This is a genomic window from Niabella agricola, assembly GCF_021538615.1.
Taxonomy (GTDB): Bacteria; Bacteroidota; Bacteroidia; order Chitinophagales; family Chitinophagaceae; genus Niabella; species Niabella agricola.
Genome location: NZ_JAJHIZ010000002.1, coordinates 1,150,716 through 1,208,386 on the forward strand (window position 1 = coordinate 1,150,716; position 57,671 = coordinate 1,208,386).

The 57,671-nt window shown below is 49.7% G+C and carries 39 protein-coding genes (2 of these 39 cut by a window edge); 16 read left to right on the plus strand and 23 right to left on the minus strand.

Translation table 11 applies throughout. From position 1 onward, the window contains the following. Positions 1-120 carry the 5' end (the start) of a sulfatase-like hydrolase/transferase gene (locus LL912_RS05120; RefSeq protein WP_235552485.1) on the minus strand. The gene continues 159 nt to the left of window position 1, outside the view, so the window shows 120 of its 279 coding nt (coding positions 1-120); the start codon lies at positions 118-120; the stop codon falls past the left edge of the window. A 434-nt stretch (positions 121-554) separates the two neighbouring features. On the opposite strand from LL912_RS05120, the gene LL912_RS05125 reads away from it, so the two are divergent. The 6 genes from LL912_RS05125 to LL912_RS05150 all read left to right on the plus strand — a co-directional run bounded on the left by LL912_RS05125 (position 555) and on the right by LL912_RS05150 (position 5,303). Further along, positions 555-908: an ArsR/SmtB family transcription factor gene (locus LL912_RS05125; protein ID WP_255785563.1), complete on the plus strand. Its 354-nt coding sequence runs from the start codon at positions 555-557 to the stop codon at positions 906-908. Then, positions 883-1,377 (plus strand): SRPBCC family protein, encoded by a 495-nt coding sequence (locus tag LL912_RS05130; RefSeq protein WP_235552486.1) that lies wholly within the window; start codon positions 883-885, stop codon positions 1,375-1,377. The genes LL912_RS05125 and LL912_RS05130 overlap by 26 nt, the downstream gene beginning before the upstream one ends. Next, a complete protein-coding gene (locus LL912_RS05135) occupies positions 1,374-2,255 on the plus strand; it encodes an alpha/beta fold hydrolase (protein ID WP_235552487.1) in 882 nt (293 codons plus the stop codon). Before LL912_RS05130 ends, LL912_RS05135 begins: the two co-directional genes overlap by 4 nt. 758 nt (positions 2,256-3,013) lie before the next feature. Beyond that, complete coding sequence (locus LL912_RS05140; protein ID WP_235552488.1) at positions 3,014-3,220, plus strand: hypothetical protein; 207 nt, start codon at positions 3,014-3,016, stop codon at positions 3,218-3,220. A gap of 90 nt (positions 3,221-3,310) precedes the next feature. Next, entirely contained in the window at positions 3,311-3,778 is a 468-nt protein-coding gene (locus LL912_RS05145; RefSeq protein WP_235552489.1) for a hypothetical protein, read from the plus strand. Between the two features lie 10 nt (positions 3,779-3,788). After that, on the plus strand, positions 3,789-5,303 hold the full coding sequence (locus LL912_RS05150) for an FAD-dependent oxidoreductase (protein ID WP_235552490.1): 1,515 nt from the start codon (positions 3,789-3,791) through the stop codon (positions 5,301-5,303). Positions 5,304-5,559: 256 nt separating this feature from the next. Here the strand turns inward: LL912_RS05150 and LL912_RS05155 are convergent, their stop codons facing one another. The 5 genes from LL912_RS05155 to LL912_RS05175 form a co-directional block, all read right to left on the minus strand. After that, entirely contained in the window at positions 5,560-6,816 is a 1,257-nt protein-coding gene (locus LL912_RS05155) for an NAD(P)/FAD-dependent oxidoreductase (protein WP_235552491.1), read from the minus strand. Between the two features lie 18 nt (positions 6,817-6,834). Continuing rightward, positions 6,835-7,833 carry a 4-hydroxyproline epimerase gene (locus LL912_RS05160; RefSeq protein ID WP_235552492.1) on the minus strand — a complete coding sequence of 333 codons (999 nt, stop codon included), beginning with the start codon at positions 7,831-7,833 and terminating at the stop codon, positions 6,835-6,837. Between the two features lie 22 nt (positions 7,834-7,855). Then, the gene (locus LL912_RS05165) at positions 7,856-9,343 is read right to left on the minus strand and encodes an aldehyde dehydrogenase (NADP(+)) (protein WP_235552493.1); all 1,488 of its coding nucleotides are present in this window, start codon (positions 9,341-9,343) and stop codon (positions 7,856-7,858) included. A 55-nt stretch (positions 9,344-9,398) separates the two neighbouring features. Further along, positions 9,399-10,301, minus strand: coding sequence for a dihydrodipicolinate synthase family protein (locus LL912_RS05170; RefSeq protein ID WP_235552494.1), 903 nt, complete (start codon positions 10,299-10,301; stop codon positions 9,399-9,401). A gap of 81 nt (positions 10,302-10,382) precedes the next feature. Further along, positions 10,383-11,264, minus strand: a complete 882-nt coding sequence (locus LL912_RS05175) for a helix-turn-helix domain-containing protein (protein WP_235552495.1) — start codon at positions 11,262-11,264, stop codon at positions 10,383-10,385. A gap of 270 nt (positions 11,265-11,534) precedes the next feature. Here LL912_RS05175 and LL912_RS05180 point away from each other — a divergent pair, with 270 nt between their 5' ends. The 9 genes from LL912_RS05180 (at position 11,535) to LL912_RS05220 (ending at position 25,190) form a co-directional block, all read left to right on the plus strand. Continuing rightward, entirely contained in the window at positions 11,535-14,627 is a 3,093-nt protein-coding gene (locus tag LL912_RS05180; protein WP_235552496.1) for a SusC/RagA family TonB-linked outer membrane protein, read from the plus strand. Positions 14,628-14,644: 17 nt separating this feature from the next. After that, positions 14,645-16,312 carry a RagB/SusD family nutrient uptake outer membrane protein gene (locus LL912_RS05185; protein ID WP_235552497.1) on the plus strand — a complete coding sequence of 556 codons (1,668 nt, stop codon included), beginning with the start codon at positions 14,645-14,647 and terminating at the stop codon, positions 16,310-16,312. A 260-nt stretch (positions 16,313-16,572) separates the two neighbouring features. Then, a complete protein-coding gene (locus tag LL912_RS05190) occupies positions 16,573-17,580 on the plus strand; it encodes a hypothetical protein (RefSeq protein ID WP_235552498.1) in 1,008 nt (335 codons plus the stop codon). 228 nt (positions 17,581-17,808) lie between these two features. Continuing rightward, positions 17,809-19,014 carry a glycoside hydrolase family 27 protein gene (locus tag LL912_RS05195; protein WP_235552499.1) on the plus strand — a complete coding sequence of 402 codons (1,206 nt, stop codon included), beginning with the start codon at positions 17,809-17,811 and terminating at the stop codon, positions 19,012-19,014. 123 nt (positions 19,015-19,137) lie between these two features. Next, complete coding sequence (locus LL912_RS05200) at positions 19,138-20,493, plus strand: hypothetical protein (RefSeq protein WP_235552500.1); 1,356 nt, start codon at positions 19,138-19,140, stop codon at positions 20,491-20,493. A gap of 33 nt (positions 20,494-20,526) precedes the next feature. Then, on the plus strand, positions 20,527-21,537 hold the full coding sequence (locus LL912_RS05205; protein WP_235552501.1) for a GntR family transcriptional regulator: 1,011 nt from the start codon (positions 20,527-20,529) through the stop codon (positions 21,535-21,537). 30 nt (positions 21,538-21,567) lie between these two features. After that, positions 21,568-23,544, plus strand: coding sequence for a glucosidase family protein (locus LL912_RS05210; protein WP_235552502.1), 1,977 nt, complete (start codon positions 21,568-21,570; stop codon positions 23,542-23,544). Positions 23,545-23,598: 54 nt separating this feature from the next. Further along, complete coding sequence (locus tag LL912_RS05215; protein WP_235552503.1) at positions 23,599-24,870, plus strand: solute:sodium symporter family transporter; 1,272 nt, start codon at positions 23,599-23,601, stop codon at positions 24,868-24,870. Continuing rightward, a complete protein-coding gene (locus LL912_RS05220; RefSeq protein WP_235552504.1) occupies positions 24,861-25,190 on the plus strand; it encodes a hypothetical protein in 330 nt (109 codons plus the stop codon). The genes LL912_RS05215 and LL912_RS05220 overlap by 10 nt, the downstream gene beginning before the upstream one ends. A 142-nt stretch (positions 25,191-25,332) precedes the next feature. Here LL912_RS05220 and LL912_RS05225 read toward each other — a convergent pair whose 3' ends face one another. The 8 genes from LL912_RS05225 to LL912_RS05260 form a co-directional block, all read right to left on the minus strand. Next, a complete protein-coding gene (locus tag LL912_RS05225; protein WP_235552505.1) occupies positions 25,333-27,186 on the minus strand; it encodes a glycoside hydrolase family 97 protein in 1,854 nt (617 codons plus the stop codon). A gap of 9 nt (positions 27,187-27,195) precedes the next feature. Continuing rightward, on the minus strand, positions 27,196-27,486 hold the full coding sequence (locus tag LL912_RS05230; RefSeq protein WP_235552506.1) for an alpha-amylase family protein: 291 nt from the start codon (positions 27,484-27,486) through the stop codon (positions 27,196-27,198). Positions 27,487-27,642: 156 nt separating this feature from the next. Further along, positions 27,643-28,374 (minus strand): DUF4998 domain-containing protein, encoded by a 732-nt coding sequence (locus LL912_RS05235; RefSeq protein ID WP_235552507.1) that lies wholly within the window; start codon positions 28,372-28,374, stop codon positions 27,643-27,645. Between the two features lie 16 nt (positions 28,375-28,390). Further along, positions 28,391-29,620: a DUF5000 domain-containing lipoprotein gene (locus tag LL912_RS05240; RefSeq protein WP_235552508.1), complete on the minus strand. Its 1,230-nt coding sequence runs from the start codon at positions 29,618-29,620 to the stop codon at positions 28,391-28,393. Between the two features lie 28 nt (positions 29,621-29,648). Further along, entirely contained in the window at positions 29,649-31,559 is a 1,911-nt protein-coding gene (locus LL912_RS05245; RefSeq protein WP_235552509.1) for a RagB/SusD family nutrient uptake outer membrane protein, read from the minus strand. Between the two features lie 15 nt (positions 31,560-31,574). Further along, positions 31,575-35,027, minus strand: a complete 3,453-nt coding sequence (locus LL912_RS05250) for a SusC/RagA family TonB-linked outer membrane protein (RefSeq protein ID WP_235552510.1) — start codon at positions 35,025-35,027, stop codon at positions 31,575-31,577. Between the two features lie 133 nt (positions 35,028-35,160). Further along, positions 35,161-36,219 carry a FecR family protein gene (locus LL912_RS05255; RefSeq protein ID WP_235552511.1) on the minus strand — a complete coding sequence of 353 codons (1,059 nt, stop codon included), beginning with the start codon at positions 36,217-36,219 and terminating at the stop codon, positions 35,161-35,163. 64 nt (positions 36,220-36,283) lie between these two features. After that, positions 36,284-36,868 (minus strand): RNA polymerase sigma-70 factor, encoded by a 585-nt coding sequence (locus LL912_RS05260; RefSeq protein WP_235552512.1) that lies wholly within the window; start codon positions 36,866-36,868, stop codon positions 36,284-36,286. A gap of 394 nt (positions 36,869-37,262) precedes the next feature. On the opposite strand from LL912_RS05260, the gene LL912_RS05265 reads away from it, so the two are divergent. Beyond that, a complete protein-coding gene (locus LL912_RS05265) occupies positions 37,263-37,760 on the plus strand; it encodes a hypothetical protein (protein WP_235552513.1) in 498 nt (165 codons plus the stop codon). Between the two features lie 164 nt (positions 37,761-37,924). Here LL912_RS05265 and galB read toward each other — a convergent pair whose 3' ends face one another. From galB to LL912_RS05310, 9 genes are all read right to left on the minus strand, one after another. Further along, positions 37,925-40,453, minus strand: coding sequence for a beta-galactosidase GalB (galB, locus tag LL912_RS05270; protein WP_235552514.1), 2,529 nt, complete (start codon positions 40,451-40,453; stop codon positions 37,925-37,927). 92 nt (positions 40,454-40,545) lie between these two features. Continuing rightward, the gene (locus LL912_RS05275) at positions 40,546-42,648 is read right to left on the minus strand and encodes a family 20 glycosylhydrolase (protein WP_235552515.1); all 2,103 of its coding nucleotides are present in this window, start codon (positions 42,646-42,648) and stop codon (positions 40,546-40,548) included. A 173-nt stretch (positions 42,649-42,821) separates the two neighbouring features. Next, entirely contained in the window at positions 42,822-44,528 is a 1,707-nt protein-coding gene (locus LL912_RS05280) for a family 43 glycosylhydrolase (RefSeq protein WP_235552516.1), read from the minus strand. Positions 44,529-44,586: 58 nt separating this feature from the next. After that, positions 44,587-46,905, minus strand: coding sequence for a glycoside hydrolase family 20 protein (locus tag LL912_RS05285; RefSeq protein ID WP_235552517.1), 2,319 nt, complete (start codon positions 46,903-46,905; stop codon positions 44,587-44,589). 106 nt (positions 46,906-47,011) lie between these two features. Beyond that, positions 47,012-49,225 (minus strand): glycoside hydrolase family 95 protein, encoded by a 2,214-nt coding sequence (locus tag LL912_RS05290; protein WP_235552518.1) that lies wholly within the window; start codon positions 49,223-49,225, stop codon positions 47,012-47,014. Positions 49,226-49,411: 186 nt separating this feature from the next. Then, positions 49,412-51,181 (minus strand): right-handed parallel beta-helix repeat-containing protein, encoded by a 1,770-nt coding sequence (locus LL912_RS05295; RefSeq protein WP_235552519.1) that lies wholly within the window; start codon positions 51,179-51,181, stop codon positions 49,412-49,414. Positions 51,182-51,216: 35 nt separating this feature from the next. Beyond that, positions 51,217-53,544, minus strand: coding sequence for a hypothetical protein (locus tag LL912_RS05300; RefSeq protein ID WP_235552520.1), 2,328 nt, complete (start codon positions 53,542-53,544; stop codon positions 51,217-51,219). 54 nt (positions 53,545-53,598) lie between these two features. Further along, positions 53,599-56,220: a glycoside hydrolase family 3 C-terminal domain-containing protein gene (locus LL912_RS05305; protein WP_235552521.1), complete on the minus strand. Its 2,622-nt coding sequence runs from the start codon at positions 56,218-56,220 to the stop codon at positions 53,599-53,601. A gap of 79 nt (positions 56,221-56,299) precedes the next feature. Next, a protein-coding gene (locus LL912_RS05310) for a hypothetical protein (RefSeq protein ID WP_235552522.1) crosses the window boundary here: on the minus strand, positions 56,300-57,671 show its 3' portion. Its footprint extends 1,277 nt past the window's final position; the window shows 1,372 of its 2,649 coding nt (coding positions 1,278-2,649); the start codon falls outside the window, past its right edge; its stop codon occupies positions 56,300-56,302.

A 57,671-nucleotide genomic window follows, 5' to 3' on the forward strand; every position in this document is an offset into this window, starting at 1 on the left:
AAACGATTTGAACATGGTTCCTTCTTGCACCGGTTGACCGATGTTTGAGGTTTTGATCCGCCACTGTCCGTAAACGCCGATATCGCCATAACCCAGGTTATCCCCTAGGGTCAATATCATATTGGAGCATGATGGCGTTGAAATTTTTATGGAACAGGAACCGGCAACCCAAAAGCAACCTTTTACTGCGGACATCAGACCGCTTTTCATATAGGACTTCAGCATCGGCATAAAAAATGATCCTTTCAAAAATACGGTTGTTTCATTCATTAACCACATCTATACCTGTGCAAGGACCCGCCTAAACCACTTTATATGCGGTTGTTGAATACGCGTATTCTTTCCTATCCCTTTTAAAATAAAGGAGATAGAAAAAGCGCTGTAAGACCGGCAACGATTGCGTAAAAAGCAGGAAGCGGGCTCTTTTTTAAAACGCATCCCCGGCCGGAAAATAAATTATCAACAAGTGATCCCATCCGGTATAGCTGCAGGAGAAAAAAAATTTGCGCAACCAAATAATTGCATTTAAATTTGCAATCATTCAATTGCATAATATGATCATCAGGCGTGATGTTTTCCAGGCAATAGCCGACCCTACAAGGAGACAGATTATTGATCTCCTGGCTCATGAGCCGCTCAATGTAAATGCTATTGCTGAACAATTTGACGTAAGCCGGCAGGCTGTTTCCGTACATGTAAAGATCCTTGCGGAATGCGGGCTGCTGGTGATCCGCCGGGAAGGAAGGGAACGGTATTGTGAAGCACAACTGCATAAGTTAAGCGAAGTAGCATCCTGGGCAGCGCAATATAAAAAATTCTGGGAGGGCCGGTTTGGCGCCCTGGATCGTTATTTGAATACAGTAAAAACTAAAAAATCTACAAATGGAAAAGGTACAAAGCCCCGCTGAAATGACTTCACAGGAAGTATGGATCACCCATGTTTTTAATGCAGACCCGCAAACCGTTTTCCGGGCCTGGACGGATCCCAATCAATTGGCCCAATGGTACGCGCCCGATGGCTGCACCATCACTTTTAAAAAAGCGGATATCCGGAAAGGAGGTCATTACCACTCCTGTATTCATCACCCGGTACACGGTGATTGCTGGTGCAAGGGAACCTATTTGGAAATGGAAGCACCCCGGAAACTTGTTTTTACAGCGGAAGTTACAGATGCGCAGGGAAATGACATCGATCCCGTAACCGCCGGCATGCCGGCGGACTGGCCGGCTAAGACCACGGTAACCCTGGAATTTAAACCGCTGGGTACTCAAACAGAAATGATCCTGCATCAAACCGTAGCCGCATCGCTGGCAAAAGCAACCGGGGCCTTTCCGAGCTGGATTGAAATGTTTAACCGCCTCAACCAGCAGTTATGAAACCCATATGGATCTTCTCTGTTTTATTCCTCTGTTATACCGCAAAAGCGGGCGCCCATACCTTTCCTCCGATAAACAATGCGTGGCTTCTGCACGATACGGTTCCTTTAAAAGCCAGCTACTCTAAGGTGAACGGAATTAAAATGTACTACGAAATATATGGAAAGGGCGCTCCCCTGGTGTTGCTTCATGGCGGCGGCTCTACCATACAAACAACCTTCGGGAAGGTGATCCCGCTGCTGGCACAGCACCGGCAACTGATTTGTGTAGAGCTACAAGCCCATGGCCGCACAGAAGACCGTAATACACCTCTATCATTTGATCAGGACGCAGACGATGTAGCTGCGCTATTACAAAACCTCGCTGTTCCAAAGGCCGATATTTTTGGATTTAGCAATGGGGGAAACACGGCGCTTAAAATAGCTATCCGGCATCCGCAGCTTTGCAACAGGATCATTGCCGGCTCCGTTTTATTAAAACGCAACGGAACCGCCCCGCAATTCTGGGAAGCGATGCAAAACGCCCGCTTTGAGCAAATGCCCCAGGTATATAAAACCGCCTTTCTTCGTGTTACGCCGGACCGCACAAAACTGGTCAATCTCTTTCAGCGCTGTGCCAGCCGGATGAACCACTTTACCGATTTCAGCGATGCAGCAATCAGCTCCATAAAGGCTCCGGTGCTCTTTATCAACGGCGATGCAGACGTGGGTAGCACGGAGCACATTGCGGCTATGGCAAGACTTGTTCCGCATAGTCAGCTTGCGATCATCCCAGGAGGCCATGGGGCCTATATCGGTGAACAGGCTGCATCACGGCCCGGCGATACCCTATACCGGTCTGTAATACCGATTTTGATGCAATTCCTCGATGGAAAGTAGCAGGCATCCGGAGTCGTATGCAATCTGCGTACAGGGCACCGGCGCTCTTTTGAACCCCATGTTGGTACCCGTATTGCAGCTGCCCGGAGGGTGCTATGAATGACACTGTATCCATCCCCTCACCGGAAAGGACTCCCGCTGTCCATATTCCGGTTCGGACCACCCGGTCCGGACCTTCCCCTGTGGCTTCCGGCTCCCCTTCCTTCACAGGCCTTTCAGCAACCTGTACCTGTTTATCAAAAGAGTGCATGATGATTTATTTTTAATGTCTTGATCAACTAATTTTCGGCTGTGGCATCAGCCCGTGTTGTTATAATCCCGGATCCCGAATCATATACCAATTCATAATATCCAGACCTCTCCGATAAAAACAGCGGGCACCAGGAGTTTCCTATTCCGTTATCTCATTCAAATTACCTGCCACACCGGCTACCGAAATCCGGTTTATGTTTGGCAAAGGAGGATCGCCGGGGCGCTAAAGGAGTCAATGCACTTCTTCCGGCTAAATCCATTATCCGGGGTTGTGATGCCACAATCTGTTGCAAATTTTCCTGAACGGTCTTTAACCGGTTTGCGAGTCGTTCATCAACGGAAACTCTTTTTTGCAGAAGCATCGCCGGGTTTAATCACGGGTCTGCCCTGTATTTAACCGATTTTTTGGCCTGGCACTTGTTATATACCTATTAGGATCCGGTTCCGGATCACGGCGGTACTATTGAAATTTTCCCCGTATTTTCTAACATTTAAATAAACCGATTATGCAACACACAACTGGCACATCTGAAAACACATTTTATGACACCTCCGGGTATGAAAATATACCGATCTGGAACGAACGTCCCGATCCCGATGCACCAGAAGACCCACCAGAAGAGGACACCGCTGAAATAGAAAAAACAGATGCTCCGCCCGAGGTATCTCCACCTGCTACGGAAGAGCAGGAAACGCTGCCTGAAGATACATAACACCGGCAGGCACCAAGGAGAATGCAGCGCCGGCATATTTTAACAGATAGAAGATCACAACACTGGCATAGTTCCTGTGTTCAAAAAACCATGGCAGTTTTCACTATATTGGACAGCATTCTTGCGGGCATTGCCGGCACACTGGCTATGACGCTGTTTATCCGTTTCACCGGTATGGTGGCCGGCTATCAGCTTTCTGTACCGCGGATCCTGGGAACACTGTTCAGTTCCAGTCCCCGGCCTTCCGGTTCTGTGTCACAACGGCTACCGGTATTGATCCTGGGCACCACGATCCATTGCCTTATCGGGATCTTCTTCACTCTTTTATATGCCTGGCTGGTGGGCATGGAACTGCTCCCCAAGGGGTATATAAACGGCCTGTTATATGGAAGTAATCTTGGTATGGTGGCCGTAATCGTCTGGTATATCGCGCTCCGCCTGCATCCGATGCCGCCAGCCCTTCCCCTGCGGCTTTTCCTGGCAGCAATTTTCACGGGCCATCTGGTATTTGCGGCGAGCATTGTTACCACGTTTAACCTTCTTCTCACCATCTTTTAATATCGTAATTATGAACAGAGACGCTTTTACCACCACCCTTTGGCAAGACGATTTTAATATCCGCATTCCCGGGGAAGAAATCAGCCATGATGTATTTGATGTCATCATCATCGGGGCAGGAATTACAGGTATTACAACTGGCTTGCGCTTGCAACAAGCCGGGAAAAGATGCCTGATCCTCGAAGCCCATACCGCTTGTTTCGGTACCACATCTGCCACCACCGCCCACCTGAACACGGTACTGGATGCCTCGTACCCCGAACTGATCAAAAAATTTGGTACCGACAATGCACTACTAATAGCACAGGGCGCCAAAGAGGCCATTTCCCTGATCAGAGCGCATATTGAGCAATACCAGATTGACTGCGATTTTGAAGAAAAAACAGGCTACCTGTATGCACAGAACAAAGAGGAAGATGCCCAATTAGAAAAGATGCTCGAAGGAATGCTTGCCGTGGGGATCGAAGCCAGGCCCAGCCTTACAACGCCGGTACCGGTGCCATTTACAACAGCCATCCGGGTTCCGGGGCAGGCCCAGTTTCATCCTTTAAAATACCTGTCGGCCCTGTTGCTGCAATTCCTGCTGGCCGGCGGAGCGGTCAGGGAAGCAACAATGGTACAAGCCGTGGAACAGCAAGATGGTATCCAGGAGATCAGTTCAACAACCGGCCGGTACCGGGCCACCCATGTCGTATATGCCACCCATATTCCCCCGGGTGTCAACCTGCTGCATTTCCGGTGCGCTCCTTACCGCTCTTATGTGTTGGGAGTTGAGCTGGCAGATCATGCTTATCCAGACGCGTTGGTATATGATATCGAAGATCCTTATCATTATTTCAGAACGGCCCGGCACCAGGGAGCACCGGTGCTGATTGTTGGCGGAGAAGATCATAAAACCGGACATGAAGTGAACACGGAGCAGGTCTTCCGGGAACTGGAAGCTTATGCCCGAAGGTTTTTTAAAATTGCAGCTGTTCCTTACCGGTGGTCGTCTCAATATTACGAGCCGGCGGATGGCCTGCCCTATATCGGCTTGCTTCCGGGCAATAACGACCACCTGTATGTAGCAACCGGCTATAGCGGCAATGGGATGATCTTCGGAACATTGGCGGGTCGGATTCTTTGCGACCTGATTACCGGTAACGATACCCCTTATGCAGACTTGCTGGCTCCTTCCCGGATAAAGCCGGTGGCCGGTTTTAGTAATTTTATAAAAGAAAACGCGGATGTGGTAAAACATTTTATCGGTGACCGCCTGTCTGCTGGCACCCTGGAAGCATTTGCCGGGCTAAGTGTCGGGGAAGGCCGTGTGGTTAACTATGAAAACCAGTCCATCGCCGTGTACAAAGATGAACAAGGCAGGCTTTTCACACTGGATCCGGTATGCCCTCATGCCGGTTGTATGGTGCAATGGAATCCAGCTGAGCGAAGCTGGGATTGCCCTTGTCATGGCTCCCGTTTTGATATCACCGGTGCTGTATTGAACGGACCGGCTCAAAAAGCATTGCAGCCGTTATCCACATAACCGCTCATTAAACCGGATACGCCGTATGCTCCGGGCAGGGATCGATACATACAACACCCGGTTCTGTTTCTTGTATAAAAACAGCTAACCCATCTATGCCCGGGACGAATGGAAATCCTGGCACCTGTTTATACCGCGCTGCAGGCATTTCCACCAAGATACGATTATTGGAGAGGAACGTGGTGCATGCTGGCAAAACGGGCCTTCATCCATACCGGATCACCGCAACATATGACGGTACAGGTGTCCGCTTCTTTCAATAGAACCGGTCCGGGCTAAATCCCGTAATTGCAGTAGCTGCCGGCGTTCCGGACAACAGATCTGCAATGGTTTTACCAAATGCAGGCCCCAGGCTCAGTCCCATCATGCCGCCGCCGCCGGCAATACTCAGGTTCTGATACTGCCGGGTTCTTCCAAGATAAGGCAAGCCGTCCGGCGGACAGGGCCGGTAACCAAACCATATATCGTCCGGATAAGATACTTTTAACTCCGGAAAATACCGTGGGATGGACTCTACGATCCCTTTCACGCGGTTTTTATAGATCCGGTCATTGGCCGGTCCCAATTCCATTGTGCCACTAAAACGGATTTGGTGGTTCATGGGGGTTACAGCTACCCGCGCTTCCAGTAGTAGTGCGCCGTGTTTCATAGCCGTTGCACCCTCGGGTTCATGCATAAAGGAATAGCCCTTACCCGGCATCAGCGGCAGCTTTAGCTGCAGGCCGGAAACCAGCTTGGGCAATGCGGCACCTCCGGCGATCACCATCTCATCGGCACGGTAATTTCCTTTGGATGTGATCACTTCGGTGATCCTGTTACCGGATAGCCGGAAGCCGCTGACCTCAGTGTGATACCGGATCTCCACTCCGCAGGTCAACAGGTAATGGGTCAGCTGCTGCATGAGCTTGGGTGGGTACAGGATGCCGTCACAAGCGTACCACACGCCACCCAATGCATTTATTTTCAGATCCGGTTCCAACGCCTGCACGCCGTCCGGGCCCAGTACTTCGGTATGCAAACCCAGCTGTTGGGCAGCTGCGGCCAGTTCCATTTCCTCCTGCTGTACAGCCTTTGTTTGATACAACATCAGGATACCGTTTTGCCGGAGCTCAAAATCGAATCCCTCTTCAGCAGCAAGATCATCATATAACCGGCTGCTGTAACCATTCAGATCCCGGATCGCTTCGGCATTCCGTTGTACATGCTTTTCGTTGGCATGCCGCAGAAATTTGAGTCCCCAGTCGATCAGCGATACATTTAATGAAGGCCGTATATAAAAAGGGCTCTTGCTGTTCAGCATCCATTTCAATCCCTGCGCCACGATACCCGGTGCGGCCAGCGGTGTAAAATGGCTGGGCACAATCATACCGGCATTGCCATAAGAGCAGTTGTTGGTACCATCCCCTTTTTCCAGCAAGCATACTTCCCACCCGTCTTTTAGCAGGTAATAAGCGGCCGAAAGCCCGGCGATCCCCGCTCCCACTATTATGACTTTTCCTTTATGATGCAACATCCGCTTTATTTGAATTCATTATAACACCTGGAACCCTTCCTTGTAGGGATCATCATCGTCAATGATGATCTGGTTATAGCCGGTGATCAGCGCCCACCCTTCCACTGAGGGGATAATGGCTGCTCTTTCAAGCATCGCCGTTTCCTGCTCAATCCGGCCGGTAAACTGTGAGCCGATATAGCTTTCATGGATGAAATCTTCTCCCGGCCGGAGTTTGCCCTTCGCATACCATTGCGCCATCCTTGCACAAGTGCCCGTACCGCAGGGAGAGCGGTCGAGCGCATTCTCACCCACCAGCACCGCATTCCTTCCGGTTGAGCCGGCTTTTAAGGGTTTACCCGTCCACTGGATATGACTCAGTCCCCGGATATGCGGATCTTCAGGATGCAGGAATTCATATTTTTCATTCAGCAATTTCCGGATCATCTTGCCGTAGTGGATCAGCTGTGCCGCCGTAAAACCGGCGATGTCTTTAAAGTTTTTTTGCGGGTCCACGATCGCGTAAAAATTGCCGCCATAGGCTACATCCGCTGCAATCTCGCCCAAGCCGGGGCAATCTACCGTAAGCCCTTCCTTATATAAAAAGGATTTTACGTTGGTCAGCTTGACCGATTTCACTTTTTTCCCTTCCTGTATGTAATCGATCAACACCAGGCCTGCAGGCGTTTCCAGCCGGAGTTTCCCCAGGGTCTTTGGTATAACCAGCCCTTCCTCAACAGCGATGGTAACCGTTCCGATGGTTCCATGCCCGCACATCGGCAAACATCCGCTGGTTTCGATATATAACACACCCACATCGTTTGCAGGATCAGCCGGCGGATAAAGTATACTGCCGCTCATCATGTCGTGCCCACGGGGTTCAAACATCAATCCCTTGCGGATCCAGTCGTAGGTTTCCATAAAATGAAGCCGGCGTTCCATCATAGAATTGCCGTTAAGGAAGGGCACACCACCTGTCACCAATCTTACGGCACAACCACAGGTATGCGCATCGATACAAAAAAATGTTTTTCGCATATGGAGCTTTTTAAATATACACTCATGATATATCTTCCATTGTTAACCGCCCGTTAACCGTACGCAAAATCTGTAATCCATTTACATTTTTTAATTCTTCCGGCAAATGGGTTTCGGGCCAGTTCTGAAACGCCACCGGCCGTACAAAACGTTTCACCGCATCCGGCCCCACCGATGTAAACCGCGCATCGGTACTGGCAGGGAAAGGGCCACCATGCTGCATGGCATACACCACTTCCACACCTGTAGGCATGCCGTTGTACAGCAACCGGCCGGCCTTATCCCTAACCCGGTCAATAACCGTTTTATGCGCATCCATATCGGCCTCTGTAGCAGCAAGTGTAATCGTCAACTGTCCTTTTAACTGTGCAGCAACCGCTGCTACTTCATCCAATGATGCCGCTTCTATAAGGATGCCAAAGGGGCCGAATACCTCTTCACTCAGTACGGGGTTGGTTAAAAAGTTTACAGCGGTGGTTTCCACAATCCTGGCACGCCCTTCGCCCTCCGTTGCCGGGGTGGCAGCTTCGGCCCAGATATTTACTTCCGGCTGTGCACTCAACAATGCTTTATTTCTTTCAAAATTTGTATAAATATTCTCATTCAACATGGCCGAAGGAAGCACATCCCCAATACCGGCACGTAACGCCTGTTTGAACCGGTCGAATGCCGCGCTTTTAACCCCAATAACCATTCCGGGATTGGTACAAAACTGCCCGGTGCCCAATGTAAGCGAAGCGATATATGCTTTAGCCAGTGTTTCCGCGCCCTGTTCCAGTGCCCGCGGAAAAACAAAAACAGGGTTAATACTTCCCATCTCCGCAAAAACAGGAATGGGCTCCTCGCGGCGAGCGGCAATATCCAGTAAGGCTTTGCCTCCCTGGTAGGAACCGGTGAAGCCTACGGCCTTTACCTGCGGATGTGCGGTAAGGTAAGCCCCCGTACGTTCCCCGGTACCCGCCACTTCATCGCCTGCAATATGAGAAAACACTCCCGGCGGCCATCCCAATGCTTCAACTACAGCCGTTATTGCCGCCGCCATGATCCGGGATGTGTCCGGATGTCCGGGATGTGCTTTTACCAGCACCGGGCAACCCGCACCAATAGCACTGGCGGTATCACCGCCCGCCGTAGAAAAGGCAAAGGGAAAATTGGCAGCGCCAAAAACCAGCACCGGTCCCAGCCCGATACTATACTTGCGGATATCGTTCTTCGCCTTTTCCCTGTCTGCCGTATCAATACGGGCTTCTACATATATCCCCCCGGCAACAGCATCGGCATACGTACGCCACTGACCAACCGTACGGGCCTTTTCACCCGTAAGCCTTTGCAGCGGCAGTGCCGTTTCGCGGTGCGCTGCATCCAGCAGCTCCGGGCCCAGGGTTTCGATCTGATCTGCAACGGCATGCATAAAAGCCGACCGCTCTTTTACGGTGGTTGTTTTTAAAAACTGGAAGGCACTACCGGCCAAAGCCACATATGTATCCAATACAGACTGAGATGGAATCATGCTTATTTGTTTTGAGCCGGAGATCTCCGGCAATCCAGAATTGTAACAGTTGTTATCATAATACCGGCCGGGATGCAATGCCTGCAGCAATGATCTGCCGGATCCGGCTGGCCTCCTCGCCAGTTAACGGAAGCCGCGGCGCCCGCACATGAGGCGTACTGATGCCCTCGGCGGTTGCCGCCAGTTTAATATATTGTACCAGTTTCGGATGAATATCCAGCTCTAACAGGGGCATAAACCACCGGTATACCTCAAGCGCCTTTTGCCGATCACCCGATTGCAGGTAACGGTACATGGCTACGGTTTCTTTTGGGAATGCATCCACCAAACCCGCCACCACGCCATCCGCGCCCAGCATCAGCGATTCCAGGCAAACCGTATCGATCCCGCAAAGGATCTTTATCCGGCTTCCAAAACGGTTGATCATCCGGGTAATATTGGTCACATCCCGGGTCGACTCTTTTACTGCCTGGATCGTTGAACATTCAATGAGCTCTTCAAACATATCCAGTGTTACATAGATGCCATAATCAACCGGGTTGTTATAAATCAGGATGGGAAGGTCTGTAGCGGCCGCCACTGTTTTAAAATAAGTCACCACTTCCCGGTTATCAGCCCTGTACCGCATCGGCGGCAGCAACATCAGGCCATCGGCCCCGGATGCTTTTGCCCGTTTGGCAAATTCCACTGCATGCTTCGTGGTATTCTCCGATATATTCAGGATCACCGGGATCCGGCCCTTCACCTGTTGCAGCGCCACCTCCAGCAGCTCAAACTTTTCATTGGTTTCCAGGGTACTGGCTTCTCCCAGGGTTCCTGCCAGTATGATCCCGTGTACGCCTGCGGTGATCTGTGCTTCTATGTTTTTGGTAAACATTTCAAAATCGATGGCCCCGTCTTCTGTAAAAGGGGTTAACAATGCGGGATAAATGCCCTTCCATTCTGGTTTTGTACTCATTGTTTTTTTTATTCAAAGCTAATTGCACCCTGCATAAGACGTTATGTAGCTTTTAATCAATGCTGACCATATTTTAACCGCTTATTCCATCGCCGTTGTGCTCCGGTACCGCTTGAGGTATTCCTTTGGCGGGCACCCGATAAGAGAACGGAACACCCGGTTAAAATTGGTAAGGCTGTTGAACCCGCTGTTATACGCCACCGACGAAATACTATTCAGCCGGTCGGCTGCAAGCAATTTGCAAGCCTCCTGTACTCGCAATTCATTCAGGTACTCAATATATGTAGTGCCGGTATGCTTTTTGAAGGAACGGCAAAAAGCCTGTGGCGTCAGGTTGGCCTGGGCGGCTATTTCCTGTAAGCACAATGTATGCTGGGTAAATTTTTTCCGGATATATTCCTTTGCCTCCAGGATCCGCCGATCGCTGTCTGAAATGGATGCAGCACGGTTCCTGCTGCCTGATAGAAAGAGATGCTGCTGTTGGTGCTCCCGGAGGCAATGCAGCACGCGGACAAAAGAAAAAATCCGCTCAAACCCTTGCTGTGCCTTCAATGCATGCAAGGCCGCTCCCAGGTTTTTTTTTAAAGACGGAGCCACTTTAAAGCCGGTTTCAGCATGCAGGATGAATGTTTTCAACGGTTCCAGTTCCGGCAGGTTAAAGAAAGCCGCCAGCTTTTTAAAAGGATCAAAAAAAACGGAAATGGCATGCACCCGATGTTGTTCGCCTTCTTCAAAGCGTGCTTTAAACACGTGTGATTGGTTGGCCCCCAGGTAAAAAATGTCCCCGGCATTAAAATCGATCAGATGTTGCTCCATTGCCAGGGTACCGGCCCCTTTGATGATCCACATGATCTGGATCTCCGCATGCCGGTGGAAATAGGGATAAAAACCGGGCAACCGGTCTTCCTGGATATCGATACTCGCATCGCCGGTGGTAGGTACAGAAAACTGCAAGCTTCTCATGCTGTAAACAATTTGAATGCAATTTAGCATTTTGAGTTAAATGTTAAAATATTGCCATACAAAACTAAAAAACGAACAATCCCCGTTAAAAAAAGCAATTATATTTGCATTAGAATAGATTAGACCAGACCTAAAAATCAACGAACGATTTCCTGCGTATCATTTAAAACGATTGTAATGAAAAAAAATACTTCACACCGCTTCGACAGCACCTGAGTTTCCGTTTCCTGTTTGTGTTATATTAATTATTCTCCAGTTAAATCAAAACAAATGATGAAATCCTGTTTTTATACGGGGAGGGCTGTTTTTTGCCTTCTTCCCGCCAAACGATTGCCGGCAATGCTCCTGTTATTGCTGCTGCTGTTCAGTACTGCTCCCCTCCTGTTTGCGCAAAACCAGCGGCAGCTCCGGGGTACGGTTACCGATGAAAAAGGCGCGCCGCTGGCTGATGTATCCATTTTGGAAAAGGGCACCCAGCATGGTACCCGCAGCCAGGAGGACGGCCGCTTTGAACTAATGGTGTCCGGTAGCAATCCGGTTCTTGTTGTGACCCACACCGGCTTCCAGTTAACTGAAGTAGCGGCAGGACGCCAGTCCCTGCTTTCCATCGTACTACAGTCATCCAACAGGTCGTTGGATGAAGTAGTGGTAGTGGGATATGGTTCCCAGAAAAAGACTACGCTCACAGGAGCGGTAGCTACTGTAAAGGGAACAGCCCTTGTTCAGAGCAGTTCCGCCAACGTAGCCAATGCCATTGCCGGCCGTATTCCTGGTGTAATTGCTAATAACCGGTCCGGCCGGCCGGGAGATGACGGCTCGGCGCTTTTTATCAGGGGATTTAATTCCTTCGGCGGCGGCACCAGTCCGCTGATCGTGATAGACGGCGTGCCCGACCGGGATTTCAGCCGTCTTAACCCTAACGATATCGAAAGCATTACGGTGCTGAAAGATGCATCGGCAGCCATTTACGGCGTACGTGCGGCCAACGGTGCCATACTGGTAACCACCAAACGCGGAAAATCCGGCAAACCATCGATCCAATATGACGGCAACTATGGCATACAGCAATTGACCCGCTTGCCGGAAATTGTAAATGCTTGGGAGTACATGACCTATTACAACGAGATCAACCCCGGCACTTACCAGCAATCGGAGATCGATAAATACAAGGCCGGCAATGATCCTAACTATACCAGCACCGACTGGATTCACGAGGTATTCCGTAAAACTGCGCCGCAAAGCACCCACTCGCTTTCGGTAAGCGGCGGCACCGATAATGTAAAATATTATTTCTCCGGGCAGCTGGTAGACCAGTCGAGCAATTTCAGGAACAGCATCGAGCATTACCGGCAATACAATTTCCGCTCTAATATCGATGCCCGCATTTCAAAGAACCTGAAAGTGAACCTGGATGTGGCCGGCCGGTTAGAAGACCGTACCTATCCTACCTGGAGCGTGGGAAGCATTTTACATGAAACCCGTTCCATGTATCCTTTTATACCTACCCACTGGCCCAACGGTTCACCCAGTGCCGGTGTAACCGCCGGACGCAACCCGGTGATCCTGGTTACCGGTGATCCCGGCTACGACAAAATCAAAAACTATGTGTTAACGCCATTGGCCGGATTTGAATGGAAGCTTCCTTTTATTACCGAAGGATTGTCGCTGAGCGGTTATGCTTCTTATGATGTAAACATGCGGCACGAAAAAATATTCACCAAACCCTGGGATGCATACTCGTATAATAAGACCAGTGGTGTTTATTCCAATGTACGTACCAGCACGGCTATATCAAGCGTTACCCAGAATGAAGGCATGTACAATGGCAGCACCCGTTTTATCAAGCTGGCCTACGACCGTCAGCTGGGCCGTCATAACATCAATGCCTTTGCCGGTTACGAGGCTACCAGTACCACCAACTGGGGCACCTATGCCTACCGGAAAAACCTGCTGAGCGACCAGATCGACCAGATTTTCACGGGCTCGGCAGACGGGCAGGTAGCCACCGGATCGGCTTCGCAGGATGGCCGCGCCAGCTACCTCGGCCGGCTGGCTTATGACTACAGCAATAAGTACATAGCGGAAGTAACCATGCGCTACAACGGCTCTTTCAATTTCCCGGAAGATAAGCGCTGGGGCCTCTTCCCTTCTGTTTCTGCCGGCTGGCGCATCTCCGAAGAACCATTTTTCAAGCAAAGTGTACCCTTTATTGACCAGTTAAAACTAAGAGCTTCCTGGGGGATCCTGGGCAGCGATGCCGTAGCCCAGTACCTCTTTCTGACCCGGTACCAGTTAATCACCAATACGAGTTATCAAACTTATTTCGGGGATTACGGACTGGCCAATGCCCTGTACCTGTCCAGCACTCCAAACCCCGGTATCACCTGGGAAAAACAGGATACCCGCAACATCGGTCTGGACCTCGGATTGCTAAACAATAAGCTCAATATCACGGCCGATTATTTCCGCTACCTGCGCAGTGATATCCTTGCGGCCCGGAATGCCTCCATCCCGCTGTATACCGGCATGAGCCTGCCCAGTGAAAATATCGGCAAATCGTTAAACCGGGGATTTGATTTTTCCATCGGCTATAACGATGCCGCAGGTGATCTTAAATACACCATTGGTATCAACGGAACCTTTGCAAAAAGCAAAGTAATCTTCAGTGACGAGGCAGCTACCGTACCCGAATGGCAGAAATTTGAAGGTCACCCCATCAACTCCTGGCTTTTATTTGCCAGCGATGGTATTTACCGCACGCAGGATGAAATTGACCACTCCATACATGTACCCGGTGCCCGGGTTGGCGAAATACGCATCAAGGATACCAATGGCGATGGTGCCATTACCTTTGACGATGCGGTGCGCACCTACGAATCCGCCGTTCCGCAGATGGTATACGGCTGTGCATTGGGATTGAACTACAAGGGCATCGGGTTAAATATCCTGCTCTCCGGCCAGGCAAAGGCCCGGCAATTGATCAACTCACAAATGCAGGGTTCATTGATTGCACCGCCCCAATGGCTCTATGATGGGCGATGGACACCGGAACAAACAAACAGCATCTATCCCCGTGCCTTTAATGACAACAGCACCAATGCTTATTATTACAATAATTCCGATTTCTGGCTGATGAATGCCGCGTTCCTGCGTTTGAAAACGCTGGAGCTATCATACAGTATTCCCGCGCAGGTATATACCCGCCTGGGCCTTTCATCTGTACGTGTATATGCTGCCGGATACAACCTGCTCTCTTTTGACCGCATGAAGCAATACGGCGTAGATCCAGAAACCAATAATACCACCGGAGTCAATTATCCGCAATCGAGAATCATGCGGTTTGGCGTGAATATCGGATTGTAAAATTTAAAAATAAACAGATGAAATCAAAAATAATAATCGCAATCAGCATTCTTTGGACCGGTGCATTTTTGCCGTCCTGCTCAAAGGTACTGGACAAGGCGCCCCTGGACTCTTATACCGATGAGTCTGTATGGAAAGATCTGAAGCTGGCAGAGGCCTATGCCAATAATATTTACAATGTATTACCCACTTTTACAGTCGACTGGGGCAGCTCGCTCAACAGAAGTGTGGTACTTTCCTCCGCCAGCGATGAAGGGTTTACGAAATTCGGCGACGGTTATACCTGCGGAGCAAGGAATGTGCTGAACAAAGGATTGTTGTCACCGGATAATGCCGGCAGTTTTGATATCTGGTCAAAAAATTACAGCCAGATCCAGAATGCCAATATTTTCCTCTCAAAAATCGACAATGTTCCGGGCGACGATGGTTACCGCAACCGTATAAAGGGAGAAGTTACCTTCCTCCGCGCCTACGCATACTTTCAGCTGATCAGCGATTACGGCGGTGTGCCGTTGATCACCCAGCCATTCAACCTGAATTCTGATTTTAAAATGAACAGGAACAGTTTTGACGAAGGAGTAAAATTTGTCAGCGGGGAGCTGGACAAAGCGGCTGCCTTACTTGCCAATACCACGCCTCAGAGAGGCCGTGCTTCTGCGCCACTGGCGCTTGCCATCAAATCCAGGTTGCTGTTATACGCGGCAAGCCCCCTGTGGAACCCGTCCAATGATCCGGCAAAATGGACAGCCGCTTCCGCCGCTGCAAAAGCTGTTATCGACCTGCCGGGTTTCAGTCTCTTTAATGGCAACTATTCCGATCTGTTTACTTCGTTCAACAATGAATTGATCGGTGTGCATCTTTCCGGTTATAAAGGAGAATGGGATCCCTTTACCGGACTGGAGATGATGTGTTTTCCCAACGGTTATCATGGCTGGGCGGCATTTGCACCCACACAAAACCTGGTAGATGCGTTTGGCACCGCTGCGGGTAAATATATCACAGATCCTGCTTCCGGATACAACCCGCAGCAGCCTTATGTGAACCGCGACCCGCGCTTTTATGCAACCATTATCTATGACGGAAGGCCTACCGGCAATCCTGCATTCTTTTCAGACCGCACTACTACAGCCGCGCAGTTTTACGAAGGCGGTTACGACTCAGACCAGGGGTTTGATGCCTGGAACAATAGTTTAACCCGCTATGCATTCCGAAAATATATGGATACAACCTTTAATTTCAACGCCACTACCCAGGCCAATAAATTCTGGATCCTGGCAAGGCTGGGTGAGATCTATCTCAACTATGCTGAAGCCGAATTTTATTTGGGTCACGAATCCACCGCAAGAACCTACCTCGATAAGATACGGCAAAGAGCGGGCATCCTTACACCACTTACCGAAACGGGAAGTGCGCTGGAAGCCAGGATCCGCAACGAGCGGCAGGTAGAGCTGGCATTTGAAGGCCACCGGTATTATGATGTACGCCGCTGGAAAATTGCGGAGGTAACGGAGAATAAACCCGTAGGCCAGGTGATCATTACCCGCAATGCCGTAACGGGTATAAAAACCTACCAGTATAAGGATATTGAGCCCCGGAGCTTTGACAAAAGCAAACATTACCTGATGCCCATTCCCAGAACAGAGATCAAAAGAACCGGTCTGCAGCAAAACCCCGGTTATAATTAATACCCTGAAAGCGGCTGTATTTAAAACCATTAAGGCATTAAGAACAATTAAGTGTTTTGCTGAATGCGTCTTAACTTCTTAATGGTTTTTCACCGCTTAATTATTTACGACCTGAAATATTTAAACCGTTTTAAGAAGTCATGAGGGATGCAAAGCCAAAACAAATGCGGCAGCACATTATCCGCTCGCACATCATAAACAGATTTTCCAATCGCTACACAGGAATCCCAACTATGAAACCAGTCTATTACATATTAGCTATGTTCGTTTCCGTTTTACCTGCCTGTAAAAAAGGCAGCAATAACGAACCTTCGGCTGCCGGCGTTCCGGTAACCATCTCCACACCCGGTGATGAGGCGGGCTACCTGTATATCGACGGCAAATATACCGGCGTAATGGCCCCGGGTAGCATCCAACTTGCTGCCGGCAATCATACCCTTGGTGTGGCATTGAAAAATTCGGAGGTCTACCTGAAAAAGGCAATCATCGCAACCGCCCGTACGACGGTGTCCTTTACCGCTGCAGACAAGCCGGCCCCAAAAACCTGGAAGGCCTTGTGGATCGGATTGTATGAAACCCGCGGCAATTCCGGAACCGGTGATTGCAGTACCCATTTTTCAACAGCAGACCTCGATGCCGGCTACCAGTTTTTCACCTGGAGCCTCCAGGAACATTTTGAGAAATATGCGTACGGAACCATGAAATGGGAAGCGGAGCGCAGGGATATCACCGTTCCGGTTACCCTTACAAAAGGAAGCATCGGGTATACGGTGGAACCCGCTTCCATTGCTGCGCTGGTGCCCCAGATACAACCCGGCGTGTACGATTGTGTATTTGTATTCTGGCGCGAAAAAGAAGGTGCCTGCAGTTTCCAGAGTAATTATTTCGGCCTGGCCTGGACCAACCCGATGGCGGAGTCGATGAAGACCGGCTACGTGACCATCAAATTTAACCCGGGCAACGATATTACCGCAACGATCAATCAATACAAGACAAATGACCCCGGCGTATGGGTACACGAGTGGCTGCATACGGTAGGCGAAAACTATTACCAGAACCAGGGACTCCATCTTCCGGAAAAAGCCGGAGGGCTTGCCGTGCATGCGGCGGAAATGTATGGGTATAGTTCCCCGTGGATGCAATGGTACCGGGACTTTATATCGGGCAGGGTACCCAATGCTTCCGGGCAACCGGCATACCTGGGCATCGGTCCGGAAGGCCTTTTAGGCTGTACCGTACGGGAAATGGCTTCTGGAAATTGCCGATAAGATAGTTAATAGTAAAGCAATGCTGTTCCCTTATGCGATTTTTATGATTGCCGCAGATACGCTGATTGTGCTTCGGCGCGGTGTTTTTGAATACGATTAAAGCGGATGTCAGGTCTGCGCATCTGCGGCTCCGGGGAAACGACATTGAATGGTAAACAGTGAAAATTTTGCAACAGTCCAATAAAAACAGCGTTTAACCGGAATTCAGATCTTATAAACATACTTAAAATGAAAAAAGGATTCCTATTCGCGTTCATATGTGTCTCTTCGCTCCTGCTTCGTGCTCAAAAATTTGAGGGCCTGGCGCCTACGCCACCAATGGGATGGAATAGCTGGAATATTTTCGGAACAGACATCAATGAGGAAAAAATAAGAAGCATGGCCGACCTTCTCGTTTCAACAGGTATGAAGGAGGCCGGTTATACATACCTGGTACTGGATGACGGATGGATGGCCGGCGAACGTGACAGCATTACCGGCAACCTGGTGGCTGATCCTAAAAAGTTTCCGCATGGCATGAAGGCCATTGGTGATTATATTCATGCAAAGGGTTTAAAATTCGGCATCTATAATTGTGCCGGTACCAAAACCTGCCAGGGGCTGCCCGGCACCCGTGGCTACGAGTACCAGGATGCAAGGCTGTATGCCGCTTTTGGGGTCGACTACCTGAAATTTGACTGGTGTAATACCAGCGGCATTCAAGCAGCGGAAGCGTATACCACCATGAGCAATGCATTGCGGAAAGCCGGCAGGCCGATGTTATTCAGTATTTGTGAATGGGGTGTAAACCGGCCATGGGAATGGGCCGGATCTGTTGGCCAGCTTTGGAGAACCACTGAAGATATCTGGCAGGTGTTTGATGGCTATCACGATTATGGCACCTGGAAGGCTTGGTCGGTAATGACCATTGCGGATCAGAACGGTACCTTAAGAAAATATGCCGGGCCCGGTCATTGGAATGATCCGGATATGCTGGAAGTAGGCAATGGCATGAGCCTGGTTGAAGACAAAACCCATTTTGCACTCTGGGCGATGATGGCGGCGCCGTTGATGCTGGGCAATGATCTACGTAAAATGAATGCCCAGACGGCTGCCCTGCTTACAAACAGGGATGTTATTGCCATAGACCAGGACACGCTGGGCATACAGGGATTCAAATACAGCGATAACGACAGTGTACAAACATGGTTTAAGCCCCTGCAGCACGGGGATTGGGCCGTGTGCTTTTTAAATAGGGGCAGCAAACCCAAAGAAGTTTATTTTTACTGGAAATCTGAGCCCGTAAATGATACCTTGTTTCATCAGCGCCTGGATAAAACATATAACTACAGGCTGCAGAATGTATGGACCGGTACCATCGAGGGCAATACGTCGATGCCTTATAGCGGAAAATTACAACCGCACGAAGCGGCGCTATACAGGTTGAAACGATAAGAAGTACAGGATACCGTATAACATAATATTTGTCAAATAAAGATGCGAAGTGTTTTTTTTATGATCTGTTGCTGGGCCGGCGCCGCAATTCCGGTAGCTGCCCAAAACCCGTCCCTTGAATTTATGTCGTCAGACACTGCGTTGCAGCACAGTTTTTATCGTGCCCGGGACCTGGCCGTTTCTTTCAGGGGGAGCCCTTCGGACCCCGTTGGCCCCTGGTATGAGGCGGCACTGCCTTCACGCAACGCCTTTTGCATCCGGGATGTATCGCACCAGTGCCTGCCCGCCGAAATGTTGGGTATGAGCGCTGAAAATAAAAATATACTCACCCGCTTTGTATCCAATATTTCAGAAAGCAAAGACTGGTGCACCTATTGGGAGATGAACCGAAGCGGGCAACCGGCACCGGAAGACTATCGCAATGACCGGGAATTCTGGTATAACCTCAACGCTAATTTTGAACTTATTGATGCCTGCTGGCGGATGTACCTGTGGACCGGCAATACCTGTTATGTAACCGAACCGGCATTCAGAACTTTTTTTGATCTTACAGTAACCCGTTACCTGGAGCGGTGGAAACTGCAGGTAGATTCATTGTTAACCAGGCCCGTTTACCTGAATGCACCCGTCCCCTTTAATAATAAGGACTACTTTCACCGGTGCAGGGGCCTGCCCTCTTATTATGAGGCCATACATGATGTAAAAATGGGTATTGATCTTGTAGCGGCTATTTACCGGGGACTGATGAGCTATGCCGCAATGAATACCGTGTGGAAACAGGAACAACGGGCCGCTCTCTATCGTCAGAAAGCGGAGGCTTACCGGAAGCAGCTGGAAGCCACCTGGTGGAACAGCACCAACAATCGGTATCACACCTATTATTCGGGGGGTGGTGTGTTTGGAACCGGTGAAGGTGAAACCTACCTGCTTTGGTACAACGCATTAACGGATAGCAGCCGCATCCGGCATACCATACAGCACCTTCTCAGCACCAGGTGGAATGTAGAAAACCGCTCCTATCTCCCCTACCAGCTAGCCCGGTACGGATACGGCAAACAGGCCTACGAGAACATTTTGTTCCTGGCCAACCCCGCCACTGAGCGCCACGATTACCCGGAGGTTTCCTTTGGCGTTATAGAGGGACTGGTACAGGGAATAATGGGTGTAAGTGCGGATGCGCGTGAAAACCGCATTACCACCCTGTACAATCATCCGTCGGGTGATACCTGTACACTGAAGAATCTTCCCGTATTATCATCGCACATCGGTATCCGGCACTGGAACAAGGGCAGTACCTTTGTTAACAACGGGCATTCGGTTATTTACTGGCGGGCAGGCTTCCGTGGAACCGGACATTCGATCCGGGTGAACGGGAAGAGCAAAAAAGCCGTTCAACAACCGATAATTGGCGGGCCTCCGTTTTTTTATACGGATATTGCCGTTGCCCCGGGAGCAACAGTAACCGCCGCTATTTTATAAACCTGTTTAAACAAATCCGAAAAGGCTTCTTCAATGACAACTGTATTTGACAAGATCACCGAACTGGAACAGGTCAGCTCCTATTCAAAACACGACCGGATCGTGCAGGGGGTGATCAATACCATTAATGAAAAGGTGCTGGTTCCCGGCGACACATTGCCCTCGGTGAATACCATGATCCGCACCCTGGGGTTTTCGAGAGAAACCATCATCCGGGGCTACCGGGAACTGATCAGCCGGGGTATCGTGGAGTCGCGCAACCGGCTGGGGTATTTTGTAGCCAACGGAAGTACCCAGCAACTGTTAAGGGTGGCCCTGCTCATGTATAACCTGGACAGTTTTGAAGAGCAGTTCTACCGGAACTTCCGGAAAACCCTGGGCGAAGGTATCAACCTGCAGGTATTCTTTCATCATGGAAACATCGAGATATTTGAAACCATCCTGCAGCGGATCCGGCGGCAATTCGGCATGTATGTGATCGCGCCCATCCCCCATCCCCGGTCGAAAGACCTGCTCGACACCATTCCGCGGAACCAGTTACTGATGTTTGACCGTTATGAGCCCATCGACGGTGTTTTTAATCATATCACCCAGGAGTTTGAACGTTCGTCCTACCAGGTATTTGAGCAGCTTGTAAACGAAATCCGGGCCTTTGACGAATTTGTTTTCTACCATTCGCCCGATTCCCTGGATCCCAAAGAGATTGTGACCTCCTTCCGTAAGTTCATCAAAAAATACAAGATCAACGGAACCCTGATCCGCGAATTTATTCCGGGTACCGTTGAAAAAGGCAAGGTATATTTTACGCTGGACAATTTTGCTATGTGGGAGATCCTGAAAGAATGCAAGGTAAAAAAACTCAAACCCGGTAAAGACGTAGGCATTCTCTCACACAACGATGAACCGGCTAAAGAATTTGTAGGCATCACTACCTACTCGGCCGATTTCGCGCTGATGGGTACCATGGCAGCCCGGGCAATCCTGAAGAATGAACCCATACAGGTAACCATCCCTACCACCCTCACCAGAAGAAATACGCTTTAAAACTATTTTATAAAATTATTTTCTGCCATCATGAGAAGACTACTATTGCCGGTATTATTGTGCTCCGGCGTTGCCGTTTTTGCACAACAACATTACTGGAAACTGGATACCGGCGGCAGCATCCGGTGGACCGTTCGGCCGGGGCAAGCCCATAAGGATCATATTGAAATGAGTGGCAAACAGCTTTCTGCTATTGTACACTATGGCGTTCAGCCATCCGGCGCGCTGTTCCTGAGCAGGAAACTCGTGTTTCCGATGCTCCGCACCATTCCCAATGATACCCGTGGAAACCTGGTCAAAGAATTCAACGGTAATATCGCCGATTCCATTACCATCGACGGAAGAAAGATCACCGAAATGCCCCGTAGTTTTTCGATACATGGTTGTTTGCAAACGACCGGCACACTTTCCAAAAACATGATCCTCGAACGGGCCGTATTCCCGTCTACGGATCATGCGGCTTATATTGAATCGTATATCCTGCGGAACCTGGGCCCGGAAACCGTTGCGGTAAACGTTCCCCTTATCGACAGTAATCAGATCACCGATGAAAAAAAGGGTGTGTACGGATCTTATATTATCAATACAAAACTATATAACGGCGGATTGCTGACCCTGAAGCCACAGGAAGCCCGTCGTTTCTGGATCGTGATATCGGCCCGGAAAAAATTTGAAGACCGCTATTATTATTCAGCGGGCTATGAATTTGAAAAACGAAGCGCGCTGGTCCGCAACCTCGAAAACCAGTTGATTCTTCAAAGCCCGGACCCGGTGATCAACCGCATGTTTGCCTTTGCCAAGATCCGGGCAGCGGAAAGCATTTATGAAACAAAGGAAGGGCTGATGCATGGACCGGGCGGTGGCGAATATTATGCCGCGATCTGGGCCAATGACCAGGCCGAATACATTAACCCGTTCTTTGCCTACCTGGGTAATGCCGCTGGTATGGAATCGGCCCGCAACAGCTACCGGCTTTTTGCAGGTTATATGAATCCCGCTTACAAGCCCATTCCCAGCTCGATCATTGCTGAGGGCGCGGGTTACTGGAACGGTGCCGGCGACCGCGGCGATCAGGCCATGATCGGCTATGGCGCCTCCCAGTTTGCTTTAACCAGCGGCGATCCGGTTGAGGCCGCTACCCTGTGGCCCCTGATCGAATGGTGTAATACCTACCTGCTGCGAAAAAAAACAGCGGACGGTGTTATTGCCTCCCAGTCGGATGAACTGGAAGGACGGTTTCCGGCAGGAAAGGTGAATCTTTCCACCAATACCCTGGCTTATGGCTCCTTTTTATACGGATCCCGCCTGGCCACGGCACTGGGCAAAACAAAAACGGCTACGGAATGGCAACAGGAAGCCCACGCGTTACGGCAGCATATGGAACAGTATTTTGGAGGCACCGTGGAAGGCTATCAAACCTATAAATATTACGAAGGAAATGACAAACTCCGCTCGTGGATCTGCCTGCCGCTAGTGATGGGTATTTACGACCGGAAAGAGCAAACACAAGCCGCTTTACTCTCCCCCAAATTATGGTCGCCCAACGGCCTGCTTACCGAATCGGGTTCCAGCACCTATTGGGACCGGTCTACCCTCTATGCATTCAGAGGATTGTTTAAAGCAGGCGCTACCGATACCGCAATGGCCTATCTTTCTTTTTATTCCGGCAAACGCCTCCTGGGCGAACACGTGCCTTATGCTATTGAGGCCTGGCCGGAGGGCAACCAGCGGCATCTTTCGGCAGAAAGCGGGTTGTATTGCCGGGCACTGGTGGAAGGGCTGCTTGGCTTTGAGCCTACCGGCTTCCGCTCCTTTTCTATTTGCCCCTGGCTTCCCAAAAAATGGAACCGGCTCTCGCTTAAAAATATAGCAGCGTTTCGCACAACATTTGATCTGCAAGTGCAGCGGGTTTCCGGGAAGTACCGCGTTATCTTTAACGAGGCCGGAAAAAAAAGTCAAATTTTTTCGTGGAGTGGAAAAGCTCCGCTGCGCATTACACTTCCCTAAACCATCATAACAACAGGGTATATCATTATCATTGGATGGCGTAAATTGCCTGCTATGGCACTGACCAGTTTTATTATCATCATCTTCGCCGTTGTGTTGTTTTCCTGGTTTAAAACAAGGAAGGAAAAAACGGGCACCCTCAATGCATTGTTCTTTGCCAACCGGAAGCTCGGCTTTGCCGCTGTTGGCTGCGGGCTGCTGTTTACCAATATCAATACCGCATCCTTTGTAGGTGAAAACGAACTCAGTTATATCAATAACATGAGTGTAATGGCCTGGGGTGTTACCTCTGTGCTGGCCATGCAGCTGGTATCCGAGCTCATCATTCCCATCTATCTAAGAACCGGCATCGCCACTACCCCCGATTTCCTGGAAGCCCGGTACGACCGTTCGGTTAAATCGATCGTTTCCATCCTTTTTTTAGCCAATTATATCATCAACCTGTTGCCGGCTGTATTATATGGCAGCGCCGTAGCATTTGACGGGCTGTTCGATATTTCGGAATGGCTCCGGATCCCGCATCAGGCCACTGTTTGGATACTTGTATGGAGCATCGGTATTCTTGGAACCCTGTATGCCCTGCTGGGCGGCCTGAAGGCCCTTACGATTTCTGATACCCTGCTTGGGTTTGCCCTGTTCACCGGCGGATTGCTGCTGCCCTATTTTGCATTGCGTTACCTGGGCGCCGGCGACTGGCAGGCAGGATTGCATACGATCTTATCCGCAAAAACGGAACACCTGAACAGCATCGGCAAACCCGGTGATGCCGTTCCCTTCGGCACCATCTTTACCGGTATGCTGCTGGTAAACCTGTATTACTGGGGTACCGAACAATATATTGTTCAGCAAGCACTGGCATCCCGGGACCTGGCTACCTGTCAGAAGGGAATGGCACTGGCTGCACTTGGCAAACTGATGCTTCCGCTACTGCTCAATATTCCCGGCGTTATTGCCGCCCACCTTTATACAGGGCTTTCCAATACACCCACTGTTTTTTCAAAACTGGCCGGGGATGTGTCGCCGCCGGCCTATTCCGGTTACCTGGCAGCCATATTGTTTGGGGCTACGGTTACCACGTTTATTGCGGGTCTTAACAGCTCGGCCACGTTGTTTATGCTAAACGTTTACCGGCTGCTGATGGCTAAAAGACGCCGGCTTCCCCGCGAGCAGGACCTGGTACGCACCGCCAAACGGTTCCAGGCGGGTATCGCGGCTATAGCAATGCTGATTGCCCCCTTTATCCTGTTTGCAACCGGGGGATTCTATACCTATCTTCAAAGATCGGGGGATTGTTTAGTGTTCCCATCTTTACCATTATGGTGGTAGGATTTCTTACCAAACGCGTACCACCGCTGGCCGCCCGGGCCGGACTGTTCTTTTTTGTCGTCAGTTATGGTGCCACCCAATTCTTCTTTAATGTTCACCTGCATTTTCTGCATGTGCTTGCAATATTGTTTGTGATCACTACGATCATCATGTTACTGATCGGCCGGTGGAAGCCTATGCCGGTGCCCTTTGAGCTGAAACAAAACAATATGGTGGCTGTTCAACCCTGGCGCTATCGGCGCATTGTTGGGCTGGCACTGGTGATAGCCGCCCTGTTGCTGTTTATGCTCTTCTCACCCCTGGGCCTGGTGAACGCATAGGGGATCTCCAAGGTCTCTTTCAAGAACCGGGCGAAAGCATGTTGTGTGTAGATTTCCGTTTTGTAATGGTACGGGAAACAGGATGCCGGAGAAAACAGCGACCTGTATTAACGGAAACCGGATTCCCAATGCATTTGACCGGTCAATGCCCCGTATTGCAGTGGATCGTTTTGTGTAATAATATGCAAGCGCCGCCTCCGGGAGCCAGCGCCAGGTCTATCGTCTGGTTCGGGGCTACCTGCCTTGTTGTAGTGGTATAGCTTTCTTTATTGGTGCAGAAATCGGCGTCCTTCCCATCGGTAATAACAAGGGCATCATAGCAGCCTTTTTCGAGCCAGTCCAGCGGGATGCGCAGGGTTCTTGCCTGCTCATTGGTAGCTGCAGCAATCAGCCATTGGTCCTTTGCCGACTTTCGTGCCATAACGATGTATTCCCCTATTGCTCCGACGAGGGTCTTACTTTCTTTCCAGGGCATTTCCTGCGCGCTGATAAATTTTAGCAGCTGCGGATGTTTTAAATAGTGCTCCGGGATATCCGGGATGATGGTTGCGCCTGAAAAAACAATCAGGGTGCGGGCGGCTTCTGCAGTGATGGTAGCCGGTACAGGCATCGGGTTATCCACCCTTCCTTTTTGCTCCATATCCATCACGCCGTTATTCATATCCAAGGGGCCAGCCAGCATATTGACAAACACAGCAGTCACAAATGTTCCGGGTTGAAAAACCCTGCGTGCATCCAGCTGGGCGTGACAGTATTCCCGGGTAACGGCATTGTGCCAGGTACGCATCTGTCCGTAAGGATGCACGGGCCCATCATGGAAATCCACCATCAGCCTATGCGCCGCGCATAGCCGGGTGATCAACCCGGTACGTTCGTTTTTTTCCTCCATATTGCCCCGCATAAAACCATATTTGATACCGGAGGCGCCCCAATCCCCATATTGCCGGATGGTTTGTTCGAGCGGATATTGCCGGCCGCCTACATCGTTAAGATACAGCCAAACACCCACATCCTTTTGTTTGGCATAACGGATCAACGCCTGCACCTGTTCGGCCTTGCCACCCTTCAGTGGATCCGACTCCTTGTTAAATTCCGGGCCATACCAGTCGGCGTCTAACACCAGGTGCTTTATCTGATGCGCTGCAGCAAAGTCTACCATTTTTACCCAGGATGCATAAGACATCGTATACTGAAATCCACCGGCCGTTGCTCCGTTTATACGCCAATCCCAAACCGCCACACCCGGTTGAACCCAGGAAAAATCCATGCCCTTTTCCGGATCGGGGTTTAACAGTTCCAGTAAATGACTGTCGACCATTTTACCGGGTGTGCTGCCGTATAAGATTACCCGCCACGCGTTTGCACGCTGGGATTGTATGGTAAATACACGGCTTCCTTTAACAGTATGTAAGACCATGGGCTGACCGGATACCAGGTTGGCCTCATGAATGGCCATATACTGGCCGGCCGCGGCTTTGATGGTCATTACCGGCAAGCGGGTACCACTCGCATCATCCAGTAACTCCGGCCCGATATTCCTGTTTTCACCATTGTAATACCAGGCCGTAAAATTGCCCGGGAACCGGAATGTTGTACGTTCCTTTAAAGAGGTTGCCCCGTCGTAACGAAACGCAATGCCGTCATTGTACGCTCTTACAGTAATGCGGTATCCTTTCTTTTGGATCACCGCTTCATTAAAAGCATCTGCTACGTTGCTTCTTTTTCCCCATACAGGGTTCCAGTACCGGCGCACCTGTCTTTTCGTGATCGTTTTCCAGGGAGCTTTATCGCCGGTATCTGGTCCCAGTTCCGACCGGTCGATAAGTAAGTATCCATTTGCCTTAAATGCATAAAAGACCCGGCCTTCGTTGTTTTCCCAAACAGAAAGGGCTAATTTTCGGTCAGGAGAAGACATCGAAAAATGCTGCGGCACAGACTGACCCGCCAGCAGGAAGGGCCAGGAGAACATTATATGAAAGGGAAAAATGCGCCTCATTGTAACCACTTAAATGTTTAGCTCAATTACATAGTCGGTTTCATCCGGTTGTTTTTCCAACAACAACAAAACCCCTTCTTTCTGCTGCATAAATTTTACCGGTTTTTTATCGATGAATACCCGGGCAGACCGCACCTTTTTACCTGTTAGCGGAAGGAACAGCTCCTTGTCCTGAAGATCGAGGATATGTACAAACAGACGGGCACCTTTTTCTGTGGTTACGCCCCATTTATGTGCAGCCACAAGTCCTCCCCGCGTGCCATAGATGCTTTCTCCGTATTGCCGCAACCATTGCCCCATTTGTTATAAGAATAAAAAAATTTCAATGGCAGTTTTCATGGGCTGCCGGAGTCCGGGTCTGTAACAGGCACCATCCGCCATTAGAAAGGCATTTGATTAGCCGCGGATTTTCAACCTGCGCGGCCTCCTTTCGTTTAAGAGGAATAAGTTATTCGTCTACGGTAATTTATAGGTTTGTGCGGATGCCGTCAATGTATCCAGTGCGCCTGCCGGTAAAAACGATGTAGTTACCTGGATATTGCCTCCCGATTGCAGTCCCTGCAGCAGGGTTTGGGTATCCGCATTTTCTACGCGAACGGCTTGCAATGCCCCTCCCGAATCATAGGTTACGGTAGTATAAAGAATACTCGCACTAGCAATAGGATTCCATACAATCAGCATATTCCCGTTTGGCTGTTTGGCAATGGAAGCAATTACCCGGTTTCGCAGATTGCCGATATAGATATCTCCGTATACCGAAGCTGAAACCTGTTTGGGCAGGGAACGCAGCCCTGTTCCATTTTGAGTGAGCAGTTCAAAAATGTAATCGCCCTCCTTCAGGTTACCGAGTATAAACTCCGCAGGAATGCGTTCGTTCTGAGTCCGCGTAATATTTACAACAACAGAGTCTTTTCGTTGATTCCAGTAAATCAGGGTCTGTGTAATGCGTGGATCTGCTTTAACCTGCCAGGTAAGCTTTACCCTGTTGTAACCCGGAACCGCTTTTACGGAGTCTGCCACACCCAGGTAGATCCCCTCCGGCCGGTAATAAAACTCCTCGCTTACATCATACATACTTTTATGACAGGAACTGAGTATGCAACCCAACATCAGTGCCATTATCCAACCATTCAGCATTCCCGGGCGCTTCCATTTGCCGGGAGAAAGGCTTTTATACAGATTCATCATCGATTGTAGTTTTAATTTAGTTGATGGCGTCATTTCCAAACAGGGAGAGTTCTGCAAAATGAATGGCCGCTGTTTTTCCCCAGGTTTCCTTTACCACAAAGCGGAGGTAACGCATTTTCCCCGCGCCGGGTTTGAGTATAAATTCAAAACCTGCAGTTTCCGCGGCTTTGTCTTCGTTGGTTGTTTGCCCCAGCGGTAAACCCGAGGGTTTAATTTCCTCAAAGTCGCCTAATTGCGTCCATTCACTTTTCCAGGCATCCGTTTTCCAATAATCGTCTGTACGGGCATGGCTCAGCGTGTTGCTGCCCCAAACTTCAAAAAAACGGGGGTTGTGTTGACTATAGGAATAGTCCAGCCGGTTCCATAATACCAGCCGGCTCAGCAATGCGCTCACACCCAAATCAATGGTAAAGGTTTCGGGCATGATAAATCCGGCCGTCGGAATCGTATGCCAGATTACATCTGTTTTACCATCCCAAACATTGGAAAGCGGCCGGTTATTGTAATTGGTATTGTTATCTCCGGCCAGGTAGCCATCCGTAAATTTCTTCTTATCCAGCATTTTTTCAAACAAAGGAGACGCCGTTGTTACCAATGTATCCGTGGTGTGTCCGAACCGGTCTGTAATACGTACACCAAACTGGCGGCTTGTAGTATCAAATCCTCTTAAAGCCCGCACATCATCAGGTTTACTGGAAAACGAAAGTCCTTCTTCTTCCCATTTTCCCTGGTCGTTGACCGCGTACAGGAAAAAGCCGAGGAGTTCCTTGGTTTCATTCGTCCAGTTAAAAAGTACACCACTGAAGTCGGGTGTTATTTTAATTGTTTTTAAAACCGTCTGCAATGCCGGTTCAAGGGGTACAAACGTACCGGAATAGGCCTGTGACCGGTTCTCACTATGATCTACCAGGTAAAGTGAATAATTAACGGGGGCCATCGTTCCCAGGCCTTCTACTTTAACCGAGTTTTGATAAACGGAAGAACGCGTTACTTTTTTTACCCCTCCGTCATCGGTATACTCGCAAAGCACATAGGAGATGTCCGTTTCATTGGGCAGCTGATAGCTGATCACCGCACCTCCCGGAGTGGGCGCTGCCGTTGCACTGGTTATGGCAGAAGGCGCCTGCCCATCGGTGGAGGGCTGGCCGATCCGTTCCCTTTTGCAAGCTGAGATCAAAACAGCGAGCAGGATGCCGGCTGAAATTTTTACCAAAACCCGGCGCTGCCAAAAATTTATACGGTACATAATCATTTGTTTCATGTTTATAAGCATTTTACCATCCGGGATTTTGTACCAGGTTGGAGTTTCGGATGACCGATACCTGGTATATGGGCCACAGATAGTCTTTGTAAGTATAGTTGCGGCCATTAAAATAGGTGGTCACCGCATAGTAATCTACATCTTTCAATCCCTGGAAGTTCCACCCCTGTACAGGCTGGTTCAGGTATTTCTGGGCGTCTTTCCAGCGCCGCAGGTCAAAGGCCCGCTGTCCTTCAAAGGCCAGCTCAATCATGCGTTCTCTTTTGATGATCTCCCGCATTCCTTCTTTTGTTGAGGGTTTGGTGGGCACCGAGGAATAACGGCTCCAGGACTCTTCTACCCCTTTGAGACCGGCACGGTTGCGGATGCTATCTACCCACTGATACACTTCATGATCCGGCGCGTCCTTTATTTCGTTGAGCGCCTCGGCATAAAGCAGGTAAAGATCTGCCAGCCTGATCACGGGAATGGTATAGTTGTACGGGCTCAGGCCTGTACCGGTAATGGAAGACCGGAAGCTTACCAGCTTTTTTATAAAGTAGCCGGTAGGTATGTGCTGTCCGCTGTACTGAACACCCTGCGCCTCACCGCTCCGGTTCTTAACCGTAGCGGTGGTTACCCCCAGCAGCGCCTGTACATCATAAAGTCCGCGGTCAAATGCAAGATTGGCATAAAACCGTGGTTCCCTGAGATAGTTCAGCTTTGCGGTAGTTTCATTGCTGGCAATAAAATACCTGTGGGTTGCGTTGGTATTTTTTTGCATACTATACCGGTCTGCATAGTTCCAGGAAGGATCTTCATCAATGGGCACTCCGTTATTAGTATAGAACTGCTCGGCAATTTTCAGGGTTGCGCATAACTCCGACCCATTGGATATCTGAACGCCATAAAAATTGGGCGTACAATAGTTTTGAAAACTGTTCGCAGAGGTTGTGGGCGCAAAAAGAATTTCAGGGTTCAGGGTGGCACGTTCCGTTACGGCGCCTCTCACAGTAAAGTTTAATTGCAGGGTATCTGCAATATTAAACAATGCATTTTTATAGCGATAAAGCCCATTGCCCAGGGAATGGGCCATATCCACCGCATCCTTGATGGCGGCCGCGGCCCGCACCCATTTGTTGCGGTCTGCCGTTGCCGGAAAAAGCCTGGTACCGCGGTTATCGGTAACCTGCGCATAGTCGGGGTTTCCGTTGAGCAGCGGACTGGCGGTCCAAACCAATACTTTTGCTTTGAGCGCAGCGGCGGCTACCTTGGTAGGTCTTCCCATTTCATTGATAGGATCTTCAATCATATCCGGCAATCCTTCCCTGGCCTCATCCAAAAGATTTACGATAAAATCGGTAACCTTATCCACCGGCTCGCGGTATACCCGCGCCTCGGCCGGATCCACTTCCATCGATAAATTCTCATCCACAATGGGAATGGGCCCATAGAGCTGAAAAAGAAAATAATGCAGGTAGGCCTTTACAAATTTTACTTCTGCGATCCAGCGCGACCGTTCGTAATCTGTAATATCCAATACCTTGTTGATATGCTCCAGGAAAATGTTACAATCCCGGATGCCGATCCACAAGCTTTTACCGTCACGGCGGCCATCCCAATAGTTCCAGAGCGGGTCTGTCACATTCTGGCCTCCCCTTGCTATCTGGGATCCGCTTCTGCCATGGATACCGCTGTTGTCAATATCCCACCAGATTTCATCGGAGCCCACATTTCCCGGGTAGGTAAAAGGATCATTCTGATTGGGCATCATATTAAAACAGGAAAAAAGAAATTTCTCTGCATTGGCCCGGTTGCTGAATGCATTGTCTAATGTGGCCACGCCATCCGGAACCACATCCAGGTATTTTTTGCAGCCAAAACTGCTAATGCCCAACAGCAACAAAAGGGCAATCCTGTATTTATTCATCATTGTTTGCATCATTGTCTGATTTCACCGTTAAAGTTCAAGATTGATTCCCAGGTTTACTACACGCTGAACGGGATAGTTAAACGCATTGCCCGCCTGCTCGGGATCCCACAGCTTAAAGTTCCGGATCTGGAATAAGTTATTACCCGAGGCATAGATGCGGGCGCCTTTAAAACCGATCTTTCTCAATAGTGACCTGGACATGGTATACCCGATCTCGGCGGTTTTCATACGCAGGAACGCGCCGTTGCGCATCCACCAGGTGCTGGAAACAGTGTTATTATCAATATTGGTGGCAGACAGCCGCGGCCAGAAGGCAAAGATATCCCGGGTATCCTCCGACCAATAGCTGTCTGCAATGGCCTGCAGCACGGCACGGTTTTGCACACCGGCAATATCCTTGTCGGTTCCAAAAGGCGCTACAGCGGCCGGATCGATCCAGAAGGACGATAGTGCGGAGCCCTGGAAAAAACAGTTGAAATCAAATTTTTTGTAGCCGATTGAAAGACCAAACCCGTAGATGATCTCCGGCGTAGTAGGATACCCGATGGGTACCATATCATTTTCATCGACCCGGCCATCGTTATTAATATCCTTGTATTTGATATCGCCGGCTTTATATTCACCAAAGGTTTGCACCGGCGAGTTGGCTACTTCTTCATCATCTAAAAAGTAGCGCTCCGCGATATAACCCCAACGCTGTGAAATTTTTTGCCCTTTATGAAACCGCCAGGGCGTGGCCGCGTAATCCGGCTCTTCATACAGCTCAAATTTGCTGGAAGCATAGGTAAAGTTTCCGCGTACAACCGCCCAAAGCTCCTGCGAAAAATTTTGAGTATAGTCTAAAGAAACATCAATGCCCTTCCCGTTTGCTTTGCCAATATTGGCCTTGGGGCTGGCCTGCAGGCCCATGGTAGTGGGAATATCTGCCCGCAGCTGTAAGATCTTACTCCTTTTTTCAACAAAATAATCAGCCTGGATATTGATGTTTCGGAGCAGGGTCAGTTCCACGCCGTAATTACTCTTCTGGCTTACCTCCCAGGTAATCAACGGATCCGAATAGCGGGAAATAGAGATCCCTGATCTGCTATAACCAAAGTTCTCCCCAAACGAAAACCCTCTGCCACCGTCGTTCATATTTACATTGGAGAGATAGTAGAAGCGGTCCTTAATATCACCAATGGCATCATTACCTACTAAACCATAAGTACCTTTGAGCTTTAATTTGGAAACGATATCCTTCATCGGTTCCCAGAATTTTTCATTGGATACTACCCAGCCCGCACCAACGGATGGAAATAGCCCCCAGCGTTCTTCCTGCGAAAACCGTTCAGACCCGTTATACCCAAAATTGGTCTCTACAAAATACCGGTTATCATAGCCATAAGTAAGCCTCCCGGCAAGGCCTGCGTTCCGCTGCGGGAGCGAACTTTGCAGATCGTCATAGGAGCCGTTCTTATTTTCCCGCACATTGAACAGCAGCATACCGGAAACGGAATTGTTGCCAAAACGTGTATCATAGTTTACGGCGGCTTCAAAATACACCGAATTATTCATCGTCCTGGGTGAAGGCACATAATCCAGATAATCGGTGCCGGTATTCGGATTGAGCGGCATTAGCCGGTAACCGTTTCTTCCCGCACCTATTTCTGCCACTGGCGCCAATGCATAGGTAAACGGTATATACTGGCGCTTTACTTCCAGGTCTGCAAACCGGTTGATATTGTACATCGCCCTTGCAGACAGCCCTTTGGTAATAAAATTCAGGTTCTGGTTCAACCCGAACTGGATGTACATGGACGAGCGGTCGTCTGTCCGGTACCCTTTTACCATATCCGCATAGGGGTTCAGGTAGTTCCCGGCGGCGGTATTTCCAAAGAGGATATGTTTGGTATAAATGTTTGCGGAGTCGGGTTCATAGTAAGGCAGGAAATATACCGGGTTGGCCAGTACGGCTTTATTGTACAGACCCGTGCCACCGTCCAGCGGTCCCTGGTAATTATCAAATGTACCGCTCAGCCGCACAACAGCTTCCGTGGTGGAGGTTAAATTTACATTCACATTGGATCGTAAAGAATACCGGTTGACCTGGATATTATTATTAAAGTTCTGCCGCTTATCCATCTTAATGATCCCGTTATCCCGGGTATAGGCGGCGGCGATATAGTATCGGGCCACTTTTCCACCCCCACTTACGTTGAGGTTGTAGCGCTGGTTATAGGTAACCTTATCCAGCAGCATCTTTTGCCAGTCTATAGCGGGGTATCTTACAGGATCTGTTCCCTGTGCAGTATAATAGATCTTGCTTTCGTCATAAGGAAGACGGGTGCCCTGTACCCGGGTACGTACTGCTTCATTCTGTAATTTCATAAAGGTTACCGGATCTGCAAAACGCACATTTTCCGTTGGGGAAGATGAAGAACCCTCGGCCCTGAATTTAACCTGGGCCGCGCCCTGCTTTCCTTCCTTGGTAGTTACCAAAATAACACCATTGGCACCTCTTGCCCCATAGAGCGCCGTTGCATTTGCGTCTTTCATTACAGAGAAGCTGGCAATATCATCCACTGTTAAACGGGAGAGATCGCCGGTTTCCATCTCTACCCCGTCAATTAAGATCAGGGGATTCGCCTTCCCGGTTCCAAACGTGGTTACACCCCGCACAAAAAACTGCGCATCATCTGCACCCGGCTCTCCACTCCGCTGGTAGGCAATTACCCCCGCGATACGACCCGCCAGTGCTGTAGTAAGATTGCTGGACGGCACCCGCAATGTAGACGGGTCAACCGTTGTAACGGAACCTACTACCGCTTCCTTTCGTTGCTTTTGTCCGAAGGCAGTAATGACCACCTCATCCATTTTTTGTTTTTCAAGATCTTCCTCCAGTACGATCACCATGTTGCGTTCTGTACCGGCAGCCAGGGTCTTGGTTTTATAGCCCACGGCCGTAACCACCAGGGAGTCCTGTTCCGAATCTATCTCAATCATAAATTCTCCTGCATTTCCGGTAGAAGCACCACGCTGGGTACCCTTAATCGCAACCGAAGCTCCTGCAATAGGAGCACTCTGTACGTTTATAACCTTCCCGTTCAGTACCCATGAAAAAGCCTGCTGCCGGCCGGGTGCCCGGAAAATGGTCACCATCCGGTTTCCCGTTTTCTGATAGCGAAGACCGGTGCCCTGCAACAGTTCCTCCAATGCCTGATCAACCGTGGCATCCTTTACCACTACCTTTACCCGAAGCCCCGACAAGGACTCGTTTTTATAAAAAAAGCTATAGTTTGTCTGCCGTTCAATAACTTTAAGCGCCTGCTCAATCGGCATGTCCCGGAGGTTCAAACTCACTTTTTCCTGTCCGCTGCTTTTTGCTGCAATACACTGGAATCCCGTTAACAGGATCATTAAAATGGAAAGCTTCATTAAAAGGAATGACTTAATAAGGGTTCGATGTTTTAGTTTTCCTAAAACACGAAAAATTAATTTCATATTTTTGTAATGATTTAATGTTATAATTCGCTGGGGAAGCGGTTTATTTCTGAAAATCCCGCGGGAAGTGCTGCAAACATTTCCCGCTTTTTTTAATTGCTGATCATCATATGGCCGTATTCTTTTTATTATGTCAAGGAGAAATCGTTACAGTTTTATTATGAATGGTATAATGAAATGCACCGGTCAACTTCAGGGATTCCAGAACCTGTCCCAGGCTGGCTGCTTCTTCCACGGCCCCGCTGTATTCTGTGTTCCTGAGTTTATTATCCGTTATGAATATTTCCACGTCAAACCACCGGGACAACTCACGGGCGATGTCGTCCAGCCGTTGTTTATCAAAAACCAGCCGGTTCTGCACCCATTGTGTTTCTGCAGCACCGGAACTATCTGCAACCGGCTTTATTTTTTTCAGTGCGTACAGGAACCCCGCCTCCTTATCAGCCGTCCCCTTGTTTTGCAAGGCTCCGGAATTGTCGATGGAGATCTTTTCAAAAGGCTTTAATAAAAACTTCCGCGCGGGATCCTTCCGCATACTGATCTCAACCGATCCCCGGATCAGGGTTGTTTCCGTATGGCCGTCATTCTTATAAGCCCGTACATTAAAGGTGGTACCTAGTACTTTTACATCGATGGTTTCTGTGTGAATGATAAACGGACGCTCTTTATCTTTTATCACATCAAAATAAGCTTCACCGGTAAGCGATATTTCGCGGTTCTTTTTCCCGTAATCGTCTTTATAAGCTACACGGCTCTCGGCATTCAGCCACACCTGCGTACCATCCGGGAGGAGGATATACGACTTTGATCCCTTCTTGGTTGCTACCACGTTTTGTTTCAGAGACCGATTACCGGATGCATAGAACAGGTATAACCCCGTTCCGGCTACAAGCAACAGGCAGGCAGCTGCTACCGCCATCCTGTTTAACCGGAATAATTTTGACGACCGTTCCGGAAGCGCCTCCTGAACGGCCTGTTTCCGATGAAGGCGTTGTAATAACGCATCCACTTCCGGAACTGCGTAGCCGTTTTCATAATCCAGCCGCTGACGGAAAAGATCATCTACCAATGACGCCAGCAACGCATCCTCCGGGTGCTGCGCCAGGAGTGTTCTTAATTCCTTTAGTTCGGGCAATGACAGTTCCCCTGACTTCTTTCTTGCCAATAGCTCGATCAATCTGTTTGCTGTCATGCACTAACGGTTATTCGACTATACAGACAATATTTTCGCCGGCATCCCCCCAAGACTACGGGAATTATTTTTGAACTTTTTTTTGCGCATAGTATATCGCATATTCCGGCAATGACTCCTCCAGTATATCTACGATCCGTTTCATAGCGATGGTCATCTGGTTCTCGACGGTCTTTATTGATAAGCCCAGTAAGGTGGCTACATCCTGGTATTTTAATCCGTCTTCTTTGATCAGGCGGAAAATCAGGCGGCAACGGGAAGGCAGTTCATTGATTGCACCGGCAATTTTTTGAAGGTTCTCTTTCGCGATCATGCTTTTCTCAGGTGTTTTAAACGACAGGAAGCCGGACTCCCCCAACTCTTCAAAGCCGGTCCCCTTCCGGCTCTTAATATAGTTCAATGCCTGGTGCCGTGTAGCGATATAAATGTAATGTGAAAAGTTTCGTATCGCGGTAAGTGTTTTCCGGTTCTCCCAGATCTTTACAAAAACATCACTTACTACTTCCTCCGATTGGTGCCGGTCGTTGATCACTGAATTTGCAAACGATACCAGTCCGGGCAGGTAATGCCGGAATAGCTGATCAAAAGCGGAATGATCATTCCGTTCTGCAATCAATTCTGTAAGGGCCTTAATTTCCTCTGTAGTCATCTTGTCGGTCGTTCAATCGTTTTGCTTTAAGCATTCCGCATGGCAAGTATTTAGTCATTAAGACAGTTTTTATCACCTCATCCCCCCAAAGCTGTTATAATTTATTTATTATTTTTATCCCTGCGGTCCGGGAATTACAACGAAGCAATCAAAAAAAGTCCGGGCCGCACCCTTCCGCCTGATTATTGCGAAACCGGGCGGCAACGTTTTTCCAAAATCTTCCGCGGCAAAACTATTTTATCCGGCACCACCCGACGCATGATATCTTGATCATTCCTGATGCTATTTTGATCTGCCGGCCGCGGCCGGTATGCAAAGCATGGCCGGCGGGCAACCCGGGTTTGATTCCCGGCCGGTTGTCTTTAAGAGAAGAAAGTACGAACTTCGCCGGTATATGAACCTTAATGCTTTTGAATGTTGTCTGGCCTTTATCCGGTCCATTGGTATTCCCGTTGCGGAGCGGAGTATTGAAGAAGCAACGTTTCTGCCCGGTATACTCATTTGTGACGGAGGTATCGTAATTGACAGGGCGCAGCTGAAATATCCCGGGGATGTTTTGCATGAAGCAGGACATATTGCGGTTATTCCTGCAGCAGAACGCGCAACCGTTTGCGGTTCGAACATTGCCAACCGGCCCGAGCGGGCCGCCGAAGAGATGATGGCCATTGCCTGGTCTTATGCAGCCTGCAGGTACCTGGATATTGACCCCTATTTTGTATTTCATGATGAAGGATACCAGCACGGCGGGAAGCAAATAGCGGACCAGTTTGCAGCAGGGCAATGGTTTGGTGTACCCATGCTGCAGTATGCAGGAATGACTGCCGAGCCACGAATGGCTGAAACGCTTAACCGGCCTGCCTATCCGGTTATGGTGCAATGGCTGCGACCCTGACAAAATGCTCCGTAGCTTTCAAAAAGAGCCCCAGAGCAACGGTCCTGTTATAGAGGATTTCGCAAGGATCCCTCCACTATGGCCAGGATAACAGCGATCATTCTAACCGGGATGGATGACGGTACCCGATCACCTATCTGCCATCTATCGTTTGCTATCGATACTCAATCAATAAGAACCGATGCCTGTCCCGCTGTTAATCCGTCTGCTTCTGCTTTTATTCTTATGGAACCCTTCGCTCCTTTCTTTGCTTTTACAATTACCAGTACCATTCCGTTATAAGCACTTTTCTCTGTACTTTGAAAGGATTCGAAGCTGGTGGCATCACCATTATCGGTGGCCACGATCTCACCGGGGCCTTCTATGCGGAACCGGATCTTCGGATGCGAACGGGGTACCATGTGGTTATCTGCGTCTTCCACACGTACCGTGATAAAGGCCAGGTCGTTGCCGGTGATCTTTTTTACATGATTGCTCAGTGAAAGTTTTACAGCATCACCGGTCGTTTGTACCGCATCCGTTGCCCAGTATTTCCCGTTTTTATATACAACAACCTTTAATGCCCCAGGTTTGTACCGCACCTGGTCCCACACCAGGCGAAAATCCTTTCCGGCCTGTTTCTTTTTGCGGCCCAGGCTTTTGCCATTCAGGAATAATTCGGCTTCATCTCCTGAGGTATATACATATACCGGCACCAGAGAATCTATCCGCTCCTGCCAGTTCCAGTGCGGAAGGATATGTGCCATCGGATGATTGGGGCGCCAGTGCGATTGATAAAGGTAAAATCGGTCTTTGGGAAAGCCTGCCAGGTCGATGATTCCAAAATAACTGCTACGGGAAGGTGGTTTATTCCGCTGCAGCTCCTCCAGTGCTTTTTCCAGCTCCGCACGTTTGGAAGGATCATTCCTGAAGTTCAGCAAATTGGTTTCATCCGATCCGTACGGGGTGGGTTCACCCAGGTAATCAAATCCCGTCCATACAAATTCGCCTAGCAGGTGCGGGAACTTCGCGTTAGTGCGGAATTGTTCATCCGGCGTACAACCCCAGCCCGGATGATCGAGGTCGTAGGAACTGATCTGACAGTTCCGGCGGTTTGTTCCAAAAAAATATTCACCCCGGGAGCTTACACAGCTCGAGGTTTCACTGCCCATGGTAGGCATGTTTGCATAACGCGGATCGGCATCCCATTTTGCCTGTTGTTCAAAAAAATAGTTCACCCCCATCAGATCCAATCCCTGAACAGCACCGGATGATCTTCCTCCATCAGGGTCGTTATAGCCATTTGAAACCGGCCGTGTCGGGTCTTCCCGGCGCATGATCCCCGCCAGCTCTTTTGTCATGGCTACATCCCGCTGATCCATCACTTCATTCCCGATACTCCAGATCACTACCGAAGGATGGTTCCGGTCCCGGTGCACCAGGGCCACCAGGTCTTTCTCATGCCAATCATCATATAATTTGTTATAGTCGTTCTTTTTCTTCCCGTGTTTCCAGGCATCAAAAGCTTCATCCCAAACCAGGAAGCCCATTTCATCCGCCAATGCCAGGAGTTCGGGTGCCGGCGGGTTATGCGAAGTACGGATGGCATTCGCTCCCATTTCTTTCAGCAATACCAGCTGGCGTCTTAATGCGCTTGTATTCATCGCAGCTCCTAAAGCGCCCAGATCATGATGGTTGCATACACCCTGGATGGCTACACGTTTCCCGTTTAATAAAAATCCGTTCCGCGCCGTAAATTCGATCGTTCTGATCCCGAAAGTACTGTAATAGGTATCCGTTTTCCTGCCATTAACGAGCACTGTAGTTACGGCAACATAGCGGCTGGGTGTTTCAATACTCCAGATCCGGGGATTAGGGATGGTAACCGCAACATTCATTTTGCTACCGGCTCCTGCCAGCTCGATGTTTTTATTTTGAACCGTAGCTACTTTCTTTTTGAGTGTGTTTCCAGCACCGGCCTCATAAATATCGGTCTGCAGCAGTGCCTTCACAGATTTTCCCGTTTCGTTTGATACGGTTACCGCCATTTTTACAACCGCTGTCTGTGGGGTAACTTCCGGCGTAGTGATATAGGTGCCCCAATGATCCACATGCACCGGTCCGGTTTTAACAAGCCACACATGGCGGTAAATGCCAGCACCGGGATACCAGCGCGAATCCCATTTTTCCGTATTCAATTTTACCGCCAGTATATTTTCTTTTCCCAACAGGATATAGGGTGTGAGGTCCATCCGAAACGAAGTATATCCGTAAGGCCAGGTACCAACGTAATGCCCGTTGAGCCAGATCTCCGCATAGGCCATGGCCCCGTCAAAATCCACGAATATCTTTTTGCCGGCATCTGTGGCCGGGATCTTAAAATGTTTGCGGTACCAGCCAATGCCTTTCCAGGGTAACTTTCCCGTTTCGCCGGCCAGATCGATACGGAAGGGTCCTGTAATGGCCCAATCGTGCGGCAGGGACAGCCGCTGCCAGTCCTGGTCATTAAACGTTGTGGCTTCTGCCTGCTGTGGTTCCTCCAGCCTCGATCCGTCGGACTGCAATCCGTACCGTTTAAACAACCATCCTTCATCAAAGGATTCGGTTCCGGCATTTCCCAGGCGGGTAAAGGACGATTGTGCCTTACTGCTGTCGGCCATTAACAAGGTGGCCATAGCGGCCAGTATCCATCGAAAGCCTGAAATAAATCGCATTTTTTTTATATTGTTGTTATAAGTATTTCTGAACAGGATTGTATTATTCCCGGGGAACCGAGCGCCTTTAAAGACAAATGGTTCGTTTCTGACTACAACCCTCTTATCATATCATCCGGAAATTCTACATTAAATACTTTTAAATCCCTGAGCTGTGCTTTGGCGGCATTTTTTCTGTCGCCGATCCACTGCAAGGGGAAAAAGAGCGTTTGTACCCTGGCTGTTTGCTTACCATTGGGAAAGGTTTTTTTGACGCCTTCCAGTTTTTCTTTCAGTACACCATTTACAAAAAGCGATGTTCCTTTATGGTTGCCTTTAATAACGATCTTTGTCCATTCATTAGCAGGAACCGAATAATCAAAGCTGTAATGATATCCTTCTCTTGTAAAACCCAGTTTACCGGTGCCCTGCTGGTTGATGGTAACCATGGCATCTCCGGAGCCAAACAATACCGCGTCCGGAGCATTCCCCTGTTCCGGTTTTATCGAAAAGCTAACCGTATAGCCATACCCGATCCCCGGAAACGGTGTTGTTATAAAACTTGTTCCTCCTTTTAAACGGATCGATTTTTCATGTTGATCGAATGCGGCATTTGTTCGCGCTGTTTTACCCGGTGCGGTAAAATGACCGTGGCCATCCATTGCCAGTACCAATGAATCTTTTGAATGAATACGGCCCAGCATATTCAACCCCGGGCCTTCGCCGATCTCTTTGGCCTGCGTTGAAAAAGCGGCATATTCCATCGGCTTTGCGCTGCCACCCCACATTTTTTGCGATAAGACCTGCATGGCCGGAAACACGCGGTGATGGACGTCTTTTTCGGTGATCCCATTGCCCACATGATCATTCCAAACTGCAAAAGCACCTCCTCTTAACAGGGGATAATTTTCTTCAAACGTTTCTTTACCGATCCGGTTGGGCGTCCATTCTTCATACAGTTTTTTTACATTCAGGTAATCGTAGTAGTAACCCGCAGCAGGAACTATATACAGCCATCCATCCGGCGTACTGATGCCTTTATAGCCCAGGGCAAACATATCTTTAGGTTCTGCATAGCCATTGTACCAAAGGTTCATCGTAACGCCATCTGCTTTTACCGGCGTGGTACCCTGCGCATGGGTCAGCGATCCCCACATCCGTACTTTTTTCCCAAATCCTTCTACGAAACGGATATAGTGATCGGTAAATTTCCGGAACTTTTCCGCGTCCTTTTTAGCATACTCGTCGGTACCGATATGCACTTCCTTCCCGATAAAGACCGGGTTGGGACCCTTCAGGTATTCCCGGAATACGTTATCGATCACCGTATAGGTAAGCGGATTGTCCAGGTCCAGGTGATCCATACCATACTGTTTACTGCCCACACCGGGTACAGCCTTGCTAAAAGCCAGGGAATGCGCCGGCACATCGATTTCGGGTATGATGTTCACCCCATACCGCTGTGCCATTTGCTGCAATTCAATAAATTCTTTTTTTGTATAGCTTCCGTCCTTTGCTGTGAGGTTAGGATAGGTGTCATTCTGCAAGCGGAAGGCCGAATAGGTACTGTCCCAGTCATCACCAAAGAACTGTTTAAAGCCGTTATCATTGAGATGAATGTGAAAATCATTCATCTTGTAGTACGACATAAATTTTACATAGTGCTTTAAAAAATCAAGCGTGAAAAATTTGCGCCCCACATCCAGTACAAATCCCCGCACTTCATAGTTAGGATAGTCGCGCGCAGTGCCTTTTGGTAATCGCTTTTGTTGCGGTGCCTGCTCCAATAACTGAAGCAAGGTGCGTGTAGCCCATATGGCACCGGTTACATCCTTTGCCTTAATGGCAATCTGATCATCGATCTGCAGGCTATAGCCCTCCGGAGGCAACGAGGCTCCGGTTGCATCCAGGCTAAAGAACACCGTTCCTTTTTGCGCCTGCCCTGTTTTTATCAACGTTGTGGTTCCGGGTGTTATAATCGCCAGGTCTTCCGCCAGTAACCGCGCCACCGGCAACAGTTCTTTACTATAGCGCGGATCTACAACCAAACGGGTTGCCGGTTTCCATTCAAAAGATCCGGTTGCGCCCTGCCATTCCCGTAATGCCGGAATGATAAAAGGTGCCGGGTTGGTTTGTGCCTGTATCCATTCCGGAATTCCGGCCACTACAGCAGCTACCAGGCAGTACAGTATCCGAAGTTTTTTCATTTTCTTCATTCTATGCTGATTTAATTGAGCTTGTTCAAAAATTTTTCTATTCAACGGCCTATCATAATCGGGGCTTACCCTGGCATCTAAAATAGTTCATGCAGATCAAAAAAAAGGATCCCGGCCTGTATGCCCCGTAAGCATGCCTGTTATGCAAACGATTGTTCCGGGCCCCGTTTTTTTTAATAGGCGGTGGTTTGCCTGCCGGGGGTAATGCCATTCTCATTGAAGGCATCTACCCGGAAATAATAGGGAACACCTTTATTTAGCCCCGGAAGCTCCAGGCTGTCCGTTCCGTATATCATTACCGAATGAAACAGTTTATGCGGATCGGTTCCAAAGTATACCTGGTAACCCGTTGCCCCGGCGGCGGCTTTCCAGTTCAGCTGCGCCCGCCTGCTGTCTGCTGCATCGCGGTTTACGGCAACGGCGCTAACCACCGGGGGACGTGCGCCATTTCCTTTTCCAAATACCCGGAACCCCGACAGGGAAAATTTGCCCGCCGGCACGCTATGATTGATGATACGCAGGTAGCGGGCATTTACTGCCTTTGGCAACACGATATAATCATGGGTTACATCAACCTTGTTCCCGGATTTATCTACCAACGGTTTCCAGTGTTTACCATCGGCCGAAAATTCAATCACAAACTGATAGGGAGTAAATGTAACAGATGCTTTCAGACCGGCGTCCTGGTCGGCAAAGCTTACCTGCAATGCATTGACCGTACACTCCTTTTGCAGATCAACCTGTAACCATTCCCCGGCCTTACCGGTTGCGGCACTCCACCAATCGCGTACCGTTTCGTTTACGGCCAGCTCAGCAGCATGCCCGGTCAAAGAGGAGGATGCTTTCACCGGCTTATTATAAGAAAGCAGCATCCATCCGGCAAACAGGCTTTCTTTTTCAAAGTCCATCTTCCGGTGTGGCATCCGCATAGGATAATCACCAAATGCGGTATTACCATGCAATTGCCCGTCTTTATCAAAGAATGCAGGAAATAATCCGATCCGCCGTTCAAACATATGCCGCACAGAGATGGTCATGGTGGCCACATGCCAGTAGTTACCATATTTGTCTTTAAACGTGCTGCCATGCCCGGCCCCGTTTATAAAGCCCCCCGGTTTGTAGGAGAAGGGACTGTTGGGCATATAGGTGAAAGGCCCCAGAGGTTTCTCGGAAACATATACGCCGTCTCCATATACCTTAAACTCTGTACCAGGGGCCGCATATTGCAGGTAGTACCGTCCGTTGTATTTATTCATCCAGGCACCTTCGTTCCATCCGTTTTTACCGTTGTTATTGGCCTCGCCGTGTTCCTCCCATCCGTTTTCGACAATATGATGTTTAATGAGCACCCGGGGAATACCTATGGTATCAAACCGCCGCGCCGGATCCAGCTCCACGCCCATGATGGGATTCACGTTGGAGCAGCCATAGTAAAAATAAACACGGCCATCATCATCTTTAAAGAGTGCCGGATCGGTAACGCCCAGGGGAAATTGCTTCCGGTATACCTGCCAGTTATCCTGAAGCGGATCGGTACTGAAATAGATGTTCCTTGCGCCCTGGGATGCCATAAAAAAAACGGTATCCTGAATGGTTTCTACCGTGGGCGCATAATCTTCTGTTGGTAATATTGCTGATGGTCTGAATTTCCAGTGCAGCAGATCATCCGAAAACCAGTACCCGCCGGATTTGGAGGCATAAAGAAAATAGACACCTTTGTACAAATGGATCACGGGATCTGCCGCTTCCCGGTAGCCCAGCCCATCGTAGCTAAAGCGATAGTTGAGGTTAAGCGGGTTGCACCAGGTATTGGTTTGCTGGCCTAGGACTGTTAAATTGAATAGGCAACTAAAGAAGAATATGGTTATTCGTTTGTTCATTTTCTTTGAGCATGCGGAGTTATTGAGGGGCTTGGGAGCGGGAGGACATAGCGCTTTTTTACTCAACGATGATCTCATCACAGAAAAGCCAGGCAGCCTGTCCCTCGCCGGGATGGCCTTTCGGACATTGTCCCAGGTTTTTAGCCGTAACCCGGACGTAACGAAAACTGCGCGGATCAAAGCGCGCTGTAAAATCCTTTGTTTGCGGGACTTTATCCGCTAGGGGTACGGTGTTTGGGATCGTTGTCATTTCGGTGAATTGTTGGCCGTCCTCCGACACTTCAAATTTTACCCATTGCGGGAAAAAGATCCACTGACCGTAGCTCTGTAAGCAGCCCAGGGTTACGGAACCTGCTGTTGTACGCTGCCCCAGGTCAATGGTGGCCACCAGGTCCGTTCCGTTAAACGCATGCCATTGTTTCCCGGCGTCTGTTGTACCCCGGATACCATCTACCAGGGTCAACGGTCCGTTGGCCGGATAATATTTGCTGTAAGGCGTTGCATATTGCAAAGGCCGCCCGGTTGCTTTATTGAGTGTAAAGGACTGTTGTGCCGGCCGGCCTCTTACCATACTGTTATGAATGGCCAATGCCGCTTTTACCGTCAGGGCACCGGTTATTTCAAAAGGCTTTTCATAGCGCAAGCTGCCTGTGCCAGGATCGGTACCATCGGTTGTATAAAAGATCGTGCCGTCTTCATTCTCCGTTTCGAGGCTTACCAGCAATTTACCGTCAACCGCCTGCGGTTTTATATCTACTTTAAAATTGCCCCTGGAATAATGCAATCCTTTCTGCTCAAAACCTACGAGGTGGGGTTGCAGCCGCTGATTAAAATCTTTCCAGTTGCGCGCTTCTTTTTTGCTCCATAGCACCTCCGCCAATGCCGGCATGCGGGGCAGGATCATATATTCCACATGTTCATAGCTCGATATCTGTTCTGTCCACAGGTTGGCCTGTGCGCCCAGTACATGTTTTGCCTGGTCTTTATCCAGCTCTGCGGGAATGGGCTCGTAATGATACACCCGTTTTAAGGTATTGAAACCACCAAATGCCAGAGGTTCCGTTTCCGGATCGCCCTGGTAGTAATCAAAGTAAAGCGGACCGGTCGGGCTCATTACCACATCATGATCCATTTGAGCGGCCTTAATACCCCCCGATTCCCCACGCCAGCTCATCACCGTTGCCTGTGGTGCAAGCCCTCCTTCCAGGATCTCATCCCAGCCGATCAGCTTCCGCTTATGGGCGATGAGGAACTTTTCCATCCGGTGAATAAAATAACTCTGTAACTCCTCTTCATTTTTCAGTCCTTCTGTTTTCATCCGTTGCTGGCAACGCATACACTGCTTCCAGCTGGATTTGTCTACTTCATCACCCCCTATATGAATATACCGGGAGGGGAATAAGGCCATTACTTCTTTCAGGATATTTTGCAGGAATACGAAGGCACTATCATTGCCCGCGCAATAATTCGGATGCACATCCTTGCCGTAAAAATCACCGGTTTCATTAAAGGAATGTTTGTGCGGTAAGCAGGAATACTCTGGATAGGCTGCCATGGCCGCTTCGGAATGGCCCGGCATTTCGATCTCCGGCACCACGGTAATATGTCTTGCCGCTGCATAAGCCACAATATCCTTTACCTGTTCCTGCGTATAAAAGCCCCCATACGTGGCTTTACTGCGATCTGCATTAAAACGGATCTGCGACCAGTCCCAGGGCTGGCCCCAGTCATCCACACGCCAGGCAGCCAGCCCGGTAAGTTTTGGATACTTTTTGATCTCGATACGCCAGCCGGCGCCGTCTGCCAGGTGCCAGTGAAACGTATTCATTTTATACGTTGCCAGCAGATCAATAAACTCCTTTACCAGTTCCGGCGAAAAAAAATGACGGCTTACATCCAGCATCATACCCCGCCATTTAAAACGGGGTTCATCGGTAATATCCATACAAGGTATCTGCAATACCTGGTTGGTGCGGATGGCCGGCAGGGTTTGCAATAAGGATTGTACGGCATAAAAGAGTCCTGCCGGTTTACTGGCCCGGATATCGACCTGGTGCGGTGTAACAAACAAGCGGTACCCTTCTGTTCCGATGCCTTCTGTTGTTACGATGCTAAAGCAGATCCGTTTTCCGGTGGCGACTGTTTTAACCGGAAGTACATAACCGCTTACCTGCTTTACGGCTGCTGTGAAATAGCGAACCACATCGGTTATCTCCTTGCCGGCCACCGATGTCTGTACCTGCACATTTTGATCCAGCAGGAAAACCCCTTCCCGTTGCTGAAGATCTGCCGGCTGCGGAATGATGTGTACCCGTGGTTGGGCATTCAACAAGCACACGGCCCCTATAATCAGGCCTGTTAAAAATCCATATTTCATGCTTCCTGTTTAAGTATTTCAAAAACTCAACCGTTCTATCGCGTTTTTTTATAACCAGACCAGTTAACCGGAGAAGCCTTTGTTCCTGTTTACGATTTTTATTGTTTTATTTTTTTGCAGTTCCCGTCATTACTTCCTTTACCGCGCCATTTACCCGTACCCAAACCTTTTGGGGTCTTTCTGAATAGATCCGGTAATATACTACCCAGCCATTTTTCCAGCTGCAATCCACCGTAAAGCCACCGCGGGCTTTTAGCCCTTTAAAAGATCCTGAAACTTTCCAGGCTGCCGGTACCGCAGGCAGCAGGCTGATCTCCCCCGCATGGCTTTGCAGCAACATTTCGGGTATGGCGCCGCTGATACCAAGATTTCCATCGATCTGAAAAGGCGGATGCGTGGTAAACAGGTTCGGCATCAGGTTATAGGTTATTAAACCACGGATCATCATGCCCGCTTTTTCACCTTCTCCCAGGCGCGCCCACAACGCACAGCGCCAGGGCCAGGACCAGGAGCGGCGGCTATCGCCCACCGTTGATGCCACGGTAAAGGGTTTGTTTATATTTTTACCGTAGTTCCCGCTGCGGCTGCGCAGGGAAATAATCGCCGCCTTTGCCAGTTCCGGTGTTTGCTTTAAATTGATCTGGCGACCGGGATATACCGCAAACAGGTGCGAGGTATGCCGGTGCTGATCATCCGGATCGTCCCGGTCCGTTTGCCACTCCTGCAGCTGGCCCCATTTCCCGATCTTGTTGGGTGCCAGCCGGTGTTGCATATCCGCTACTTTTTCCTGATAGGCTACATCAATGTTTAATGCTTTGGCCGCATCAAGGTAGTTCTGAAACAGGTCCCAAACCAATTGCTGATCATGCATCACACCATCCTCCCGCGGGCCATGTTCCGGCGACCATCCATCGGGCACTACCAGGCTTCCATCCGGCAATTGCTTCAGCCGGTCTTCCCAGTAATTACAGATTTCCTTCAGAATGGGGTAAGCCGTATTTTTAAGATATACCCGGTCCATAGTAAAAGCCCAGTGCTCATATACATGCTGCGCATACCAGGCGCTGGCAGGTATATTCCATTCCCAGCCATTGCCCCCAAAAATACTCTGGCTGGTCCGGGCCGTCCACCCCCGGGTATTTGCACCAAAGGCCTTGCGCGTAGCCAGCCGGCAAGGTTCGGCCTGCGCAACGATATAGTCGATCAGGGGCTGGTTACACTCCGAAAGGTTGGCCGGCTCTGCCAGCCAGTAGTTCATCTGGATATTGATATTGTTATGATAATCGCTGGCCCATGGCGGATTATTACTATTGTTCCAAAGTCCCTGCAGGTTCGCCGGCAATCCGCCGGGGCGCGAACTGCTGATCAACAGGTAACGCCCATATTGAAAAAGGGTTTCCTCCAGGTCCGGGTCGGCCCCGCCTGCCGCGTATTTTGCGCGGCGTATATCTGTGGACAGCGCCCTTAACGCAGCCGGTGTGATACCTACATCGATGCGGGCAGCAGCAGCAAGTCTTGTAAAATCTTTTATATGGGCCGTGCGCAATGCCATATATCCTTTACTAAGTGCAGCGTTCAACTCCTTTTCGATCAGTGGCATGGGATCTGCGCCCCGCCAGCCAGCGTTATAATCCGGCTTGTAATTGGTACGGGCATCCAGGTACAGCGTAAGCGCTTTGCAACCGGTAAAAACCAGCTCGTTTCCGGTTACCGTAATACTGCCGCCTTCATGCAGTGCCGCTACCTGTGCCGCGTATTTGAGTTGATTGGGCATGGTACCGGAAAACTGCAGGAGGTTTCCGCTGGCAACGGAAGCGGCACCCTGGGCCGACCAAAGACTGATGCGCCCGGATACTTTTCCGCCTTTCCCGGCAGTGTACCGGAATACCATTACCTGGTCGGGATAACTGGCAAAGGCTTCACGTTGATAGCGGATGCCGCCGCTGGTATACATGCTATTATAAAGCCCTGAAACCAGGTCCAGGCTTCGTTTATATTCATTGGCCGTTCCCGCAGCATCCAGCTGCACCCTTAATTCGCCGAAATTGCGGTAGGCACCAAAACCATGATCGCCGGTTTCATAGGCACCATCCCAGTTATTATCACCGCTCCAGAGACTTTGTTCGTTGAACTGGATCGTATCATTTTCTACCGCGCCCATCATCATGGCACCCATACGGCCGTTACCGACCGGGAGCCGCTCCGATTCCCAGTTCATGCCCGGTTTATCATACCATAAAACAAAAGAGTTCTTATCCTGTGCACGAAGGCCGGAAGCTGTCCATAATGTCAATAATGCAATCAGTATTCTTTTTTTCATGCCCAATATTACTACTTTTACAGCATCGGTTTTAATCTTTGAAGGCAGGGTCCTGTATTTTGCTTTCCGTAAAAACTCGCTGTTCATTTTCATGCCGTATACTGTACGATTATTGTTTAATGCGGAGCTTCCCATCTGTTTGAATATCTTTTGCCGTCATGCCCGAAAGATCTGCGGTTGGCCTGGTTACCCGGGATATGCGTCATTTTTGATACGGACATTTGTACAGCCCATTGGGGATACGGAAATTTTCAGCCGTTCTCTGTCCAATGAGGGGGCTGTTATCGTATTTCCGGAAAACAACAGCCCATCCACGCTTCGTGCCAGGAGTAACTGACCATCCAGGGTATTGAAGGTATTATTTTCGATCCGTACATTCCGGTGTACATAGCGTTCTGCAACCCGCTGGTGATTTTCAGGGGCAATCGCAATGGCACCACTTCCGCTATTGTAGCCGCATCCCTCAAAACGGTTGTTCCGGATGATTACATTCCGCACCGCGCCCGACTCAAACCAGCTGCTGGCATCATCGGCGATCAGGATAAGAAACATGCCTGTATGATGAAATATTTTTTTTTCTACCAGTACCCTGCGCGGTGTTGTGATCAGCAGTCCCCTTGTATTGGTACGTTCAAAGCGACTGTTGCGGATGACGACCTCCGGTGTCCAGGTACGGTTCTCGATGCATAATCCACTGGCTACGCCTCCGGGAAGCGCGGTTGTAAGTTGTAATTCCATCTCCCGTTTATTGATCATTACTGCCGACCGAAGCACCGCTGCTGCAACCGGCAGGAGCGTTTGGGGGTTGATAAATGTAATGCTGTCGCCTGCAAAGAACGCCGGGAATCCATAAGTTTGGGGATGCATAAACCGGACGGTAAGCTGCTGCTGTTTGCTGATACCCGTGATCTGAAGATGGATACCGTGTACGTTTACCGGGTCGTCGTGTGCTCCTGAAGTAAGACAACTGTCGATCATTATTTTTCCCCGGCAGCCGGAGAAGTGAAAACAATCGGCAAAGGCCGCAATGATGCGTCCGCTTTCCGGCCTGGACGCAACGATCACTGTACGCAGCGTGATATTTTCAGTAAACTGCGACACGATGCCCAGCCCATGCATATAGTGCATCTGCACCTGATCCAAGAGCACATTTTTGCTTTGCGCAATTAGTCCTCCGCAGTTATCCCGGTAGGGATCGCGGATGGTTAGCACATCGCCCGAATGGTACAGCGGCTTTTTAAAATCACCTTCAAAAACAACTGTAAGCGGGTCTGTTTGCCGGGCAACGGCCTGCAGCAAGGGCTTCAGATCACTATAATGGAGGCGTTCTTTAACGGGATCGAACAAGATGGTATGACAATGTTCGGTCTTCCACCCTTCTCCCAAAAGCACCAGCTTGCCATTGATAACGGTAAAACGGGAGTCCGGATGAAAACGCACGGTTACCGACTTTTCATCCAGGGAACGGGTGGTCAGTTCAGACATCGTTGGACGTTCATAATCGAACCGTATATTTTTTATACGGATATTGCTGCTTCCCAGGACGGCAAAGGAGACCATTTTGCCATGCAAGATGACGAAACTGTTATTTCCATCGATGGTGATGTTCCGGGCGCCCTCCAGCAGGAAGGCTATGTTCTTCGCTTTACTCAGTGTGTCGGCCTCGGTGCTATTGGAAATATACAGCTCCCGCTTGGGTGCGCCTTCCGGCCAGACATCGATGCGACCGGCCGGCAACCTTAATACAGCTACCGGGTATTTGCGGCAGGCCGCGATGGCCCGCTGCAGCGCCGATGCTGCATTCTCACGACTATTTGCCTTCACCCCGTAATCCGCTGCCCGGATCAATACCGGAACCTGGGCCTTTAAAATGGTACCGCAGCACAGCCATAGCAACAGCAGCCAACTGTGAGGGCCTGTGATCCGCAGTGTGTTGTTTTTTTGTTTGGATATCATGGAGTGAACGGTGCAATGTTTGGAGACGGGTTATTTTAATGAAGGCCGATGGTTCCGTTATTCATAACCTGTACCACCACTTCCGCACCGGATGCTACCGCTATCTTTGGCCAGCCCGTAAACGCTGTATAGGATAATGGCTTTTGAGCCTTTGTACTGTTCTCTGCAAATACGGATACGGATGCATCATAGCGGGTATTATTTTTTATGGCCAATGTGATACCGGTTTTATCCGATTGCACAATCCGCGCCTCCACATGATCAAATACCCGGATCACTTTTTTATCGGGCTGTACATAGATCCCCGGCAACTCGATGGCCATCAGTGCTCCGTTGGTTTCGGTCCAGGAATTGCGGGTATTGATATAGTTTCCGATGCTGCCTTTTCCTTCTGCATCGCTGGGCTGAATGCGCTCCATACTGCTGCCCGCCAGGTTGTTGGTGGTATGGTGATCCGGCGGAATGTTTACGGCCTCAGCCTGGGCATGCTGGATATCCCGGATCAGATCAGCATACAGGGAATTACCGGTGGCCCGGAAGAGTTTGAACAGATAATCACCCGAAGCCGTACAAATGCCTGGTGCCGCGTGTTTGTTTTGAATGCTGGCCCATACCGCGCCGGCCATCTTACTACCCAGTTTACCGATCTGACTTCCTGCAGGAAAAACAGGATCATAAGAGATCGTCCAGGTAGCACAGAGGGCGGCCTGCACTTCTGCTTTTTTTAACCAGCTTTTATCGCCGGTATATTGATACACCGCCATTAAGGATTCCAGAAAACCAAAGGCCGATTCCGAATTGGCGTCCATGGAAATGTCTCCGCAATCGCCCCCGGTAAGTCCCTGTTTCACTACATCCCGCTGGTAGTAATATTCCGCTGAAGCTTTGGCAACCTGCAGCCATTCCGGTTTTTTAAAATAATCCGATGCAATGGCCAGTCCGGCCGGCACAATGGCCCCGGCAGTGGAATTGTATACGGCGATCTTGCCGGTGGCCGGTGCAATGTACTGCCCGAATTGGCCCTCCTGTTTCCAGGTGCGGGCAAAGGCAGCCGCCAGTTTTTTGGCCGCAGTTTCCCATTCCGGTTTGATAGCCGCACCATAACCCTGTGCCTTCAGCAACATCAGGTGTTTCAGCAGCCATAACAGGGCATCTGCATTTTTACGGACCATGGCCTGTACTTCCGGAAATGCCGGGTTCATCTTTTCTGGCCGGATCCTGCCTTCTGCAGTGATACCTCCGTAAAAATAACCGCTGCTGCCCTGGAGCTTATGCACCACAAAATCCAGTTCCTGTGCTACGCGGTCCCGCTCCTTTGCATTGTTCAATGCCAGCATCGGGTAGGTATTCATCATGCCGCTTACCCAGCCGAGCTGGAAGTCTTTACTGTTTTCGGGAAGATAGTAGCTGCCCACCGGAAACTCCCTGAAATTATTGCTGGTAATGGTGGTAGCAAGCCCGGTGTAGTAACTCATCGGCAGCCAGTTGCGGGGCTGGTTCATACCTGTGATGTCCTTCCGGTGTTTCATAAATGCCGTCAGCAGGTCCGGGATTCCTGTTACATGCATAGTATATACCCTGAAATGCAATGAAAGCTGATCACCTGCCTTCCAGTCGGGAGCTTTATCCCCGCTGGGGTGAAAGTCGCCAAAGCCGGGCGCCTGCCGGCGTATGGCCGGCGCGGTAATTGAAAAGCGGCATTGGTCCTGGGCGGCGTTCTCAGCAATCGTAAGTCCATGATTACCGGATGCTGACCGCTGATCCGTAAGTACCATGAAACTTTTCTGCAGGACCGGTGCATAAAAACAGATTGCCGGTGTGGCTGTATTGCCTGTTTGCAGCTCCACTAATGATGCTGTTCCGGGTTCAACGGACAGGCGCGGATTATTGGAGATGGTTAAAGGTACCTGGGGATTGTAATACATTTCCTTTGGATAATCGGGATTATAGCCGTTCCCGATAGAGGGATACCTGTTGCCATTGTATACGCTCGCCGGTACCAGTACATAGTTATCCCGGCTCCAGCCAATGAAGTCCATGTCTACATTTACGGCGGTTGCTTTTGATGCGCCCCTGGTTAAAGTAAAAACAGCGGTAATATCCAACGCGCCCGGTATTGCTTTAACCGGCTGCGCCTGTAATGCCACCTGCCATTCACCGGGCAGTTCGGGTTGCTCCTGTGTAGCTACCAGTTCTTCGATAAGGGTTGTACCATCGTATTTTTTGATGCTGATCCGGATATGCCCGTTGAGCGGTTTCAGCCAACGATCCACCGCGTTGAAATCCTGTGCGCCGGCGATTTGACAAAGCGAGCTGCCCAGACCTATGAGCAAAAAAGATAAAATACAGAAGTTACGAATCATTTGTATGATATGTTTTACTGTGAGACAAAATGTCTCACAGAGCATTAGCATTAGTTATGGTACAGTGATTGTTTGCTGCACAAAATCGGATGTGCCTGCGAGTGATGGCACCGGCTGCCCTCCGCCCACACTAATGGTTAACCGGCCGGAAGGTGTGTACCGGTTGCCCGTTTCGCTGATCAGTTCCAGGTCTTCCGGTTTCACCAGGAATTTCACTTCCGCGGTTGCACCCTTTTTCAAGGAAATCCGCTGAAAACCTTTCAGCGCCCTTAAGGGCGCTTTGCCTTTTATGCCGGCATAGGACAGGTACAGCTGCACCACTTCATCTCCGTCCCGGCTTCCGGTATTGGTTACCCAAACCGAAACCGGAACCTGTTTTCCTTTTGCTATACCGGCAGGTATAGTTAAACGGCTGTACTTAAAACGGGTATAGCTTAATCCCCAGCCGAATGGATATAATACTTCTTTATTGTAATACCGGTAGGTTCGGCCGGTCATATCATATTGCTTAAAATCAGGCAGCGATGCATCGTCTTTATAAAAGGTAACCGGCAACCGGCCGGAGGGGTTATAATCGCCAAACAGTACATCTGCGATGGCTGTGCCGGCGCTTTGCCCGCCATACCAGGCGTTCAGGACGGCCGGGAGTTCTTTTTGTTCCCAGGGAATGGCAATGGCGCTGCCGGTAAGCATCACAAAGACCACCGGTTTGCCGGTTGCCTTTAACTGTTTCAACAGTTCTGTCTGCACTTCGGGCAACATAATGGACGTACGGTCGCCACCGCTGAATCCTTTTGCATTTACCCACATTTGCTCTCCTTCCAGTTCCGGCGAAATACCGCCTGCATAGATGATCGCATCTGCCGATGCTACGCTAGCCGCAATGGACTGCATGTTTGCTTTTTTATAGGTTCCTTTTTGCAGCCGTATAAAGGCTCCGTCTTCATGCTGACGGTATTCCAGCATGATGTTGTATGTTTGATCCTTTTGCACCTTCCATTTTAAATTCCGTACTCCCAGGTTGCCATTCCATGCGTTGACCACCAGGCTATCATTAATAAATAACCGGTAGCCATCGTCTCCTTCCATCTGAAACTGTAAAACACTATCGGCAGTTGCCCTAAAGCTGGTTTTATACCGTGCAGAATAATGGTCGGAGGCTACACCGGGTGCCGGTGGCTGTCCCTGGGGGAAAAACCGGTTAATGCTTGCTAATTGCGTGGTATAAACAGGTGTGCCCTCCAGTGCTTCGTTGTTGAAATATTGTATGTAGAAACCGGGCTGCTCTTTATAACTATAGAAATTGGCGTCGTTGGTATCAGGCGCAAACAAGGTATCGGTGGTGTAACTGATCCCTGGCTGGTAGGTTACCAGCACTTCCGGGCCCAGTTTTTCCTTAATGCCTTCCAATATAGAAACAATGCGGCTCGGGAAGCCATTATAGTTTCCCAGTAAGGCAATCCGGTTATCCGCATTGGGTCCTATGACCGCCACCTGTTTTAATTTTTTACTAAGGGGCAGTATCCCAGTATTCTTTAACAGTACGATTGATTCCCTTGCCATTTTTAAGGACAGGGCTTTGTGCTCCGGTGCCTCGAGAGTACGCATGGGTAATTGGCCGTAGGGAACTTTATCCGCGGGATCAAACATCCCCAACCGGTAGCGGATGGTAAATAACCGTCTTATGGAATTGTCAATTTGCTTTTCCGCAATCAGCCCGGTTTTTACGGCGTCTACCAGCGACCGGTACACGCTATTCCCACATTCTACATCGGTACCATGCATTACGGCATCTGCTGATGCGTCTGCATTTGTTTTATGGGTTTTATGTCGCTTTACAAAATCATCGATCCCGCCGCAATCGCTGGTTACATAACCGGTAAAATGCCATTGATTGCGAAGAATATCGCTCATCAGCAGGTCGCTGCCACAACAGGGTTGTTTGTATACGGCGTTATACGCACACATCACACCGGCTACCCTGGCATTGACCACCAGTTCTTTAAACGCAGGCAGGTAGGTATCCCAAAGGTCATAGGGCGTTGGATTAAAATTATCGGTATGCCGCGATTCTTCGGGGCCGCTGTGCACCGCATAATGCTTGGCACAGGCTGCTGCCAGGAGGTATTTTGGATCATTGCCTTGTAAACCGCGGACAAACGCGGCTCCCAGTTTTCCGGTCAGAAACGGGTCTTCACCATAGGTTTCCTGTCCGCGTCCCCAGCGGGGATCCCGGAAAATGTTAATATTGGGCGTCCAGTAGGTTAAGCCCTTATAGCGCTCGCCGGTTTTTCCTTCTTTAACGGCAAGGTTATGGATGGCCCTGCCTTCCAGCGCCGAATAAAAAGCCATCTGCTTTAAAGCGGCCGTGTCCCAGGTGGCGGCCATGCCAATGGCCTGCGGATAAACGGTTGTCTTGTAAGCCGTGCGCGCTACTCCATGCAATATCTCATTCCACCATTCGTAGGCCGGGATTCCCAAACGCGGAACCGCAGGCGCTGCATTCAGCATCTGGGCCACTTTTTCTTCCAGTGTGAGCCGGTCTACCAGGTCGCTCACCCGTTGCTCCATGGGCAGGGCGGCATTCCACATGGGATATTGTTTGTAATCCTGAGCCTGTGCTGTTGCTAAAGAGAGCACCGCAATGAGGGCGGACGCTATTTTTTTTAGTGGCATTTTTGTAGTTACAGGCTTAGAAGACGGGGCGACACGGTGGACACCGGATATAAGGATGGAATTTACCATATTCTATGTTTTAGATCTTTTCGGGTTTGCCGACTACAGGAACTACCAGTTCCATCTTCACCTTGTCGTTACCGGAACCGAGCGCGCTTATTTTAAAAGGACCCGGGCCTTTGCCGATCTTCAGCTGCTTATCCGCCGAAATCAATTCTACCAATTTACGTCCCCGGTCTGCTATATAAAACTGTCCGCTCTTATAAATGATGTGCTGTCCCGCGGAAAGCGTTTTATTTACCACCAGTTCTTCTCCCCCGGGTGTTGCAATCTTTAATCCCTCAACAGTCACTTCTTTTGGCATGTTCATTTTAATGGAAAATTCCAGCGGCTGCGTGTCAAATATATTTTGCAGTATTATCCTAACGCCCGTTGCCGAATAGCTTATATTCAGAAAACGGTTCTCCTTTACAGAGTACAAGAGGAAGGTTCGTATACCGGTTTGCTCAAGGTGGAATTTATAGTCCAGGTCTTTCAGTTGCTCTTTGAGTGCTTTTGTAAATACACCAGCCGCCCGGGCATTTTCCCAAACCCGGTAACCGTTAAAGATAGCAGTCTTTTCTGCACTGGCTTCTACCGTTTGCTGGCTTAACCCCAACATGTAGGTGGCATCCCAACCGATCGATTTGGCCTGCAGGTTCTCCGCATCATAAAGGCTCCAGTCTGCCTGGTAGTTCTGTATGCCGAAGGTTGCCGGGAAATAGCTGCTTTCAAACACATACCGCATATCTTTCCCTTCAATCCCCCATTTGTTTAACACCGGGCTGAACATATGATCGCCTCCGCCCACATTGCACACACTCATATAATGCCAGGTCCCTTCCTGTATGGCGCTGCCCATTACCCTGAGGTACTGCCCGCCATTTTGCCGATAGCTGTTAAACAGTCCGCGAAAGAAGCGCTTAAAGGAATACTGGCCATGTCCCTGGTACATGCAGCTTTCCAGCCCGTCGAAGTCGATATAGTCCATGCCCCCATCTGCCAGCCATTTGCCATAGAAAGCGGCATACGCATCCTGCAGGTTCATGTCAGGCGCAAAGCCACGGTAACAATTGGGCTGCAATTTTACAATGGTGGTACCGGCTTTATAGCTGCCGCGGGCAGTATGGTGAAACCCTCTTTTGACCTTCAAAAGGGTATACGGTGCAGTGCGGGTGATACCATCGTATTCGATCAGCTCTTTTCCTATTTTTAAGACATTGGTATGATTGCCCTCCCAGCCTCCGAATTCATTAAAATATGCCGTATCCGCTACGGTGATGATGGTATCGTCCGGACTGATATCTTTCGTAATTACCGTACGCTGCATAATAGCCAGACTATCGCTGGGTACGGGTGTCACATCTGTATTTCGTCCAGGCTGCAGGAATTCGCAAAGGGTATGCAGCCCG

What these genes read in the sequence shown, in the direction of transcription:
- LL912_RS05290 (WP_235552518.1), bottom strand. Translation starts at nt 49,225, where the DNA reads ATGAAAAAAAGAATACTGATTGCATTATTGACATTATGGACAGCTTCC.
- LL912_RS05295 (WP_235552519.1), bottom strand. Translation starts at nt 51,181, where the DNA reads ATGATATCCAAACAAAAAAACAACACACTGCGGATCACAGGCCCTCAC.
- LL912_RS05140 (WP_235552488.1), top strand. Translation starts at nt 3,014, where the DNA reads ATGCAACACACAACTGGCACATCTGAAAACACATTTTATGACACCTCC.
- LL912_RS05260 (WP_235552512.1), bottom strand. Translation starts at nt 36,868, where the DNA reads ATGACTACAGAGGAAATTAAGGCCCTTACAGAATTGATTGCAGAACGG.
- LL912_RS05165 (WP_235552493.1), bottom strand. Translation starts at nt 9,343, where the DNA reads ATGATTCCATCTCAGTCTGTATTGGATACATATGTGGCTTTGGCCGGT.
- LL912_RS05275 (WP_235552515.1), bottom strand. Translation starts at nt 42,648, where the DNA reads ATGAAGAAAATGAAAAAACTTCGGATACTGTACTGCCTGGTAGCTGCT.
- LL912_RS05280 (WP_235552516.1), bottom strand. Translation starts at nt 44,528, where the DNA reads ATGAACAAACGAATAACCATATTCTTCTTTAGTTGCCTATTCAATTTA.
- LL912_RS05255 (WP_235552511.1), bottom strand. Translation starts at nt 36,219, where the DNA reads ATGACAGCAAACAGATTGATCGAGCTATTGGCAAGAAAGAAGTCAGGG.
- LL912_RS05150 (WP_235552490.1), top strand. Translation starts at nt 3,789, where the DNA reads ATGAACAGAGACGCTTTTACCACCACCCTTTGGCAAGACGATTTTAAT.
- LL912_RS05135 (WP_235552487.1), top strand. Translation starts at nt 1,374, where the DNA reads ATGAAACCCATATGGATCTTCTCTGTTTTATTCCTCTGTTATACCGCA.
- LL912_RS05180 (WP_235552496.1), top strand. Translation starts at nt 11,535, where the DNA reads ATGATGAAATCCTGTTTTTATACGGGGAGGGCTGTTTTTTGCCTTCTT.
- LL912_RS05225 (WP_235552505.1), bottom strand. Translation starts at nt 27,186, where the DNA reads ATGAGGCGCATTTTTCCCTTTCATATAATGTTCTCCTGGCCCTTCCTG.
- LL912_RS05125 (WP_255785563.1), top strand. Translation starts at nt 555, where the DNA reads ATGATCATCAGGCGTGATGTTTTCCAGGCAATAGCCGACCCTACAAGG.
- LL912_RS05220 (WP_235552504.1), top strand. Translation starts at nt 24,861, where the DNA reads ATGGTGGTAGGATTTCTTACCAAACGCGTACCACCGCTGGCCGCCCGG.
- LL912_RS05235 (WP_235552507.1), bottom strand. Translation starts at nt 28,374, where the DNA reads ATGATGAATCTGTATAAAAGCCTTTCTCCCGGCAAATGGAAGCGCCCG.
- LL912_RS05240 (WP_235552508.1), bottom strand. Translation starts at nt 29,620, where the DNA reads ATGTACCGTATAAATTTTTGGCAGCGCCGGGTTTTGGTAAAAATTTCA.
- LL912_RS05155 (WP_235552491.1), bottom strand. Translation starts at nt 6,816, where the DNA reads ATGTTGCATCATAAAGGAAAAGTCATAATAGTGGGAGCGGGGATCGCC.
- LL912_RS05300 (WP_235552520.1), bottom strand. Translation starts at nt 53,544, where the DNA reads ATGATTCGTAACTTCTGTATTTTATCTTTTTTGCTCATAGGTCTGGGC.
- LL912_RS05195 (WP_235552499.1), top strand. Translation starts at nt 17,809, where the DNA reads ATGAAAAAAGGATTCCTATTCGCGTTCATATGTGTCTCTTCGCTCCTG.
- LL912_RS05190 (WP_235552498.1), top strand. Translation starts at nt 16,573, where the DNA reads ATGTTCGTTTCCGTTTTACCTGCCTGTAAAAAAGGCAGCAATAACGAA.
- LL912_RS05200 (WP_235552500.1), top strand. Translation starts at nt 19,138, where the DNA reads ATGTCGTCAGACACTGCGTTGCAGCACAGTTTTTATCGTGCCCGGGAC.
- LL912_RS05170 (WP_235552494.1), bottom strand. Translation starts at nt 10,301, where the DNA reads ATGAGTACAAAACCAGAATGGAAGGGCATTTATCCCGCATTGTTAACC.
- LL912_RS05305 (WP_235552521.1), bottom strand. Translation starts at nt 56,220, where the DNA reads ATGCCACTAAAAAAAATAGCGTCCGCCCTCATTGCGGTGCTCTCTTTA.
- LL912_RS05145 (WP_235552489.1), top strand. Translation starts at nt 3,311, where the DNA reads ATGGCAGTTTTCACTATATTGGACAGCATTCTTGCGGGCATTGCCGGC.
- LL912_RS05175 (WP_235552495.1), bottom strand. Translation starts at nt 11,264, where the DNA reads ATGAGAAGCTTGCAGTTTTCTGTACCTACCACCGGCGATGCGAGTATC.
- LL912_RS05210 (WP_235552502.1), top strand. Translation starts at nt 21,568, where the DNA reads ATGAGAAGACTACTATTGCCGGTATTATTGTGCTCCGGCGTTGCCGTT.
- LL912_RS05245 (WP_235552509.1), bottom strand. Translation starts at nt 31,559, where the DNA reads ATGATGCAAACAATGATGAATAAATACAGGATTGCCCTTTTGTTGCTG.
- LL912_RS05185 (WP_235552497.1), top strand. Translation starts at nt 14,645, where the DNA reads ATGAAATCAAAAATAATAATCGCAATCAGCATTCTTTGGACCGGTGCA.
- LL912_RS05205 (WP_235552501.1), top strand. Translation starts at nt 20,527, where the DNA reads ATGACAACTGTATTTGACAAGATCACCGAACTGGAACAGGTCAGCTCC.
- galB (WP_235552514.1), bottom strand. Translation starts at nt 40,453, where the DNA reads ATGCGATTTATTTCAGGCTTTCGATGGATACTGGCCGCTATGGCCACC.
- LL912_RS05230 (WP_235552506.1), bottom strand. Translation starts at nt 27,486, where the DNA reads ATGGGGCAATGGTTGCGGCAATACGGAGAAAGCATCTATGGCACGCGG.
- LL912_RS05215 (WP_235552503.1), top strand. Translation starts at nt 23,599, where the DNA reads ATGGCACTGACCAGTTTTATTATCATCATCTTCGCCGTTGTGTTGTTT.
- LL912_RS05160 (WP_235552492.1), bottom strand. Translation starts at nt 7,833, where the DNA reads ATGCGAAAAACATTTTTTTGTATCGATGCGCATACCTGTGGTTGTGCC.
- LL912_RS05130 (WP_235552486.1), top strand. Translation starts at nt 883, where the DNA reads ATGGAAAAGGTACAAAGCCCCGCTGAAATGACTTCACAGGAAGTATGG.
- LL912_RS05285 (WP_235552517.1), bottom strand. Translation starts at nt 46,905, where the DNA reads ATGAAATATGGATTTTTAACAGGCCTGATTATAGGGGCCGTGTGCTTG.
- LL912_RS05265 (WP_235552513.1), top strand. Translation starts at nt 37,263, where the DNA reads ATGAACCTTAATGCTTTTGAATGTTGTCTGGCCTTTATCCGGTCCATT.
- LL912_RS05250 (WP_235552510.1), bottom strand. Translation starts at nt 35,027, where the DNA reads ATGAAATTAATTTTTCGTGTTTTAGGAAAACTAAAACATCGAACCCTT.